This window comes from Streptomyces sp. MUSC 14, assembly GCF_001866675.1.
Lineage (GTDB): Bacteria > Actinomycetota > Actinomycetes > Streptomycetales > Streptomycetaceae > Streptomyces.
On sequence record NZ_MLYN01000060.1, the window covers coordinates 168,658 to 225,212 of the forward strand.

General features: G+C 71.5%; 52 protein-coding genes, 2 tRNA genes and 1 riboswitch (2 of these 55 only partly in view). Of the genes, 19 read left to right on the forward strand and 35 right to left on the reverse strand.

Annotated elements, in window-relative coordinates; all coding sequences use genetic code 11:
• The 5 genes from BIV25_RS34940 to BIV25_RS34960 all read left to right on the forward strand — a co-directional run.
• Positions 1-98, forward strand: the 3' end of a protein-coding gene (locus BIV25_RS34940) for a GntR family transcriptional regulator (protein WP_071376521.1). The gene continues 667 nt to the left of window position 1, outside the view; only the last 98 of its 765 coding nucleotides appear in the window; its start codon lies off the left edge, out of view; the stop codon is at positions 96-98.
• Positions 99-239: 141 nt separating this feature from the next.
• Positions 240-503, forward strand: coding sequence for a DUF3311 domain-containing protein (locus BIV25_RS34945; protein ID WP_079177067.1), 264 nt, complete (start codon positions 240-242; stop codon positions 501-503).
• Positions 500-2,116: a monocarboxylate uptake permease MctP gene (gene mctP / locus BIV25_RS34950; protein WP_071376523.1), complete on the forward strand. Its 1,617-nt coding sequence runs from the start codon at positions 500-502 to the stop codon at positions 2,114-2,116. The genes BIV25_RS34945 and mctP overlap by 4 nt, the downstream gene beginning before the upstream one ends.
• Before the next feature lie 157 nt (positions 2,117-2,273).
• Positions 2,274-2,412, forward strand: a riboswitch (cobalamin riboswitch).
• Between the two features lie 125 nt (positions 2,413-2,537).
• Positions 2,538-4,907, forward strand: coding sequence for a ribonucleoside-diphosphate reductase subunit alpha (locus tag BIV25_RS34955; protein ID WP_071376524.1), 2,370 nt, complete (start codon positions 2,538-2,540; stop codon positions 4,905-4,907).
• Positions 4,907-5,926: a ribonucleotide-diphosphate reductase subunit beta gene (locus BIV25_RS34960; protein ID WP_071376525.1), complete on the forward strand. Its 1,020-nt coding sequence runs from the start codon at positions 4,907-4,909 to the stop codon at positions 5,924-5,926. Before BIV25_RS34955 ends, BIV25_RS34960 begins: the two co-directional genes overlap by 1 nt.
• Here BIV25_RS34960 and BIV25_RS48105 read toward each other — a convergent pair.
• On the reverse strand, positions 5,839-6,081 hold the full coding sequence (locus BIV25_RS48105; protein ID WP_079177063.1) for a hypothetical protein: 243 nt from the start codon (positions 6,079-6,081) through the stop codon (positions 5,839-5,841). The two genes, BIV25_RS34960 and BIV25_RS48105, sit on opposite strands and share 88 nt — an antisense overlap.
• Before the next feature lie 116 nt (positions 6,082-6,197).
• Between BIV25_RS48105 and BIV25_RS34965 the strand changes: the two genes are divergently transcribed.
• Positions 6,198-7,160 carry a GlxA family transcriptional regulator gene (locus tag BIV25_RS34965; RefSeq protein ID WP_071376526.1) on the forward strand — a complete coding sequence of 321 codons (963 nt, stop codon included), beginning with the start codon at positions 6,198-6,200 and terminating at the stop codon, positions 7,158-7,160.
• Positions 7,161-7,192: 32 nt separating this feature from the next.
• On the opposite strand, the gene BIV25_RS34970 is transcribed toward BIV25_RS34965, so the two are convergent.
• From BIV25_RS34970 to BIV25_RS35015, 10 genes are all read right to left on the reverse strand, one after another.
• On the reverse strand, positions 7,193-8,563 hold the full coding sequence (locus BIV25_RS34970; RefSeq protein WP_071376527.1) for a cytochrome P450: 1,371 nt from the start codon (positions 8,561-8,563) through the stop codon (positions 7,193-7,195).
• A complete protein-coding gene (gene cyc1, locus BIV25_RS34975; protein ID WP_371273100.1) occupies positions 8,560-9,612 on the reverse strand; it encodes an epi-isozizaene synthase in 1,053 nt (350 codons plus the stop codon). The genes BIV25_RS34970 and cyc1 overlap by 4 nt, the downstream gene beginning before the upstream one ends.
• 337 nt (positions 9,613-9,949) lie before the next feature.
• Positions 9,950-10,600 carry a peptide deformylase gene (def, locus tag BIV25_RS34980; RefSeq protein ID WP_071376529.1) on the reverse strand — a complete coding sequence of 217 codons (651 nt, stop codon included), beginning with the start codon at positions 10,598-10,600 and terminating at the stop codon, positions 9,950-9,952.
• A gap of 73 nt (positions 10,601-10,673) precedes the next feature.
• A complete protein-coding gene (locus BIV25_RS34985; RefSeq protein WP_071376580.1) occupies positions 10,674-11,654 on the reverse strand; it encodes a hypothetical protein in 981 nt (326 codons plus the stop codon).
• A 100-nt stretch (positions 11,655-11,754) separates the two neighbouring features.
• Positions 11,755-13,047 (reverse strand): HD-GYP domain-containing protein, encoded by a 1,293-nt coding sequence (locus BIV25_RS34990; protein ID WP_071376530.1) that lies wholly within the window; start codon positions 13,045-13,047, stop codon positions 11,755-11,757.
• On the reverse strand, positions 13,044-14,339 hold the full coding sequence (locus BIV25_RS34995; protein ID WP_071376531.1) for an HD-GYP domain-containing protein: 1,296 nt from the start codon (positions 14,337-14,339) through the stop codon (positions 13,044-13,046). Before BIV25_RS34995 ends, BIV25_RS34990 begins: the two co-directional genes overlap by 4 nt.
• 107 nt (positions 14,340-14,446) lie before the next feature.
• Positions 14,447-14,749: a mycothiol system anti-sigma-R factor gene (gene rsrA / locus BIV25_RS35000; RefSeq protein ID WP_071376532.1), complete on the reverse strand. Its 303-nt coding sequence runs from the start codon at positions 14,747-14,749 to the stop codon at positions 14,447-14,449.
• A complete protein-coding gene (sigR, locus tag BIV25_RS35005) occupies positions 14,746-15,441 on the reverse strand; it encodes an RNA polymerase sigma factor SigR (protein WP_071376533.1) in 696 nt (231 codons plus the stop codon). Before sigR ends, rsrA begins: the two co-directional genes overlap by 4 nt.
• Positions 15,442-15,698: 257 nt before the next feature.
• Positions 15,699-16,325: an alpha/beta family hydrolase gene (locus tag BIV25_RS35010; RefSeq protein ID WP_107486479.1), complete on the reverse strand. Its 627-nt coding sequence runs from the start codon at positions 16,323-16,325 to the stop codon at positions 15,699-15,701.
• A gap of 1 nt (position 16,326) precedes the next feature.
• Positions 16,327-17,142 (reverse strand): SOS response-associated peptidase, encoded by an 816-nt coding sequence (locus BIV25_RS35015; protein WP_071376535.1) that lies wholly within the window; start codon positions 17,140-17,142, stop codon positions 16,327-16,329.
• A gap of 105 nt (positions 17,143-17,247) precedes the next feature.
• Here BIV25_RS35015 and BIV25_RS35020 point away from each other — a divergent pair, with 105 nt between their 5' ends.
• From BIV25_RS35020 to BIV25_RS35035, 4 genes are all read left to right on the forward strand, one after another.
• Positions 17,248-17,970 carry a M50 family metallopeptidase gene (locus tag BIV25_RS35020; RefSeq protein ID WP_071376536.1) on the forward strand — a complete coding sequence of 241 codons (723 nt, stop codon included), beginning with the start codon at positions 17,248-17,250 and terminating at the stop codon, positions 17,968-17,970.
• Between the two features lie 28 nt (positions 17,971-17,998).
• Positions 17,999-19,315 (forward strand): 3-phosphoshikimate 1-carboxyvinyltransferase, encoded by a 1,317-nt coding sequence (gene aroA, locus BIV25_RS35025; RefSeq protein ID WP_071376537.1) that lies wholly within the window; start codon positions 17,999-18,001, stop codon positions 19,313-19,315.
• Between the two features lie 11 nt (positions 19,316-19,326).
• On the forward strand, positions 19,327-20,337 hold the full coding sequence (rsgA, locus tag BIV25_RS35030; RefSeq protein WP_071376538.1) for a ribosome small subunit-dependent GTPase A: 1,011 nt from the start codon (positions 19,327-19,329) through the stop codon (positions 20,335-20,337).
• An 84-nt stretch (positions 20,338-20,421) separates the two neighbouring features.
• Positions 20,422-20,745, forward strand: coding sequence for a multidrug efflux SMR transporter (locus tag BIV25_RS35035; protein WP_071376539.1), 324 nt, complete (start codon positions 20,422-20,424; stop codon positions 20,743-20,745).
• On the opposite strand, the gene BIV25_RS35040 is transcribed toward BIV25_RS35035, so the two are convergent.
• Positions 20,711-21,331, reverse strand: a complete 621-nt coding sequence (locus BIV25_RS35040; protein ID WP_071376540.1) for a TetR/AcrR family transcriptional regulator — start codon at positions 21,329-21,331, stop codon at positions 20,711-20,713. The genes BIV25_RS35035 and BIV25_RS35040 overlap by 35 nt on opposite strands.
• A gap of 235 nt (positions 21,332-21,566) precedes the next feature.
• Here BIV25_RS35040 and hisN point away from each other — a divergent pair, with 235 nt between their 5' ends.
• Together hisN and BIV25_RS35050 are read left to right on the forward strand one after the other, a co-directional pair.
• Positions 21,567-22,367, forward strand: a complete 801-nt coding sequence (gene hisN, locus BIV25_RS35045) for a histidinol-phosphatase (protein ID WP_071376541.1) — start codon at positions 21,567-21,569, stop codon at positions 22,365-22,367.
• A gap of 140 nt (positions 22,368-22,507) precedes the next feature.
• A complete protein-coding gene (locus BIV25_RS35050) occupies positions 22,508-22,903 on the forward strand; it encodes a cyclic nucleotide-binding/CBS domain-containing protein (protein WP_071376542.1) in 396 nt (131 codons plus the stop codon).
• A 95-nt stretch (positions 22,904-22,998) separates the two neighbouring features.
• Here the strand turns inward: BIV25_RS35050 and BIV25_RS35055 are convergent, their stop codons facing one another.
• Complete coding sequence (locus tag BIV25_RS35055; RefSeq protein WP_071376581.1) at positions 22,999-24,450, reverse strand: catalase; 1,452 nt, start codon at positions 24,448-24,450, stop codon at positions 22,999-23,001.
• A gap of 145 nt (positions 24,451-24,595) precedes the next feature.
• Between BIV25_RS35055 and BIV25_RS35060 the strand changes: the two genes are divergently transcribed.
• On the forward strand, positions 24,596-25,012 hold the full coding sequence (locus BIV25_RS35060) for a Fur family transcriptional regulator (protein ID WP_031224898.1): 417 nt from the start codon (positions 24,596-24,598) through the stop codon (positions 25,010-25,012).
• Positions 25,013-25,132: 120 nt separating this feature from the next.
• Here BIV25_RS35060 and BIV25_RS35065 read toward each other — a convergent pair.
• The 4 genes from BIV25_RS35065 to BIV25_RS35080 form a co-directional block, all read right to left on the reverse strand.
• Positions 25,133-25,206, reverse strand: a tRNA-Met gene (locus BIV25_RS35065).
• A 76-nt stretch (positions 25,207-25,282) separates the two neighbouring features.
• The gene (locus BIV25_RS35070) at positions 25,283-27,103 is read right to left on the reverse strand and encodes a tetratricopeptide repeat protein (RefSeq protein WP_177235518.1); all 1,821 of its coding nucleotides are present in this window, start codon (positions 27,101-27,103) and stop codon (positions 25,283-25,285) included.
• 203 nt (positions 27,104-27,306) lie between these two features.
• Positions 27,307-27,380 (reverse strand) — tRNA-Met (locus tag BIV25_RS35075).
• Between the two features lie 41 nt (positions 27,381-27,421).
• Positions 27,422-30,310: a UPF0182 family protein gene (locus BIV25_RS35080; protein ID WP_107486482.1), complete on the reverse strand. Its 2,889-nt coding sequence runs from the start codon at positions 30,308-30,310 to the stop codon at positions 27,422-27,424.
• 167 nt (positions 30,311-30,477) lie between these two features.
• Here BIV25_RS35080 and BIV25_RS35085 point away from each other — a divergent pair, with 167 nt between their 5' ends.
• Positions 30,478-31,023, forward strand: coding sequence for a PPA1309 family protein (locus BIV25_RS35085; RefSeq protein ID WP_071376582.1), 546 nt, complete (start codon positions 30,478-30,480; stop codon positions 31,021-31,023).
• Between the two features lie 77 nt (positions 31,024-31,100).
• On the opposite strand, the gene BIV25_RS35090 is transcribed toward BIV25_RS35085, so the two are convergent.
• The 4 genes from BIV25_RS35090 to BIV25_RS35100 form a co-directional block, all read right to left on the reverse strand.
• Positions 31,101-32,198, reverse strand: a complete 1,098-nt coding sequence (locus BIV25_RS35090) for a PDZ domain-containing protein (protein ID WP_177235519.1) — start codon at positions 32,196-32,198, stop codon at positions 31,101-31,103.
• A 51-nt stretch (positions 32,199-32,249) separates the two neighbouring features.
• Entirely contained in the window at positions 32,250-32,423 is a 174-nt protein-coding gene (locus tag BIV25_RS51555; RefSeq protein WP_177235520.1) for a hypothetical protein, read from the reverse strand.
• A gap of 160 nt (positions 32,424-32,583) precedes the next feature.
• Complete coding sequence (locus BIV25_RS35095; RefSeq protein WP_071376545.1) at positions 32,584-33,045, reverse strand: molybdenum cofactor biosynthesis protein MoaE; 462 nt, start codon at positions 33,043-33,045, stop codon at positions 32,584-32,586.
• Between the two features lie 92 nt (positions 33,046-33,137).
• Positions 33,138-34,259, reverse strand: a complete 1,122-nt coding sequence (locus BIV25_RS35100; protein WP_071376546.1) for an SDR family oxidoreductase — start codon at positions 34,257-34,259, stop codon at positions 33,138-33,140.
• 192 nt (positions 34,260-34,451) lie between these two features.
• Here BIV25_RS35100 and BIV25_RS35105 point away from each other — a divergent pair, with 192 nt between their 5' ends.
• Both BIV25_RS35105 and BIV25_RS35110 read left to right on the forward strand, forming a co-directional pair.
• Positions 34,452-35,861 carry a zinc-dependent metalloprotease gene (locus tag BIV25_RS35105; protein WP_071376547.1) on the forward strand — a complete coding sequence of 470 codons (1,410 nt, stop codon included), beginning with the start codon at positions 34,452-34,454 and terminating at the stop codon, positions 35,859-35,861.
• Positions 35,858-36,373 (forward strand): NUDIX hydrolase, encoded by a 516-nt coding sequence (locus BIV25_RS35110; protein ID WP_071376548.1) that lies wholly within the window; start codon positions 35,858-35,860, stop codon positions 36,371-36,373. The genes BIV25_RS35105 and BIV25_RS35110 overlap by 4 nt, the downstream gene beginning before the upstream one ends.
• A gap of 64 nt (positions 36,374-36,437) precedes the next feature.
• On the opposite strand, the gene BIV25_RS35115 is transcribed toward BIV25_RS35110, so the two are convergent.
• The 4 genes from BIV25_RS35115 to BIV25_RS35130 form a co-directional block, all read right to left on the reverse strand.
• A complete protein-coding gene (locus tag BIV25_RS35115; RefSeq protein ID WP_071376549.1) occupies positions 36,438-37,193 on the reverse strand; it encodes an AIM24 family protein in 756 nt (251 codons plus the stop codon).
• 17 nt (positions 37,194-37,210) lie between these two features.
• On the reverse strand, positions 37,211-37,891 hold the full coding sequence (locus BIV25_RS35120) for an AIM24 family protein (protein WP_071376550.1): 681 nt from the start codon (positions 37,889-37,891) through the stop codon (positions 37,211-37,213).
• 11 nt (positions 37,892-37,902) lie between these two features.
• Positions 37,903-39,669, reverse strand: coding sequence for a TerD family protein (locus BIV25_RS35125; RefSeq protein ID WP_071376551.1), 1,767 nt, complete (start codon positions 39,667-39,669; stop codon positions 37,903-37,905).
• Positions 39,670-39,798: 129 nt separating this feature from the next.
• The gene (locus BIV25_RS35130; protein WP_071376552.1) at positions 39,799-40,395 is read right to left on the reverse strand and encodes a M48 family metallopeptidase; all 597 of its coding nucleotides are present in this window, start codon (positions 40,393-40,395) and stop codon (positions 39,799-39,801) included.
• 368 nt (positions 40,396-40,763) lie between these two features.
• Here BIV25_RS35130 and BIV25_RS35135 point away from each other — a divergent pair, with 368 nt between their 5' ends.
• Positions 40,764-41,990 (forward strand): TOMM precursor leader peptide-binding protein, encoded by a 1,227-nt coding sequence (locus BIV25_RS35135; protein ID WP_071376553.1) that lies wholly within the window; start codon positions 40,764-40,766, stop codon positions 41,988-41,990.
• Complete coding sequence (locus tag BIV25_RS35140; protein WP_071376554.1) at positions 41,983-43,380, forward strand: AarF/ABC1/UbiB kinase family protein; 1,398 nt, start codon at positions 41,983-41,985, stop codon at positions 43,378-43,380. The genes BIV25_RS35135 and BIV25_RS35140 overlap by 8 nt, the downstream gene beginning before the upstream one ends.
• Positions 43,381-43,446: 66 nt before the next feature.
• Here the strand turns inward: BIV25_RS35140 and BIV25_RS50515 are convergent, their stop codons facing one another.
• The 5 genes from BIV25_RS50515 to BIV25_RS35155 form a co-directional block, all read right to left on the reverse strand.
• On the reverse strand, positions 43,447-43,659 hold the full coding sequence (locus BIV25_RS50515; RefSeq protein ID WP_143076745.1) for a hypothetical protein: 213 nt from the start codon (positions 43,657-43,659) through the stop codon (positions 43,447-43,449).
• A 138-nt stretch (positions 43,660-43,797) separates the two neighbouring features.
• The gene (locus BIV25_RS35145) at positions 43,798-44,121 is read right to left on the reverse strand and encodes a hypothetical protein (protein ID WP_071376555.1); all 324 of its coding nucleotides are present in this window, start codon (positions 44,119-44,121) and stop codon (positions 43,798-43,800) included.
• Entirely contained in the window at positions 44,118-44,486 is a 369-nt protein-coding gene (locus tag BIV25_RS35150) for a WhiB family transcriptional regulator (protein ID WP_053664703.1), read from the reverse strand. The genes BIV25_RS35145 and BIV25_RS35150 overlap by 4 nt, the downstream gene beginning before the upstream one ends.
• A 172-nt stretch (positions 44,487-44,658) precedes the next feature.
• On the reverse strand, positions 44,659-44,979 hold the full coding sequence (locus tag BIV25_RS48110) for a hypothetical protein (RefSeq protein WP_079177065.1): 321 nt from the start codon (positions 44,977-44,979) through the stop codon (positions 44,659-44,661).
• Positions 44,980-45,142: 163 nt separating this feature from the next.
• Complete coding sequence (locus tag BIV25_RS35155; protein ID WP_177235521.1) at positions 45,143-47,338, reverse strand: ATP-dependent DNA helicase UvrD2; 2,196 nt, start codon at positions 47,336-47,338, stop codon at positions 45,143-45,145.
• A 203-nt stretch (positions 47,339-47,541) separates the two neighbouring features.
• Here BIV25_RS35155 and BIV25_RS35160 point away from each other — a divergent pair, with 203 nt between their 5' ends.
• A complete protein-coding gene (locus tag BIV25_RS35160; protein WP_071376557.1) occupies positions 47,542-47,784 on the forward strand; it encodes a mycoredoxin in 243 nt (80 codons plus the stop codon).
• 48 nt (positions 47,785-47,832) lie between these two features.
• On the opposite strand, the gene BIV25_RS35165 is transcribed toward BIV25_RS35160, so the two are convergent.
• The 5 genes from BIV25_RS35165 to BIV25_RS35185 form a co-directional block, all read right to left on the reverse strand.
• Positions 47,833-48,447, reverse strand: a complete 615-nt coding sequence (locus BIV25_RS35165; RefSeq protein WP_071376558.1) for a class I SAM-dependent methyltransferase — start codon at positions 48,445-48,447, stop codon at positions 47,833-47,835.
• 12 nt (positions 48,448-48,459) lie between these two features.
• On the reverse strand, positions 48,460-49,404 hold the full coding sequence (gene nudC, locus BIV25_RS35170; protein WP_071376559.1) for an NAD(+) diphosphatase: 945 nt from the start codon (positions 49,402-49,404) through the stop codon (positions 48,460-48,462).
• 154 nt (positions 49,405-49,558) lie between these two features.
• Positions 49,559-50,962 (reverse strand): dipeptidase, encoded by a 1,404-nt coding sequence (locus BIV25_RS35175; protein ID WP_071376560.1) that lies wholly within the window; start codon positions 50,960-50,962, stop codon positions 49,559-49,561.
• Between the two features lie 53 nt (positions 50,963-51,015).
• Complete coding sequence (locus tag BIV25_RS35180) at positions 51,016-54,561, reverse strand: UvrD-helicase domain-containing protein (protein WP_071376561.1); 3,546 nt, start codon at positions 54,559-54,561, stop codon at positions 51,016-51,018.
• 115 nt (positions 54,562-54,676) lie between these two features.
• Positions 54,677-56,555, reverse strand: partial view of an ATP-dependent DNA helicase gene (locus tag BIV25_RS35185; RefSeq protein WP_079177066.1) — the 3' portion only. It continues 1,481 nt past the right edge of the window; the window shows 1,879 of its 3,360 coding nt (coding positions 1,482-3,360); the start codon falls outside the window, past its right edge — the gene reads right to left on this strand; its stop codon occupies positions 54,677-54,679.

Here is a 56,555-nt window from a genome sequence, read left to right on the forward strand (position 1 = left end):
CCCTGGACCGCGAGGGCAAGCCGGTGGAGTGGGTGCGCTCGGTGTACCGCGGGGACCGCTACAAGTTCGTGGCGCGGCTGAAGCGGCCCGTCGAGTAACTGCCGCCGGGGTCACGGACGGTGGAGGTTCGCCGAATCGATATACCGATATGCGGACGAGGTCTTCCACTGCCGTGACACCGTCACCTAGATTGCCTGCGCATTACACAGGTGATCAGCGAGGGGACGGAGATCGGTGGCATGTCCGAAGCACCAGAAGTGAGGCCGCCGGTGGTGACGCCGGTGCGCGTGATCATCGGCGTGTGCCTCGTCGCGCCCTTCGTGGCGATGCTGTGGGTCGGCTCGTACGCCAAGACCGACCCCACGTTCATCGGTATCCCCTTCTTCTACTGGTACCAGATGCTCTGGGTGCTGATCTCCACGGCGCTCACGATGACGGCGTACCAGCTGTGGCAGCGTGACCAGCGCGCCCGTGCCGGCAAGCAGGGGGGTGCGGCGAAGTGAACAACGGCGTCAACGGCGTCGCGCTCGGCGTCTTCATCTTCTTCTTCGTGGCCGTCACGGTCATGGGCTTCCTCGCCGCACGCTGGCGCCGGGCCGAGAACGAGCACTCGCTGGACGAATGGGGCCTGGGCGGACGGTCGTTCGGCACCTGGATCACCTGGTTCCTGCTCGGCGGTGACCTGTACACGGCGTACACCTTCGTCGCCGTACCGGCGGCGATCTACGCGGCGGGCGCGTCCGGCTTCTTCGCGGTGCCGTACACGATCCTCGTCTACCCGCTGATCTTCACGTTCCTGCCCCGCCTGTGGTCGGTGTCCCACAAGCACGGCTACGTGACGACCTCGGACTTCGTGCGCGGCCGGTTCGGCTCCAAGAGTCTGTCGCTGGCGGTGGCGCTGACCGGCATCCTCGCCACGATGCCGTACATCGCGCTCCAACTCGTCGGCATCCAGGCCGTGCTGGACGTGATGGGCGTCGGCGGGGAGAGCAGCGGCAACTGGTTCGTCCGGGACCTGCCGCTGCTGATCGCCTTCGGTGTGCTCGCGGCCTACACCTACTCGTCCGGGCTGCGCGCCCCCGCCCTGATCGCGTTCGTCAAGGACGGCCTGATCTACCTCGTCATCGCGGTGGCGATCATCTACATCCCGATCAAGCTGGGCGGCTTCGACGACATCTTCGCCAAGGCCGGTCACGCCTTCAGCCAGGTCAGCCCGGCGACGGGCAAGCCGCGCGGCGCGCTCGCGCCCCCGGAGGCGGGCCAGTGGACGTACGCCACGCTGGCCCTCGGTTCGGCCCTGGCCCTGTTCATGTACCCGCACTCGATCACCGCGACCCTGTCGTCCAAGAGCCGCGAGGTGATCCGCCGCAACACCACGATCCTGCCGCTGTACTCCCTGATGCTCGGCCTGCTGGCCCTGCTGGGCTTCATGGCGATCGCGGCCGGAGTCAAGGTCAGCAACGGGCAGTTGGCGATTCCGCAGCTGTTCGAGGACATGTTCCCGAGCTGGTTCGCGGGCGTGGCCTTCGCCGCCATCGGCATCGGCGCCCTCGTGCCCGCGGCCATCATGTCGATCGCGGCGGCGAACCTCTTCACCCGCAACATCTACCGGGACTTCATCAAACCGGACGCCACGCCGAAGCAGGAGGCCCAGGTCTCCAAGCTGGTCTCCCTGCTGGTGAAGGTCGGCGCCCTGGTCTTCGTCCTCACCATGGACAAGACGGTCGCCATCAACTTCCAGCTGCTGGGCGGCATCTGGATCCTGCAGACCTTCCCGGCCCTGGTCGGCGGGCTGTTCACCCGCTGGTTCCACCGCTGGGCGCTGCTCGCCGGCTGGGCGGTCGGCATGATCTACGGCACGGTCGCCGCGTACGGCGTCGCCTCCCCGACCCAGAAGCACTTCGGCGGCTCGGCGAAGGAGATCCCCGGTATCGGCGAGATCGGCTACATCGGCATGACGGCGTTCGTGCTGAACGTGGCCGTCACCGTGGTCCTCACCCTCGTCCTGAAGGCCGTAAAGGCCCCCGAGGGCCTGGACGAGACCCGCCCGGAGGACTACACGGCGGACGCGGGCGACCCGGGCGTCGAGGCAGAACTGGCGGGCGTCGCCCACTGAAGTACACCCTGAAGCCTCCCGTACACACCCCGCAGCGGGCCGCCAGCACCACGCACCACGGCGGCCCGTTCCGCATGTCCCCCGTCATACACAAGTTGACGCTCTGAAGCCAGCGCAACACACAACAGACACAACATCTGGGGGTGTCACGACAGCCCGGCACTAGATGTATGCTCATCCTCGCTGTCGTCGCAGGGGAATCCGGTGCGAATCCGGAACTGTCCCGCAACGGTGTACTTGTGCGCATCCGCGCCCAGGAGTCAGTCCGAGGACCTGTCGGCAGCGTGCGCCCGGCCGCCCGGCCCGGGTGCCTTCCGACGTCCGGGCCTCGTGGAATGGGCCGGTGGACGCGACGCGTGCGCGCTCGTGGCTGCCCCCTGCCCTCCGCAAGGCCCCCGTGCCGAGCGAGGGAGAGCCCCACGTGACCATCGCGCCCGCAGATCCGGCTTCAGCAGGCGGTCTGGACACCGACGGTCCCGGTACCGCGCTGCTGCGTACCCTGACCGAGCTGACCGCCGACCTCCCCGACGCCGACCCCGGCCGGGTCGCCGCCGCCGCGCTGCGCGGCCGGTCGGCGCGGGCCGACGAGTCGGAGTTGCGCGAACTGGCCACGGAGTCCGCCGCCGGGCTCATCTCCGAGGACCCCGCCTACTCGCGGCTGGCCGCCCGGCTGCTGACCCTCTCCATCCGCGCCGAGGCCGCCTCGCAGGGGGTGACGTCCTTCACCGAGTCCGTGGCCGTCGGTCACCGCGAGGGCCTCATCGCCGACCGCACCGCCGAGTTCGCGCGGCTGCACGCGGCCCGCCTCGACGCCCTGGTCGACGTGCAGGGCGACGACCGCTTCGGCTACTTCGGCCTGCGCACCCTGCACAGCCGCTACCTGCTGCGCCACCCGATCACCCGCCGGGTCATCGAGACCCCCCAGCACTTCATGCTCCGGGTCGCGAGCGGACTCGCCGAGGACGACAGCGTCCGCGCGCTGGACGAAGTCGCCGCGCTCTACGGACTCATGAGCCGCCTCGACTACCTGCCCTCCTCCCCCACGCTGTTCAACTCCGGCACGCGACACCCCCAGATGTCGTCCTGCTACCTCCTCGACTCCCCGCTGGACGAGCTGGACTCGATCTACGACCGCTACCACCAGGTGGCCCGGCTCTCCAAGCACGCCGGCGGCATCGGGCTGTCGTACTCCCGCATCCGCAGCCGCGGTTCGCTGATCCGCGGCACCAACGGGCACTCCAACGGCATCGTGCCGTTCCTGAAGACGCTGGACGCCTCGGTGGCCGCCGTGAACCAGGGCGGCCGGCGCAAGGGCGCGGCCGCGGTCTACCTGGAGACCTGGCACTCCGACATCGAGGAGTTCCTGGAGCTGCGGGACAACACCGGTGAGGACGCTCGCCGTACGCACAACCTGAACCTCGCGCACTGGATCCCGGACGAGTTCATGCGCCGGGTCAACGCGGACGCGTCCTGGTCGCTGTTCTCTCCCGCCGACGTGCCGGAGCTGGTGGACCTGTGGGGCGAGGAGTTCGACGCCGCGTACCGCAAGGCCGAGCAGGCGGGCCTCGCGAAGAAGACCATCCCGGCCCGTGAGCTGTACGGCCGCATGATGCGTACCCTCGCGCAGACCGGCAACGGCTGGATGACCTTCAAGGACGCCGCCAACCGCACCGCCAACCAGACCGCCCTGCCGGGGCACGTGGTCCACTCCTCCAATCTCTGCACGGAGATCCTGGAGGTCACGGACGACGGCGAGACGGCGGTCTGCAACCTGGGTTCGGTGAACCTGGGTGCCTTTGTCGACACGGCGAGCGGTGACATCGACTGGGAGCGGCTGGACGAGACCGTCCGCACGGCCGTGACCTTCCTCGACCGGGTCGTGGACATCAACTTCTACCCGACCGAGCAGGCGGGCCGCTCCAACGCCAAGTGGCGTCCGGTCGGTCTCGGCGCGATGGGCCTCCAGGACGTCTTCTTCAAGCTGCGCCTGCCCTTCGACTCCGCCGAGGCCAAGGCCCTCTCGACGCGGATCGCCGAGCGGATCATGCTCGCCGCCTACGAGGCCTCCGCCGACCTCGCCGAGCGCAACGGCCCGCTGCCGGCCTGGGAGAAGACCCGCACGGCCCAGGGTGTGCTGCACCCGGACCACTACGACGCCGAGCTGACCTGGCCGGAGCGCTGGGACGCGCTGCGCGGGCGGATCGCCGGCGTCGGGCTGCGCAACTCGCTGCTCCTCGCGATCGCCCCGACGGCCACCATCGCCTCCATCGCGGGCGTGTACGAGTGCATCGAGCCGCAGGTGTCGAACCTGTTCAAGCGCGAGACGCTGTCGGGTGAGTTCCTCCAGGTCAACTCGTACCTGGTGCAGGACCTGAAAAACCTGGGCGTGTGGGACGCGCGCACCCGTGAGGCGCTGCGCGACTCGAACGGCTCGGTGCAGGACTTCGCGTGGATCCCCGAGGAGGTGCGCGCGCTGTACCGCACCGCGTGGGAGATCCCGCAGCGCGGTCTGATCGACATGGCGGCGGCCCGCACCCCGTTCCTGGACCAGGCACAGTCCCTGAACCTGTTCCTGGAGACGCCGACCATCGGCAAACTCTCCTCGATGTACGCGTACGCCTGGAAGTCGGGCCTGAAGACGACGTACTACCTGCGCTCCCGCCCGGCGACCCGGATCGCCCGCGCGGCCCAGGCGCAGCCCCGGAAGACCATCCCCGCCCAGCAGGTCGCCGACCCCGACGCCGTCGCCTGCTCCCTGGAAAACCCCGAGTCCTGCGAGGCCTGCCAGTAATGACCACTCCCGCTCACGAGAAGAACCTGCTCGACCCGGGCTTCGAACTGACGCTGCGTCCGATGCGCTACCCGGACTTCTACGAGCGCTACCGGGACGCGATCAAGAACACCTGGACCGTGGAGGAGGTCGACCTCCACTCGGACGTCGCCGACCTCGCGAAGCTGACGCCCGAGGAGCAGCACCTCATCGGCCGGCTGGTGGCCTTCTTCGCGACGGGCGACTCGATCGTCGCGAACAACCTGGTGCTGACGCTGTACAAGCACATCAACTCCCCCGAGGCGCGGCTCTACCTGAGCCGTCAGCTCTTCGAGGAGGCCGTGCACGTCCAGTTCTATCTGACGCTGCTGGACACCTACCTGCCCGACCCGGACGACCGGGCGGCGGCCTTCGCGGCCGTCGAGAACATCCCCTCCATCCGCGAGAAGGCGCAGTTCTGCTTCACGTGGATCGACGAGGTGGAGAAGCTGGACCGGCTGGAGTCGAAGGCCGACCGCCGGCGCTTCCTGCTGAACCTGATCTGCTTCGCCGCGTGCATCGAGGGCCTGTTCTTCTACGGCGCCTTCGCGTACGTCTACTGGTTCCGCAGCCGGGGTCTGCTGCACGGCCTCGCCACGGGCACCAACTGGGTGTTCCGCGACGAGACCATGCACATGTCCTTCGCCTTCGACGTGGTCGACACCGTCCGCAAGGAGGAGCCGGACCTCTTCGACGACCAGCTCCAGCAGCAGGTCACCGACATGCTGGCGGAGGCGGTCGAGGCCGAGCTGCAGTTCGCCCGCGACCTGTGCGGTGACGGCCTGCCGGGCATGAACACCGAGTCGATGCGCCAGTACCTGGAGTGCGTCGCCGACCAGCGCCTCACGCGCCTCGGCTTCGCCCCGGTGTACGGCTCGGAGAACCCCTTCTCCTTCATGGAGCTCCAGGGCGTTCAGGAGCTGACGAACTTCTTCGAGCGCCGCCCGTCGGCGTACCAGGTCGCGGTGGAGGGCACCGTCGACCTGGACGAGGATTTCTGAGTCTCCTGTCGCGTACGCCCCTCCTGGGCCTGCCCGAGCTGTCGGTCGATGCGCCACTCGCGCACCGCGCCGACCGCGGAGGGCAGGACCATGAGGAGCAGGATGCCGAAGGTGGCGGCCATTCCGATCAGGCCCTGCATCTGGTTTCCGGTCATGCACACCACTGTCGTCCGGGACGCTCCTGGCCGGCAGTGGCAGGACTGCCGTAGACCTTCGAATTACTGCCACCGTTCTCTGTATCGGCGAGGGGTCCGCGAGGCACACTGGCAGCATGCTGAAGAACGTGGCCGCCGTGCTGCTGGACGGGGTGCACCCCTTCGAGCTGGGCGTCGTGTGCGAGGTGTTCGGCATCGACCGCAGCGAGGAGGGACTGCCCGTCTACGACTTCGCCGTCGTCTCCGCCGAGGGGCCGACGCTCGGCACCCACTGCGGCTTCACCGTGTCCACGCCGTACGGGCTGGAGCGGCTCGAAGAGGCCGACCTCATCGCCGTACCGGCCGGGAACGCCTATGCCGAGCGGGCGTATCCCGAGGAGCTGCTGGCTGCCCTGCGCCGGGCCGTCGGGCGGGGTGCCCGGGTGCTGAGCGTGTGTTCCGGAGTGTTCCTGCTGGCCGCGGCGGGGCTGCTGGAGGACCGGCGGTGCGCGGTGCACTGGCATCACGCCGAGCAGCTCGCCCGGCGCTATCCGCGGATCGCCGTCGAGCAGGACGTGCTGTACGTGGACGATGATCCGGTGATCACGTCCGCCGGTACGGCCGCCGGCATCGACGCCTGTCTGCACATCGTGCGCAAGGAACAGGGGACCGAGGTCGCCAACAAGATCGCCCGGCGGATGGTCGTGCCCCCGCACCGGGACGGCGGGCAGGCCCAGTACATCGAGCGGCCGCTGCCGAGGGGCTCGTGCGACACCGTCGGCGAGGTGCTGGTGTGGATGGAGGAACACCTCGACGCGGAGGTGACCGTCGAGCAGCTCGCCGCCCGCGCGCACATGTCGCCGCGCACCTTCGCCCGCCGCTTCCAGCAGGAGACCGGGACCACGCCGTACCGGTGGATCCTGCGTCAACGGGTGCTGCGCGCACAGGAGTTGCTGGAGGGTACCGACGAGACCGTGGACGCGATCGCCTGGCGCACCGGGTTCGGTACGGCGGCTGCGCTGCGTCACCAGTTCGTGCGGGCGCTCGGCACCACGCCGAACGCCTACCGGCGCACGTTCCGCGGCCCTCACGCCGCGTGAGCGCGCGCCGGTATCAGGGCGTATCCGTCACCTCACCACTCCACAGGTTTCAGCAGCAGGTCGTGCGGGCGCAGCGTGATGCCCACGCGGGTGGCGTCGTTCGACCCCGTGACCTGCTCGAAGCGGTACTTCGCGGAGATCGCCGCCGTGATCAGGGTCAGCTGGGTCATGGAGAAGTGGTCGCTCGGGCACTTGCGGTTGCCCGTGCTGAACGGGCTCATCGCGTGCTTCGGAACCTCCTTGGCCCGCTCCGGCAGCCACCGGTCGGGGTCGAAGTCGAGGTGGCGGTCGTAGGAACGGGTGTCCCGCTGGATCGCGTAGGGGCTGTAGACGATGTCCGCCCCGGCCGGAATGCGATAGCCGCCGAGTGAGGTTTCGGTCACCGCCCGCCGCGTCAATATCCAAACGGCCGGCCTGAGCCGCATCGCCTCGACGACGACATTGTTGGTGTGGGTGAGTGAGCGGACGTGCTCGAATGCGACGGGTCGGCCGCCGGTCACGGTTTCGACCTCGGTCCGTACCTTCTCGGCGTGTTCCGGGTGTTCCGCGAGGACTTGGAGCAGCCACATGATCGTGGACGCCACTGTTTCGCTGCCCGGGGTGAGTATCGCGACGACCTGGTCGTGGATCTCCTGTTCCCCGATGGGGTCGCCATTGTCGTCCTTCGCTTCCAGCAATGCCGTCAGCAAATCGTCCGGACTTTGACCACTTGCCCTCCGCTCGGCGACGATCTCGTCCACGAGAAGATGCAAATCGGCCAAGGCTCGGTTGAATTGGCGGTTGGCCGGAAACGGCAGCCGGTAGAGCGGTCCGAGCGGGACGACCATCCTGCGGTACATGCCCCGGAAGACGGTGGCGAGGTCGACGCTGAGCCGCTCGGCGCGCTCGTCCATGTACTCGCCGCGCAGCAGGCAGCGGGCGGCGATGCGCACGGCGACGCGGAAGGACTCGGAGGTGCACTCGACGGTCCGGCCGGGCTGCCAGCGCTCGGTCAGCGCGTGCGCCTCCTCCTCCATGATCGGCCCGTAGTTCGGGATGGCGTCCAGCCGGAATGCGGGCTGGATGGTGCGCCGCTGGCGCCGGTGCGTGGGCCCGTTGGCGGTGGCCACGCCCTCCTTGCCGAGCAGCCCTTCGAGGGACTCCCACAGCGGACCGTCGATCTTGAAGTCGGGGCTGAGCGCGAGGGCGCCGGTGAGGGCCGGCGTGGTGACGGCGTACACCGTCTTGGGACCGAGCTTGAGGCGTACGACGTCGCCGTGGTCGCGCAGGCCCGCCATGAAGGCGAGCGGGTCGCGGACCAGCTTCAGGCCGTGCCCGAGACCCGGCACGGCGCCGCCCGCCAGGGGCGCCTCGCGCGGTTCGGCCGTCTCGGAGGTCACGGGCCTCACAGACTCGACGGTCATTTCTCACCTGCCGTTTCGTTCGTCACGTACGGGGGCGTGGACCGGTCGTCCCAGCTGTCGACCATGTACCGGCCGGACTCGTGGTGGAACCAGTAGACGGAGCTGAACCAGTTCCGCATATTGCCGACACAGCCGCGCACCGCGGTGCTCAGTTCTTTGCCGCCGGCACCCAATCCGGGGGCAGTGCCGTCGGCAATTGCGTCGGCGAAGCGCAGTGCCTCCTGTTCAGCCTCCAGGAATTCCTGGAGGCATTTCTCGACGCGCCGCCTGACCTCGTCCACGGCTTCTTCGAGAGTCAGTCCCTCATGGGTGATGAGACTGATTCCGAGATTGTGGACCTCATCCCCCGCTATTTCTTTCGGCAGCGAGCACAGGTCGTTGTACCAGGCGGCGAATTCCTGGGTCAGCAGCGCGGCCCGGCGATAGGCCGGGTTTTTCCGCACGGCGTCCGGGAGTTCACGTCCGGCGCTGGGTTCGAGCAGGTCCGTCCATATCCAGTGGGCGAAGGTGTGCCGGCGCAGGGCGAGGTATTCCTCGACGCCGGGTATGTATCCCTCGGTGCGGTTGCGGAATTCACGGTCGTAGGCCTCGATCACCGAGTGGAAGTGCCGGGCGAACCGCTGGTTCCAGGTGCGCGGCAGGAAGCCGTACAGCCGCTGCACGCTGTCCGCGAACCCCGAGACCAGCGGGTCCGGGTGGTGCAGATGATGCCTGGGTGCGTCGAGGGCCGCGTGCAGGCGGTTCCTCAGCCGCCGCCAGTCGCCCGCCCGGCCGTGCACGATGCAGCGGTCGTGGCGGTCGTCCCAGATGAAGAACCACGCGCTGTAGTCGGCGATGGCTTGCAGGACCTGGTCGGAGGCGTTCACGTAGAAGCCCGCCATCAGGTCGGTGTAGCACAGTCCATCGGCATATTCCTGCACCTTGCCCGCGGGCATGAGCCGCTTTTCGAGCAGCCACAGGCGGGTCTTCTCCTGAAGCCGCGGCCAATACGGATGCAGTTGCCGGGGAAAGGCGGACTCGATCACCGGGAGTGCCAGTGAGGGTGGCACTACGACCGCCGTAGGTGTCGCTGTGGTGCTGTGTGGGAAAGCTTGCACGAACAAACCCCTCTCAGCCGCCAGGAGCGCACGCTCCTCCCGTCATGCCGGGCGTGCGCCGTTGCGTATCCCCGCAGTTCCCATTCAGCACCACAACTGACCGTCATGGGAACGGATTTGCTCCACTCACTACCCCAAGGTGCCGAGAATCCCCCCATGTATGACTGATTAGGGATCACGAGAGAGCCGGAAGCGATCGGTTGTGCGACGCACGGATGAGCGACGGAGCCCATGCGAAGGGCGCCCGGCCGGGAGTGGTCCCGACCGGGCGCCCGAGGCCCCGCGCCCGCTAGTCGTTGGCGACGACCGGGTAGCGTGGCTCGTTCTCGGCCATCTGCCGCATGACGTCCTTGCGCTCCCGCTTGGACAGCCGGTCGATGTAGAGGTAGCCGTAGAGGTGGTCGGTCTCGTGCTGCAAACACCGTGCGAAGTAGCCGGTGCCACGGACCTTGATCGCGTTGCCCGCGACGTCCTGGCCCGTCACCTCGGCGTAGTCCGGACGCGCGAGCGGCGCGTACGCACCCGGCACGGACAGGCAGCCCTCGTTGTTGTCGTCCAGCAGGCGCTTCTCGGCGGGCAGCTCGGCCAGCTTCGGGTTGCAGACCACGCCGACGTGCCGGTTGCCCTCGTCGTCCTGGCAGTCGTAGACGAAGACCTTCAGGTCGACACCGATCTGGTTGGCGGCCAGGCCCACGCCCTCGGCGGTGCGCTGGCTGGCGAACATGTCGGCGGCCAGCTGCGCCAGCTCCGCGCCGAACTCGGTGACGTCCCGGCACTCCTTGTGCAGCACCGGGTTGCCGACGACCGTGATCGGCCGCGAGGTGCCGCGCTCACGCCAGGCCTGCTCGCGCTCCTCGCAGTCCTCCGTGTCGACGATGTACCCCTCGTCGTCGACGGGGAGCACGCCCGCGTGCTGCTGATCGGTGTCCTGCTGCGCCATGACCGACGTATGCCTTCCTGCAAAACCTTCAAAAGAGTCGAGTACAGCCTAAAGGCGACAGCTCACCGGCCGCTCAGCAAACCTCTTCGAGGTCCCGCCAGTCCCGCGAGTCCGGGCTGTCCGCGACCCATCCGTCCAGCAGTCCGCGGACCAGCGAAGCCGGCGCGGCCACCCCGCACTCCCGCTCCGGCACCCACAGCTGCCCGTCCGTGCGGTGCCCCAGCGGGCCGGGGTGACCGGGCTCGCTGTGGTCGTGCGGATCCAGATGCTCGCCCTCGCCCTCGTCCGACGGCATCCGCGACTCCGAGCACATCCGGCACAGCAGCCGCACCGAGGAGGACCAGTCCTCCGCCGCGAACCCCGCGTCGGCGGCCAGCTGCTCCAGCGCGTCCCGGTCCGCCTCCGTGGCCGCCTCCAGCAGGACCACCCAGGTCGGCACGGGCGAGGGCGCCCACAGCTCGATCTCGTCGAAGACCGGGTAGGAGTGGCCGGCGGACGTCGTGCGCTCGCCGTGCGGGACGCCGTCGTGCAGCACGACCTCGCCCCAGCGTCGCCCGGACGAGGGAAGCGGGATGGAGAGGACCTCAAGGCGGGCCGGATCCAGCCGGCGGCCCCACACCACCTCGGCCTCGCCCTCCGGGGAGAGCCGTACGGCCGCGCTGCCCAGCTCCATGCCGACCGGCTCGCCGGCCACGGCGGCGCCGCCGGGCACCTTCAGCCCGTACGCCTGCCAGGCGCGGCGGGCCAGCGGCCAGTCCTGGAGGGCGGTCGCGGCGATGCCGACGTTCCACCAGTCGGGCGTGCCGGTCTCCCGGTCGAGCAGGGCGACGGCGCGCAGCCCGGCCGCGCGGGCCTGCTCCCAGTCGTGCCGGAACTTGTGCAGCAGGGCGAGGTTGAACCAGGACTCCGACAGCCAGGGCTCCAGGTCGGCGGCCCGTGTCAGCAGTTCGCCCGCATCCTCGTAGCGGCCGTCGCCGATGAGCGTGAACGCGCGGTCGGTGGCCTGCCGCCAGGAGGCGGAGGGCCGGTGCCGTCCCTTGCCGAAGATCCTCACGATTCCCGCCTGCCAGTTCCAGTTCCGCACAGTGGGCTGGCTTGTGCCCCCGGACACCCTCTCCCTCGCATCCAACCACGTGCGATGGGGAAGGCGCTCATTACCCATGGGTTACCCAGCCGCGCACGGAGTCAGACAGTGCCGTACGTCTCCCGTCGTCCCGCGCCGGAGCGGTCTCCCGCCAGCCGCGCGGCCGGGCCAGCACCCGGGCGAGGGACTCGACGACCTCGGGGGCGTAGTCCCCGGCGGCGGCGAGCCGCAGTTCCTCCAGCGCCCGCAGGGGACCCTCGGGGCCGGCGTCCCGGGACTTCTCCTCGTAGGCGTTCACGGCCCGGACGATCCGCGCCGCGAGGGGCTGGTCCCGGCAGGGGTCGGCCTGCCGCTCGACCACGACGGCGACCGCCGCGTCCACCCCGGTCTGCCGGACGACGGCCCCGCCGAGCAGCGCGATGCGCCGCTGCTCGGCGGGCGGCAGTCCGGCGGTGGCGCCGGCCGGGACCGGGTCGACGAGGCTGAGCTGCCCGATGTCGTGCATCAGGGCCGCGTACTCCAGAACGGTCAGTTCGCCCTCGGCCATCCCGAGGTCGCGGCCGACGGCGAGGCCGAGCGCGGCGACCCGGCGGGCGTGGCCCGCGGGGGTGCAGGCGGCGATCTCGGTGGCGCGGGCGAGGGAGGCGATGGTCTGCCGGTAGGTGGCCCGCACGGCGGCGTAGCGGCGGACGGAGAGCTGGGTGAGCAGCAGGGGCAGGCAGAACACGGGCAGTGCCCACAGTCCGACCACGGCGACCGCGAGTGCCATCACGGCGCCGGTGGCGCCCACGGCGGAGCCGATGCCGAGCAGCCCGCGCAGCTGCTCGCGCAGCAGCGGGCCGAACGGCCAGCGGGTGCGGGCGTGGGCGAGGGCGGCGGCGAGCACGGCGTCGCACAGGCCGGTCAGGCAGAGCAGGGCGATCAGCAGCAGGGCGTAGACGGGACCGGCCCAGGAGGCGAACAGGCCCTGGTCGTACAGGGGTTGGAAGCAGACGGCGGCGAAGCCGACGGTGAGGACGCGGCGGGCGAGATGGTCGAGGGTGGGGGTGCGGCCGCACCAGATGTGGGGGACGGCGCCGAGCACGGTCGCGACCAGGACGACGGTGACGACCTGGGCGGCGCGATGTGCGGTGGGCCGGCCGGCGTCGGCGCCGAGCAGGGCGTACGCCAGGGAGCCGGCGGCGGCGAGCGGCGCGACCTGGCGGGCCTGGGCGTCGCTCCACCGGTTCAGTTCACCGACGGCTATGAGCACCCCGAAGGCGAGCGCGATCCCCCGGTCCGTGAGGCCGGTGCCCAGGGTGACGGCGAGGGACCCCGCCGCGGTGAGGGCGGCCGCGCCGTGGATCAGCCGCAGGCCGGTCACCGGAGCGTCCCCCCGCCGGCCACCGCCCGCACCGGCGCGTGCGGCTCGTCGGCGGTGACCGCGGGATGCCAGCCGTGCCGGCGCAGGGCGCGGACCAGCGCGCCGACCATCCGGGGGTCGAACTGGGCGCCCGCGCAGCGCTCCAGCTCGACGAGGGCCGTCTCGACGGGCCGGGCCCGGCTGTAGGAGCGGGTGGAGGTCATCGCGTCGAAGGCGTCGGCGACGGCGACGACCCGGGCGGCCTCGGGGATCCGGTCGCCGGCCAGGCCGTAGGGGTAGCCGCTGCCGTCGAGGCGTTCGTGGTGGTGCAGGATCGCGGCACGGGCCTCGCCGAGAAAGGAGATCCCGCGGACCATCTCGTGTCCGTACTCGGGGTGCAGTTCGATGACGCGGCGTTCCTCCGGGGTCAGCGGGCCCTCCTTGCGCAGCAGGCGGGTGGGGACGCCGAGCTTGCCGACGTCGTGCAGGATGCCGGCGAAGCGCAGCACCTCGATGCGCTCGTCGTCCATGCCGAGTTCGCGGGCGATCAGTACGGAGGCCTGGCCGACGCGTTCGCTGTGGCCGCGGGTGTAGCCGTCCTTGATGTCGACGGCCTGCACGAGGGCGCGGATGGTGGCCTGGTGGGCGGCGCGTTCGCGGTGGTACTGGGCGAAGACCCACCAGGAGACGTACATCGGGAGCAGCACGAGCAGGGCGGCGACCGGGCCGTACGGGCTGCGCCACAGCACGGCCATCATCAGTCCGGCGAGCCCCTGCACCGCGACCGGTGCGAGGGAGCGCGACAGCAGCCCGCGCCAGGCGCGGCGCAGCGGCACACGCTCGGCGACCGCCAGGATGGCGCCGTCGAGGGCGGTGAGGATCAGGCAGAAGGCGAGGACGGCCGCACCGGCGGGCAGCAGCGCGTAGGGGAAGTCGGAGGTGACGACGGCGTCCCGGCCGCCGAGCGTCCAGTGCACCGTGGCGGCGCCCCATACGGCGAGCGCGGGCTGCGCGGCCCGCCACACCCGGCGCAGCAGGGCGGGCCGCTGCTCGACGGGGCAGAGCAGCGCGGCGGGCAGCGGCACGAGCGCGGCGGCCGGGGGCGGCAGCAGGAACGCGGCGGCGAGCAGGACGGGGTGGAAGGTGCCGCCGAAGCGGCGCCGTACGACGTACTCGCAGCCGGCGTAGAGCGCACAGAGCAGGGCGAGCGCCCACCAGGGCGTGCGTACCGTCGGCAGGGGCAGCAGGCAGGGCAGTACCAGCACGGCGACGGCGGCCACAAAGCCGCGTGCTCTCGCTGGAACCGCCTCCATCGCGCCCCTCCCCGACCACGCCTGCCCCAGGCTTGAGCCTAGGGCGGGAACCGGGGGCAGGGGGCTTATGACCTGAGGATTAGCACGTTCGGGTGATGGCCCGGCGGTCAGCTCTCCGGGCCGGCGGCGGTGACGTCGTGCTCCGGCACGGTGTGGCCGGAGCGGATCAGGTCGATCCGCCCCATGACCTTGGCCCGCAGGTCGGCGGGCACGTCGTCATGCCCGCAGCACCGCTTGACCAGCTTCTTCACGGCCTGCTCCAGGCCGTACTTCTCCAGGCACGGAGAGCATTCCTCGAAGTGGTGCTGGAACTTGTCGCGGTCGACGTCCGGCATCTCGCTGTCGAGGAACTCGTACAGATGGTCGAGGACCTCACTGCAGTCCGTCTCGTGCGGCTCTCCGCAGCTCATGAGCCCGAGCCTTTCGCTTCGTTCGACTCTCCGGCGCCCGCCGGGACGAGCCCGCGTTCACGGGCGTAGTCCTCCAGCATGCCGCGCAGCTGACGGCGGCCCCGGTGCAGCCGGGACATCACCGTACCGATGGGTGTCCCCATGATGTCCGCGATCTCCTTGTACGCAAAGCCCTCGACGTCCGCGAGATAGACGGCGATGCGGAACTCCTCGGGGATCGCCTGCAGCGCTTCCTTCACGTCCGAGTCGGGCAGGTGGTCGAGCGCCTGCGACTCGGCGGAGCGCAGACCCGTCGACATGTGCGACTCGGCGCGGGCCAGCTGCCAGTCCTCGATCTCCTCCGCCGCCGAGCGCTGCGGCTCGCGCTGCTTCTTGCGGTAGGAGTTGATGAACGTGTTGGTGAGGATCCGGTACAGCCACGCCTTGAGGTTGGTGCCCTCGCGGAACTGGTGGAAGGACGCGTACGCCTTGGCGTACGTCTCCTGCACCAGGTCCTCGGCGTCGGCCGGGTTGCGTGTCATGCGCAGCGCGGCCGAGTACATCTGGTCGAGGAATTCGAGCGCGTCCCGTTCGAAGCGCGCACTGCGCTGCGTGCTGGACTCGGAGGTCGTCTCCGCGCTCACGCCCCGGCCCTCGGGCTGCTCCGCCTGGCCGTTGTCGGTCCCTGCGTCGGTACCGGTGACCGGACCCACCTCCTCAAGATCCCGGGCGGGACCGAGTCCGGTCCCACTCGTTTCGGAGGATAGAACACGACCCGTGCCTGCCGCCGCTCGAATAGGGGTCGTCTTGGCCGCGTGCAGGACCGTCCAGTCCAGGTCAGTGCTGCTGCTGCGGGCCGGGCAGATGGTCGAACCCATGCGGCGGACTTCCTCTCCGTACGACGTCGGTGCCGAGGCCTCAGCACTTCTGTCCGCCACAACAGTGGCCCGTCACGAGTCATTCCCTGCCGTCACCCGAGTGACGCGGCCCACTCCACGACACCGCCGGTGACGATCTCCAGGGCCCGCTCCTGCGTGATGTCGGCGCGTTTGGGGACCGCGAACCCGTGATCGCCGTACGCCACCTCGACCAGCTCGTACGGCCCCTCCGGGAACTCCGCCGGCCGGCCGAAGGGGTCGTTGCCGCCCTGGACGACGAGCGTGGGCACCCCGGTGCCGAGCAGCTCCTGCGCACGGGACTTCTCGGGCCTGCCCGGCGGGTGCAGCGGAAAGCTCAGCGCGAGCACGGCGTGCGCGCCCAGCTCGCCCGCCGTACGGCAGGCGACCCGCGCCCCGGCGCTGCGCCCGCCGGAGATCACCGGGAGCTCCATCCCGGCGAGTGCGGGCCAGATGCCGCGCCACCCGGCGTCCAGCGTCCTCGGCGCGGGCGCGACCTTCTTGCCCGCGACCCGCCAGGGCTGCTCGACGAGGGCCACGGTCACCCCGTGCGCGGGCAGCACCCGGGCGAGCGCCTGGAGGTCGCGGGCCTCGATGCCCCCGCCGGCACCGTGGCTCGCGGCGAGGACGAGCCGGGGTCTGTTCGCCTTGTGCCAGGTGATGCGTGCGGTCCCGGCGTCGGTCTCGACAATCTCGATCACGCTAGAAGAGTGTGCCCTCTTCCGGCGCCTCAAGCTCCTTCAGCAGCTCCGGGCCGTTGTTGCGGACGTTGCTGACGGCCGTGGAGACCGGGTAGGCGCGCATCAGGCCGGGCGGGGGCGGGGCGAGCAGCTCGCGCAGGGCGTCGGGGTCGGTGCGGGCCGGGTCGAGCCAGGCGTCCCAGCGGTCCGGGGTGAGCATCAGCGGCATCCGGGGGTGGATCTCGGCGAGCGTGCCCGGGCCGTCCGCCGGTGCCACGGCCAGCGGGGTCCGCTCGGCCTCCGTGGTGATCACCGAGCAGGTCACCCACCAGGCCTGGGCGTGGTCGTCGGGCAGCGTGCGGTCGCGCCAGAACTCGTACAGCCCGGCCATCGCGAACACCGAGCCGTCGGCGGGCAGCACGAAGTACGGCTGCTTGCGCGGCCGCTTCTTCCGCCCCTCGACCTCCAGGTCGCGCTCGTCCTTCCCGGTGACCCACTCGTAGTAGCCGTCGGCGGGCAGGATGCAGCGCCGGGCGGCGAAGGCACGGCGGAAGGAGGGCTTCTCGTGCACGGTCTCCGCGCGCGCGTTGATCATCCGGGCGCCGCCCTCGGGCGTCTTGGCCCAGGACGGCACCAGTCCCCACCTCAGCCTGCGCAGCTGGCGAACCGGGCGCGGGGAGTCCGCGTCTTTCAGGGGACGGTCGAGGACGGCGTGGACCTCCTTGGTCGGAGCCACGTTGTAGTCCGGCTCCAGGGTCTCCTCTGCTTCCCACTTCTCGACCTCAAAGACTCCTGCGAGATCCTCGGGCCTACGACTCGACGCATACCGTCCGCACATACGTGCCACACTGCCAGGCCCACCCGTCACCCGACCACCACCCCTCAAGGACGGCGCTTCGCGCCGACTCCTCTCGATCACGACGACAGGGAGCCACTCGGACCTATGGACAGCCTCGCCGTCACCTCGCTGGCCGGTCTCTGGGACCGGCTCTCCGGGACCCAGTCCGACCCCGACGTGTGGGTGGTGATCGCCACGCTCGCCGCCGCGCTCGCCGTCGTCGTCCCGCACCCGGTGTGGCGCATATCGCGCAACGCGGTCACCATCGCGCACGAGGGCGGCCACGGCCTGGTCGCCCTGCTCACCGGCCGGCAGCTCACCGGCATCCGGCTGCACTCCGACACCAGCGGCCTCACGGTCAGCCGGGGCAAGCCGTACGGGCTGGGCATGATCCTCACGGCCGCGGCGGGGTACACGGCGCCCTCGCTGCTGGGCCTCGGCGGCGCCGCGCTGCTGGCGGCCGGCCGCATCACGCTGCTCCTGTGGCTGGCCACGGCCCTGCTGCTCGTGATGCTGGTGATGATCCGCAACGCGTACGGCGTGCTGACCGTGGTCCTGGCCGGCGGTGCCTTCGTGCTGGTGTCCTGGCTGACGGACGCCCAGGTGCAGGCCGCCTTCGCGTACGCGGTGGTGTGGTTCCTGCTGCTCGGCGGGGTCCGCCCGCCCTTCGAACTCCAGGCGAAACGGATGCGCGGCGGCGCCGGGGACTCGGACGCGGACCAGCTGTCCCGGCTGACGCACGTCCCGGCGGGGCTGTGGCTGTTCCTGTTCCACGCGGTGTCGCTGTGCTCGCTGCTCGGCGGCGGACGCTGGCTGCTGGAAGGTTGACCGCCGACCCTCCTTATAAAGTGGGCCCATGGCCCCGAACACCGCCCTTCCCGCACTCTGGCCCGCCCCGCACGCGAGCGGAGCCGTCGACGCGACGGTCCACGTGCCCGGGTCCAAGTCGGTCACCAACCGCGCCCTCGTCCTCGCCGCCCTCGCCTCCGAGCCCGGCTGGCTGCGCCGCCCGCTGCGCTCCCGCGACACCCTGCTGATGGCCGGCGCCCTGCGGGCCATGGGCGTGGAGATCGAGGAGGGGGTCGGCCCCGACGGCACCGGCGAGGCCTGGCGGGTGGTGCCGAGCGGCCTGCGCGGCCCGGCGACCGTCGACGTCGGCAACGCCGGCACGGTGATGCGTTTCCTGCCGCCGGTCGCCGCGCTGGCCGACGGCCCGATCCGGTTCGACGGCGACCCCCGCTCGTACGAGCGCCCCCTGAACGGCGTGATCGACGCGCTGCGTGTGCTCGGCGCCCGGATCGACGACGACGGCCGGGGCGCGCTGCCGCTGACCGTGCACGGCGGCGGGGCGCTGGACGGCGGTCCGGTGTCGATCGACGCGTCGTCCTCGTCCCAGTTCGTGTCGGCCCTGCTGCTCTCCGGCCCGCGCTTCAACCAGGGAGTCGAGGTCCGCCACACGGGGAGCACGCTCCCCTCCATGCCGCACATCCGGATGACCGTCGACATGCTGCGCGCGGTCGGCGCCCAGGTGGACACCCCGGAGTCCGGCGGCGAGCCGAACGTGTGGCGGGTGACGCCGGGCGCGCTGCTCGGCCGGGACCTGACGGTCGAGCCGGACCTGTCCAACGCCCAGCCGTTCCTCGCCGCGGCGCTGGTCACCGGCGGCACGGTGATGATCCCCGACTGGCCGGAGCGGACCACGCAGCCCGGCGACCGGCTGCGGGAGATCTTCACCGAGATGGGCGGTTCCTGTGAACTCACCGACTACGGGCTGGTGTTCACCGGTTCGGGTGCCATCCACGGCATCGACGTGGACCTCGGTGACGTCGGCGAGCTGACCCCCGGCATCGCCGCGGTGGCCGCCCTCGCCGACTCCCCCTCCACCCTGCGGGGCGTGGCCCATCTGCGGCTGCACGAGACGGACCGGCTGGCCGCGCTCACCAAGGAGATCAACGAACTCGGCGGTGACGTCACGGAGACGGCCGACGGTCTGCACATCCGCCCGCGCCCGCTGCACGGCGGCACCTTCCACACCTACGAGGACCACCGCATGGCGACCGCCGGCGCGATCCTCGGCCTCGCGGTCGAGGGCGTGCGGATCGAGAACGTGGCGACGACGGCCAAGACCCTGCCGGACTTCCCCGAGCTGTGGACCGGGATGCTCGGGCAGTAGGGACAGACGCCATGCGCCGCTACGGCAAGCACACCGACGAGGACGACATCCGCACCCGTCCCAACCGCAAGGGCAACCGGCCGCGGACCAACATCCGGCCCAAGCACGAGGACGCGGCCGGGGGCATGGTCCTCACCGTCGACCGGGGGCGGCTGACCTGTCTGGTCGAGGGCCGTCCGGTCATGGCGATGAAGGCCCGCGAACTGGGCCGCAAGGCCGCCGTGGTGGGCGACCGGGTCGCGCTGGTCGGTGACCTGTCCGGCAAGAAGGACACGCTGGCCCGGATCGTCCGCATCGAGGAGCGTGCCTCGGTGCTGCGCCGCACGGCCGACGACGACGACCCCTACGAGCGGGTGGTCGTCGCCAACGCCCACCAGCTGGCGATCGTCACGGCGCTCGCCGACCCGGAGCCCCGCCCCCGGCTGATCGACCGCTGTCTGGTGGCCGCGTTCGACGGCGGTCTGGAGCCGCTGCTGGTGATGACGAAGTCGGACCTGGCCCCGCCGGACAAGCTGCTGGAGCTGTACGGCGACCTCGACATCCCGTTCGTCGTCACGAGCCGCGAGGAGCTGGAGAACGGGGACGCGGCGGACCGGGTGCGCGCCCATCTGAACGGCCGGATCACCGCGTTCGTCGGCCACTCCGGCGTCGGCAAGACGACCCTCGTCAACGCGCTCGTCCCCGAGGACCGGCGGCGTACGACCGGACACGTCAACGCCGTGACGGGCCGCGGCCGGCACACCACGACCTCGGCGCTGGCGCTGCCGCTCGACGAGGACGAGGGGTGGGTCATCGACACTCCGGGCGTGCGCTCCTTCGGCCTCGCGCACATCAACCCTTCCCGCGTCATCCACGCCTTCCCGGACCTCGAAGGAGGCACGGAGGGCTGTCCGCGCGCCTGCAGCCACGACGAGCCGGACTGTGCGCTGGACGCCTGGGTCGAGGAGGGTCACGCGGATCCGGCACGGCTGTACTCGCTGCGCCGGCTGCTGGCCACGCGGGAGCGCCGGGAAGGCGACTGACCACCACGTTGTTTGGCCGGATGAGAGGCCGGTAAGTGCATACTCGCACCGAACCGGTGAGCCGGATCAACGGGAGGACAGCACATGGCGTGGCTGCTGGTGGTCGTGGCCGGGATGCTGGAGACCGGTTTCGCCGTGTGCCTGAAGCTCTCGCACGGATTCACCCGCCTGTGGCCCACGATCGCCTTCGCCAGCTTCGCGCTGGGCAGCTTCGGCCTGTTGACCCTCTCCCTGAAGAAGCTCGACGTCGGCCCCGCCTACGCCGTGTGGACGGGGATCGGCGCGGCGGGCACGGCGATCTACGGCATGGTCTTCCTCGGTGACCTCGTGTCCACGCTGAAGATCGTGTCGATCAGCCTCGTCATCATCGGGGTCATCGGGCTCCAGCTGTCGGGCTCGGCGCACTGACCACCGCGCGGACCAGTTCGGCGACGCCGCCCTCCCCCGGCGGGGCCGCGACGCAGGACAGGGCGAGACGGACGACCAGTTCGCAGGGGTGGGCCAGTTCGGCGGTGTCGACGGGGCCGGCGGCGGGTCCGGCCAGGGCGGTGGCCGCGCGGTCGCGCACGATCCGGACGAGGTCGTACGGCGTCGGCAGCGCGGCGTCCGCCCGGCGCTGTGCGGGCACCGTGGAGGAGGAGGGCACGGCGGCGAGCGGCGGGGTGGGCAGCCGCTCGCTCCAGCAGCCGGTGAGCATGGCGCGTACCAGCGCGTTCTCCCGCGCCGCGACGCTGGTCCACTCGGCGACGGCGGTGAGCCGCTCGTGGGGTGCGGCGGAGCCGGCGAGCGCCCGCTCGACACCGGCGAGGTAGCGGTCGGCCGCCCGCCGCACCAGGGCCCGGGCGAGGCCGTCCTTGCTGCCGAACTCGTTGTAGAGGGTCTGCCGGGACACCCCGGCCGTCGCGGCCACGTCGACCATCCGCACCGCGGACCACGGCCGGCGCGCGAGCGCCGTGAAAGCGGCGTCCAGCAAGGACTCCCGGGCAGCAGGCATCGTCGCCTCCCTGGGCCAGACCAGTTCTGCGCCCAGAGTTGACGCGGCCGCAGGCACTGTCAAGGGGGTGCGGGCGCGGACCATGCGCCGGGATCCGCGGAGGGGGCTCCTGGCGCCGCCCGGGTGGGGGCGAGCACGCCGTCCGGATGGAAACAACCGTGTCGACCGGGTGGGAACGGCGGGACCCGCCGCGCCCCGCTGGCCCCACCCCGATCCGTGCGGATACGGTTCCCCCATGCCGGACTACCTCGATGACCTGCGCCTCGCCCACGTTCTCGCGGACGCCGCCGACGCCGTCACCATGGACCGCTTCAAGGCTCTCGACCTGAAGGTGGAGACGAAGCCGGACATGACGCCGGTGAGCGAGGCGGACAAGGCGGCGGAGGAGCTCATCCGCGGCCAGCTCCAACGCGCCCGCCCCCGGGACGCGGTCCTCGGCGAGGAGTACGGGATCGAGGGCAGCGGGCCCCGCCGCTGGGTGATCGACCCGATCGACGGCACCAAGAACTACGTGCGCGGCGTCCCCGTCTGGGCCACCCTCATCTCCCTGATGGAGGCGGGCGAGGGCGGTTTCCACCCCGTCGTCGGCGTCGTCTCCGCCCCCGCTCTCAGCCGCCGCTGGTGGGCCGCGAGGGGCCACGGCGCCTTCACCGGCCGCAACCTCACCGCAGCCTCCCGCATCCACGTCTCCGGCGTCGGCAAGCTCGCGGACGCCTCCTTCGCGTACTCCTCCCTGTCCGGCTGGGAGGAGCAGCGCCGGCTCGGCGGCTTCCTGGAGCTCACCCGCCAGGTGTGGCGCACGCGCGCGTACGGCGATTTCTGGCCCTACATGATGGTCGCCGAGGGTGCCGTCGACATGTGCGCCGAGCCCGAGCTGTCCCTGTGGGACATGGCCGCCAACGCGATCATCGTCACTGAGGCGGGCGGCAGCTTCACGGGCCTCGACGGCCAGCCGGGCCCGCACAGCGGCAACGCGGCCGCGTCCAACGGCCTGCTCCACGACGAGCTGCTGGGGTACCTCAACCCGCGCGGCTGACGGCGAGGGAGAGCGCGCACGCCCTCAACTGACGTCGCGCGCCCCCTTGTTGACCCTCCCTTTACCTGGCACTCTGACTCCACCCTCATTTGTGAACTTGCGAATCCCTTCTCGTGGGATTCCTAGGAGGTGGAGCATCCATGCTCGTCCGAGATGCCATGAGCACGGTGATCCTCACCGTCGGCCCCGCCCACACCCTTCGCCAGGCGGCCACCCTGATGTCCGCCCGCCGCACCGGCGCCGCCGTGGTCCTCGACCCGGACTCCGGCGGCATCGGCGTCCTGACCGAACGTGACATCCTCAACTCCGTCGGCCTCGGCCAGAACCCGGACACCGAACGCACCCACGCCCACACCACCACAGACGTCGTCTTCGCCGCCCCCACCTGGTCGCTCCAGGAAGCCGCCGAGGCCATGACCCGCGGCGGCTTCCGGCACCTGATCGTCCTCGACGGGGGCGAGGTGGCCGGCATCGTCTCCGTCCGCGACATCATCCGCTGCTGGCTCCCGGCCCGCGCGCCCGCACCGGCACTCTGAGCACACGCAACGGGGCATGCGAAACGGGCCGGACCCCGAGCACCGTGGGGTCCGGCCCGTCCGGCGGCGAAGGCCGCGCCGCCGGCTCTGTGCCCTCAGCCGCGCAGCGCGCGCACCGCCGCCTCAAGCCGCTTGCCGAAGTCGGCGTCGGCCTGTGCGAAGTTACCGACCGCCCGCTCGGCGATGTCCTCGCGCGAGACCGGCGCGATCGCGGCCGCGAGGTTGGCCACCAGACGCTCCTTCTCCTCGTCCGGCATCAGCCGGTAGAGGTTGCCCGCCTGCACGAAGTCGTCGTCCTCGGCGTGCACCGGGGTCGGGTGGCTGCCGGTGGGGCCGTCGACGGAGGTGGGCTCCCACAGCGCACGGCCGGTCTGCCGCGGCCCGCCGAAGCTGTTCGGCTCGTAGTTCTTCGCCCCGCCGTGCCGGCCGTCGTAGAGGAAGCCGTCCCGGGAGTTGGTGCGCGCCTCGGTGGCGTGCGGGCGGTTCACCGGCAGGTGGTCGGCGTTGATGCCGACGCGGTAGCGGTGCGCGTCGCCGTACGCGAAGAGCCGGCCCTGGAGCATCTTGTCGGGCGAGGGGCCGATGCCCGGCACGAAGTGCGCGGGGCTGAAGATCGACTGCTCGACCTCGGCGAAGACGTTCCGCGGGTTGCGGTTCAGCTCCAGCCGGCCGATCTCGATGACCGGGTAGTCCGCGTGCGGCCACACCTTGGTCAGGTCGAACGGGTTGAAGCGGTACGTCGCCGCGTCCGCCGCCGGCATGATCTGCACGCCCACGGTCCAGCTCGGGAACTCCCCGCGCTCGATCGCCTCGCGCAGATCGCGCTGGTGGGAGTCGGGGTCCGTGCCCGCGAGCACCGCGGCCTCACCGGCGGTGAGGTTCCTGATCCCCTGGTCGGTCTTGAAGTGGTACTTGACCCAGAAGACCTCGCCCGTCTCGTTGCTCCACTGGTAGGTGTGCGAGCCGAATCCGTCCATGTGCCGGTACGACGCCGGGATGCCGCGGTCGCCGAACAGCCAGGTCACCTGGTGGGTCGCCTCGGGGCTGAGCCCCCAGAAGTCCCAGACGTTGTCGGCCTCCTGGCTGCCCGTGTACGGGTCGCGCTTCTGGGTGTGAATGAAGTCCGGGAACTTGATCGCGTCCCGGATGAAGAAGACCGGGGTGTTGTTGCCGACGAGGTCGTAGTTGCCCTCCTCGGTGTAGAACTTCAGCGCGAAGCCGCGCGGGTCACGGACGGCGTCCGCCGCGCCGAGGTTTCCGGCCACGGTCGAGAAGCGCAGGAAGGTCTCGGTCTCCTTGCCGACCTCGGAGAGGAAGGCGGCCCGCGTGTACGGCGTGACGTCCGCCGTGACCGTGAAGGTGCCGTACGCGCCCGCACCGCGCGCGTGCACGACGCGCTCGGGGATGCGCTCCCGGTTGAAGTGGGCGAGCTTCTCCAGCAGCAGCTGGTCCTGGACCAGGACCGGGCCGCCGATGCCGGCCGTCTCGCTGTTCTGGTTGTCGGCGACCGGGGCACCGGCCTCCGTGGTGAGCGGTCCCTGCGTCACGTGCGCCTCCTGCGTCATTCCTGACCAGTCCTGTCCTGTGGCCAAAATCGTTTTCGATCCTACATTAGACTAGATCTAAGTCAAATATTGTTCCAATCTCACACCTATTCCCGTCCTGGTCCCTCCTCCTGTTAGGCTGGTAGCCATGAGCGACCTTCTGGAACGGCTGCGTGGACGCGGATGGCGGATGACCGCGCAGCGACGCGTGGTGGCCGAGGTCCTGGACGGTGAGCACGTCCACCTGACGGCCGACGAGGTCCATGCGCGCGCCGTCGCGAAGCTCCCGGAGATCTCCCGGGCGACCGTCTACAACACCCTGGGCGAGCTGGTCTCGCTGGGCGAGGTGCTGGAAGTCGCGACGGACAAGCGCGCGAAGCGCTACGACCCGAACGCGCACCGCCCGCACCACCACCTGGTCTGCGCCCGCTGCGGCGCGATCCGCGACGTCCATCCGACGGGCAACCCGCTCGCCGACCTCCCCGACACGGAGCGCTTCGGCTTCACGGTGTCGGACGTCGAGGTGACGTACCGGGGGCTGTGCCCGGACTGCGCGGGCGCGTGAACGACGCGGGCGCGTGAACGAGGGGGCGCGAGCCCCCTCTTTTTTTGCTTCTGGCCTTCTTGACCCCTGAACGCACCGAGGGCCGGAATCCATCTCTGGATTCCGGCCCTCGGCCTTCAGTAGCGGGGACAGGATTTGAACCTGCGACCTCTGGGTTATGAGCCCAGCGAGCTACCGAGCTGCTCCACCCCGCGTCGGTGAACACGACATTACGTGAGGGAGGTCCGCAAAGGCAAATCCGTTTCCCCGGACGTGGCCGGGGTCACGTGTTCACGCCGAGAGCTCCTCGCGCAGCGCGTCCCGCAGCCGCCCCGCCCGCTCCGCGACCTCGGCCGGTCCCAGCGCCACGGCGCGGTCCGCCCAGCGCTGCCCCTCCGCCAGCTCTCCCCGACGCGCGTAGACGAGCGCCAGCCGGAGTGCCGCCCGGCCGTGCCCGGCGTCGGCGGCACGGGTCCACCACACCGCCGCCTCCGGCTCGCTGCCCTCCCGGGCCAGCAGCAGCCCCAGGTTGAAGGCGCCGTTGCGCGAGCCGGCCTCCGCCGCCTCGCGGTACCACCGCGCCGCCTCGACGACGTCGCCCCGCGCCGCGGCCAGCATGCCGACCCGCACCTGGGCACGCCGGTGCCCCTGCGTGGCCGCGCGCTCGTACCACTCCTCGCACTCGGTCTTCTCGTGCACGATCTCGCCCAGCTCGTGCGCCGGCTCCGGCGGCCGGCGCGCGTCCAGCAGCGTGGCCAGCCGGTACGCCGCCTCCGCGCTGCCGCCGCCCGCCGCGCACCGCAGATGCCGTTCGGCCTCCTGCTCGTCGCCCTCGCGCAGCCGGGCGATCCCGACCTGGAGCGCGGCCTCGGTGTGGCCGGCGGCAGCCGCCCGCTCGTACCAGCGCAGCGCCATCTCCGCGTCCGGTCCGGCGCCGCGCCCGGCGTAGAGGATGCCGAGGTTGAACGCGGCGTCCACGCTGCCGGCCTCGGCGGCCTTGGAGAACCACGGCTCGGCGCCGGTGGTGTCGCTGCCCTGGAGCAGCAGGATGGCGAGCGCGTTCGCGGCCTCCCGGTGCCCGGCGTAGGCGGCCCGGCGGTACCACTGCTCGGCCTGCGCGGTGCGCCCCTGCTCGGCGCAGAGCAGCCCGAGGTTGTACGCGCCGTTGTCGTCGCCCGCGTCGAGCGCCGCCCGGTACCAGCGCTCGGCGGTCTGGGTCTCGCCCCGCTCGGCGTGCAGCGCGCCGAGCGCGTTGGCCGCGTTGCCGTCGCCGTCCTGGGCGGCGCGCAGCCACCACACGGCCGCGCTCTCGGTGTCCCCGGCGTCGCGCAGCAGGAAGCCCAGCGCGCAGGCGGCCCGGGCCTCGCCGTCCTTGGCCGAGGTCAGGTACCAGCGCCCGGCCTCCTTCAGCTCGCCCCGCTTCTCCAGGATCGCCCCGAGGTGCAGCGCGGCCCGGCGATGACCGCGCGCGGCGGCCTGGCGGTACCACTGCTCGGCCTCCGTGACAGCGTTGTCGGGCCCGGCCCCCTCCTCCGGGCCCGAGGTGCGGTCGAGGGCGCGGGCCAGCCGGTACGCCGCCTCGCGGTGCCCGCGCTCGGCGGCGGCGCGCATCCAGTGTTCGGCGCCGACGTCCCCGCGGTGCTCCAGCAGGTCGGCGAGCGCGTAGGCGCCGAGGGCGTGGCCCTGCTCGGCGGACTGGCGCAGCCAGTACTCGGCGGCGGGCTCGTCCCCGCGCTCGCGGTGGTAGCGGCCGAGCGCGTGCGCGGCGGCGGCGGAGCCGGCCACGGCGGCGATACGCCACCAGCCGGCGGCGTCCTCGGGGTAGCCGCGCTGATGCAGCAGAACGCCGAGGTTGTTGGCGGCGGCGCGGTCGCCGGCCGCGGTGGCGGCCCGCAACTGGGGTTCGGCTCCGTCGAGGTCGCCGCGGCGCAGCAGCATGGCACCGAGGACGCTCGCGGCCTCGGCGTCGCCGCTCTGCGCGGCAAGGCCGAGGCGTACCTCCTCGGCGGCGTCCCCCATGTCGCTCACGTCGTCGCCGGTCGGCTCCTCACCGGGAGGCTGCACAAATCGCCCTGACTCGAACAGAGTTGCCTTGTCCCCCATAACGTCCATCGTCGCACCACCATCAACCCGGGTACACCCGGTATACCGCAGCCCGTGAGGTCACTTCAGCGTTTTGTCGACATGCCCACAGGACGACAAGTCAAACACACACCCCTCAACTCCCCACGGCGGCGCGGCCGTACCTCCTGCCCGTAATTGAGTTCGCACACCACGAAGGCCCGGATCCCTGGGGATCCGGGCCTTCGATGCAGTAGCGGGGACAGGATTTGAACCTGCGACCTCTGGGTTATGAGCCCAGCGAGCTACCGAGCTGCTCCACCCCGCGCCGTTGCCTGTCAATCGTACCACGACGCGGGATGGTGTTGATCAAGTCCCCTTCTTGCTCCCTGCGCCGGCCTCCGCCTCCTCGGCCCGCGTCAGCGCGGCCTTCAGGTCCTTCTGGGCCTTGGCGTACGCGGCCCAGTCCGGGCCGCCCGGCTTCTGGAGGGCCTGCTGGCCCGCGTCGAACGCCTTCTGGGCGTCGGCCAGGGCCTGTTGGACGGTCGGGTTCTTGGACGAGGGCGGATTGGCGGTGCCGGTGTCCGGTGGTGTGGTGGTCGAACCCGCCACGCCGAACACCTTGTTGAGCGCCTCGTCGAGAGTGTTCTCGAACGCCGTGTGGTTGTTGTAGCTGACCAGCACCTTGCCCAGCAGCGGGTACTTCAGCTTGCTGCCACCCAGGATGTAGACCGGTTCCGCGTACAGCAGTCCGCCGTCGAGCGGCACGGTGAGCAGGTTGCCGTACTCGACCTTGGAATGCCCGCGGGTGAGCAGGCTGATCGTCTCCGCGATGTCCTGCCGGGAGTTGAACAGGCTCTGCACCTGTTTGGGACCGTCGGCCGTCGTGCTGGTCGGCAGTTTCAGGATTCTGATCTTGCCGTAGTCGCTGGTGCCCGGGTCGGAGTCGACGGCCATGAACGCGCTGAGGTTGTCACGTCCGTTCGGCGTGAACGTCGTCGTCAGCGAGAACGACTGCTTGCTCTGGTCCGGCATCTTCATGCTCAGGTAGTACGGCGGCACCGCGCTGCCCGAGTCGTTGGTCGGGTCGTCGGGCACCTGCCAGACCTCGCTGCCGGTGAGGAACGTCTGCGCGTCCGTCACGTGGTAGCGGCTGAGCAGCTCGCGCTGGACCTTGAACAGGTCCTGCGGATACCGCAGATGGGACATCAGGTCCGGGGAGATCGCCGTCTTCGGCTGCACCGTGCCCGGGAAGGCCTTCATCCAGGTCTTCAGCACCGGGTCCTGGGTGTCCCACTGGTAGAGCTTGACCTCGCCGGTGTACGCGTCGACGGTCGCCTTCACCGAGTTGCGGATGTAGTTGACCTGGTTCTGCTGGGCCACCACCGCGCGGTTGTTGTTGGTCGCGGTCAGCGAGTCGGCCGTCGTGTCGCCGAGGGTCGTGCGCGAGGAGTACGGGTAGCCGTTCGACGTCGTGTAGGCGTCGACGATCCACTGGATACGGCCCTTCACGACCGCCGGGTAGGCGTCGCCGTCGATGGTCAGCCACGGGGCGACCGCCTCGACGCGGTCCTTGGGCGTACGGTTGTAGAGAATGCGCGAGCCCTTGCCGATGGCGCCCGAGTAGAGGATCTGCGGGTCGTTGAACGCCACCGCGTACGCGGCCCGGTTGAGCGGGTTGTCGAGGTTGACCCCGCTCTTGCCGGTGTAGCTGAAGGTCTTCTCGTCACCGTTGTCCGCCGAGTAGTCGACCTCCTTCTGCGGTCCGCCGACGATCGAGTACGTGGTGGTCTTCTCGCCGTAGTAGACGCGCTGTTCGTACGTCCCCAGGTCCCCCCTGGCCGGCAGGTCGGACTCGGTGAAGACCGGCTGGCCCTGGTCGTCGGCCTCGGTACCCTTGGCGGCGACCACGCCGTAGCCGTGCGTGTAGCGGAAGTGGTCGTTGATCCAGTTGTTCTTCGGGATGCCGTCCAGGTTCAGCTCGCGCAGGCCGAGGATCGTGTCCTGCTCCTTGCCGTCCTTGTCCTTGTACCGGTCGACGTCCAGGTTGGTCGGGAAGGCGTAGTAGTTCTTCATCTGCTGCGCCTGCTGGAACGTCGGCGAGACGATGTTCGGGTCCATGATCCGGATGCTCGCCGCGGCATCGGCGTCACTGCGCAGCTTGGCCTGGTCCGCGGCGTCGGACTTGCCGTCGTACTCGGTGACCTTGGCGTCGTCGATGCCGTACGCCTCGCGGGTCGCCTTGAGGTTCTTCTGGACGTACGGGGCTTCCTTGGCCTGTTCGTTGGGCTGGACCTGGAACTTCTGCACGATCGCGGGGTACAGCCCGCCGATCAGGATCGCCGACAGCACCATCAGGCCGAAGCCGATGACCGGGAGCTGCCAGGTGCGCCGCCACAGGGTCGCGAAGAACAGCAGCGCGCAGATGACCGCGATGCAGAACAGGATGGTCTTGGCCGGCAGATAGGCGTTGGCGTCGACGTAGCGCAGGCCGGTCCAGTTGCCCGTCGCCTTGAAGTCGCTGGACTTGACGGCCAGGCCGTACCGGTCGAGCCAGTAGGCGACCGCCTTGAGGGCGACGAAGAGGCCGAGCAGCACCGACAGATGGCCGGTCGCGGCGGCGGTGGCACGGGCACCCGGGCTGGTCAGGCGCAGCCCGCCGTACAGATAGTGGGTGAGCGCGGCGGCGATCAGGCTCAGGACGGCGGCGGCGAAGCCGAAGCCCAGCAGGAAGCGGTACCAGGGCAGGTCGAAGGCGTAGAAGGAGACGTCGAGGTGGAACTGCGGGTCCTTCTGGTGGAAGGGCACGCCGTTGACCCACATCAGCCAGAGCCGCCACTGGCCGGCCGCGGAGGCGCCCGCGATCAGCCCGACGAGCGCGGTGACGGCGAGCAGCAGCCACTTCTTGTACGGCGCGATGCCCATGCGGTAGCGGTCGAGGCTCTGCTGCTCCATGGACATGGCGCTCAGCGGGGGCCGCAGCCGGTGCGCGACCCAGATGTTGACCCCGACGGCCACAGCCATCAGCAGACCGAAGACGAAGAACAGCCCGATCTTGGTCCACAGCGTGGTCGTGAACACCGACGAGTAGTGCACCGACCGGTACCAGAGCCAGTCCGTCCAGAAGCCTGCGAACATGGTGAACGCCATGCCGAGGACGGCCAGGACGCCCAGTGTCATGAGCAGGGTCCGAATCCCCCGGGACGGGCGGCCCGCTCTGATCCGTGGCCCCGACGGGCCTCCGCCGCGGTCCGGCATCTGGAAAGCCAAGGTGCGCACCTCGAAGTCGCTGTCGATCCGTCAGGCAGGCCCTCGTGATCGCGGACCCGCCGTGGCCCCCCGTGATCGCGGACCCACACCTATGCAACTTACTCAGCGTTTGGTCGGTTCCCGATTCCGGCCATGAACGAGGCAGGATTGTGACCATGTCCAACACTCCCATGGCAGCGAGCCCGCTCACCCGGGCCGTACTCGAGATCGACGAGTACGTCTCCGGCCTCGGCTGGGACCAGCCCGCTCGCCTCTTCGCCCTTGTCGACACCGCACGGCTGCGGGCTCAGGAACCCTCGCTCGCGGCCCAGCTGGGCCTCGACGCGGACGAGTCCGAGACCGCCGGTCTCACCCCCATCGAGCAGGACGAGCTCCCGTCCGGCAAGCCGCTCGACGACTTCCTCGGCACCATCGCCTGGCCCGACGCGGTCGTCGGCTGCGCGCTGACGGTGGAGCGCCTGATGCTGCCGCCGTCCGCCGAGGCGCAGGTCCCGCAGAACCTGAGCGAGGCCAAGCTGGCCAAGTGGGTCGCGCAGCACCCTGAGCGCCAGGAGGTCCGCATGACGGTCGCGGTGCTGCGCGACGGCGCCCGCGACTCGGCGATCCGGCTGCGCGAGAAGGACTCCCCGACGGAGGTCCTCACCGGCCCGGAGCTGGTGCCCGGCCTGGCGGAGGCCCTGAAGGCCACGTTCGAGGACTGAGCTCTTCCCGGTTCTTCCCCGCACGGCGCTGGGGGCGCCCCGCCGCGCGGGGCGCCCCCAGCCGTGTCACGTCCCGGTCAGCCCTTGGCGGTGCACGTGGGCAGCGCGGCGGTGTTCCCGCTGCGGATGTCCTTCAGCGCGCCGAGCGCGTCACCGATGGTCTTCACCTTGACCAGGGTGAGCCCGCTCGGGGTGTCCTTGGCGGCGGCCGCGCAGTTGTCGGCGGGCGTCAGGAAGTACTGGGCGCCCTTGTCGCGGGCGCCGATGGTCTTCATCTCGATGCCGCCGATCGGGCCGACCGTGCCGTTGTCGTCGATCGTGCCGGTGCCGGCGACGAACTTGCCGCCCGTGAGGTCGCCCGGGGTGAGCTTGTCGTAGATCCCGAGGGCGAACATCAGACCGGCGCTGGGGCCGCCGACGTCGGCGAGCTTGATGTCGATGGTGAACGGGAAGGTGTGGTCGGTCCCGGCGGAGATGCCGACGACGGCGCGCTTCGGCCCGCTGTCGTCGGACGCCTTCGTGGTGAGGGTGACGTCCTGGGTCGCGGTCGCCGTCCGGTGCGCCTTCTCCGCGGCGGCCTGCTCCTTGGCCGGGATGACGGTGAAGACGACGTTCTGCCCGGCCTTGTGCTTGGTGACGAGCGTGGCGACGTCGGACGGCTGCTTGACCGCCGTGCCGTCGACGGCCTTGATCACGTCTCCGGCGTGCAGCCTGCCCTCGGCCGGGGAGTCCTTGACGACGGTGGCGACGATCACCCAGGACTTCACCGGGATGCCCAGCTCCTTCAGGGCGGCGACCTTGGCGCTCTCCTGGGACTGGCTGAACTCCTCGGCGTTCTGCTGCGAGGACTGCTCCTCCGTCGTGCCGGCCGGGTAGAGCGTGTCGTGCGGGACGACCTTGGTGTCGGGGTCGAGCCAGCCGTAGACCGCCTCCACCAGGTTCATCCGGAAGTCCGCGCTGGTGACCCGGACCGTGGTCATGTTCAGGTGGCCGCCGGCCTGGTACGTCTTGTGCCCGGTGATCTGCAGCACCGGCTCGCCGTCGTGGTTCCCCAGCGTGTTCACGGTCGGGCCGGGAGACATCTCCGCGTACGGCACGGGGATGAGCACTCCCGCGCACAGGAGCGCGATCAGCATCAGGGTGGAGGCGAGCATCGTCGCGGTGCGGCGTGGCATGGCACGACAGTACGTGACGCCTCTGTCAGCGGCCCGTCAGGGCCACCCTCCTCAGGCCCCGCCCGCGCCGGGGTGGGACTTCTCCATGGCCGCGCGGAACCGTGCGTATCCGTCCAGCTCGGGCCCGTCACCGCGGACCTTGCGGGTCCGGTTGGCCCAGCTGCCCCAGAGCCCGCCGCCGATCGCGGCCAGAAGCGGAATCAGCAGCCAGACAAGCGCCCCCATGCCGACCTCCCAACGCGATGTGCGTCCGCAACTGACTGATCAGCAGATTAACCATCCGCACCGACAACGCTCACGCCAGGGGGGCGGTTACGCAACCGGAGGGACAGAAGTGCTCCAGGTGACGGACAGCGACGGGAGCCTCAGCGGGTCCAGCCGGTCCTCAGCAGGCCCCCACCCACTCCTCGGTGCCGTCCGAGAACTTCTGGTGCTTCCAGATCGGCACCTCGTGCTTGAGGTCGTCGATCAGCTTGCGGCAGGCCTCGAAGGCCTCCGCGCGGTGCGGACAGGAGACTCCGACGACCACGGCGAGATCCCCGACGCGCAGGTCCCCGACCCTGTGCACGGCGGCCAGCGCCCGCACCGGGTACTCCGCGACGACCTTCTCGGCGATCCGCCGCATCTCGGCCTCGGCGCTGGGATGGCACGAGTACCCGAGCGCGTCCACGTCGGCGCCCCCGTCGTGGTTGCGCACGGTCCCCACGAACAGCACGAGGCCCCCGGCCGCGTCGTCCCCGACGGCCCGGAACACCTCGTCCACGGAGAGCGCGGTCTCCCGGACGCCGATCAGCTTGATGGGATCCTGCGCCGCCTGCTCACCGGGGTGCTCGTTCGCGTGTGCCATGCACCCCATGGTGCCGCACGCCCGTGACGACGAGGTATACGAGATTCACCAGGCACACACGCGTGTGCCTTTGGATTGTTCTACAGGCCTCGCTAGACGCGCCGCCGGGCCTTGCGGGCCCGCCGTACGACGGCGGCGGCGCCCAGCAGCGCGACCGTCGCCCCGGCGGCACCCGCGGCCGTGGCGTCCTTGCGGCCGAGCCGGCGCCCGGCCACGGTGTGCCGCCCGGCGGCCTCTTCCAGCAGCTCCGCGAGGACGTCCTCGTTGGTCCACTCCGGCCGCCACCCGGCGTCGTGCAGCCGGCTCCCGCTGACCACCCAGGGGTACATCGTGTACGCGAGGTCTCCGGCCGGGGACGGCGTGAGCCCGATCCGGTGCAGCCGGGCCGCGGCACCGAGCGCGACCGCCGACGGCAGTTCCATCCGCCGGATCCCGCTCAGCTCCTCGACCTCCTCCTGCTCCAGCCAGCCGTCGCAGCCGACGGCCAGTTCCCCGTCGACCTTCTCCAGGACGGCGTACTCCAGCGCGCTGCACAGGTCCTCGACGTGGCAGAACTGCCACGCGGGCCGCGATCCGGCGACGACGAGCAGCCGCGGCGACTCGAAGTACCGGGTCAGCGCCGTGTCCGTCCCCCCGACCAGCACGGCGGGCCGTACGACGGTGACGTTGAGCCCCGGGTGCGCGCGGGGCGCGCGCCGGGCCAGCCGCTCGATCTCCAGCAGGTCGCCGACCCCGGTGGCCTCGGCGGTCGCGCGCAGCTCGGCGTCCTCCGACAGGGGCAGCTCGTTGTCCGGCAGGGCGCCGTAGACCATGGCCGAGGTGCACAGCACCACCCGGTGCACGCCGGCGGCGGCCGCGGCCGTGAGGACGGTCTGTGTCCCCCGGACGTTGTAAGCCGTGCGCGCCGCCGGATCCGTCTCCAGATCGAGGTCGAGCGCGAGGTGGACGACGACGTCGGCGCCGCGCAGCTTGTCGGCGATGGCGGGATCGCGGACGTCGAGGATGTGCCACTCGGCGTCGGCGCACTCCCCGCGCCGCTCGTCGATGGCCACGACCTGTCTGATCTCCCCGGAGGCGGCCAGTCGCTCGGTGAGCAGGGCGCCGACCCCGCCGGCGGCACCGGTGACCGCGACGACGGGCCCGCGCACGGCGGCGGCCGCGGACCGGGTTGACGGGTTTCGCGCTGCGCGAACCTGCGGATCTGGGGAACTCACCGGGCGTCTCCAGCGGTTGTCTTCAATACGAGCGCGAGTGACGCGTGCGTACCAGGTGTATCCATCCTGCCGCAGGCCTTCCGTGGGCGAAGCACCGAGGCCCGATCGGGTCCGGGTGTCTACGCTTGGTGGTGTTGTCGGGCAGCCGCGCCACCGGAGACAGACCGGTGGCCTTACCAGCCGAGGAATCCCGTGAGTGACACCCCATTCGGTTTCGGCCTTCCGCCGGAGGAGCCGGAGGACGGCGACGAGGGCAAGAAGAAGGACCAGCAGAGCGGTGGTGGGCAGGGACCGGCCAACCCGTTCGGCTTCGGCGGCCTGCCCGGAGCCGGAGGCTTGGGCGGCCCCGGCGCCGACAATCCGCTCGCAGCGATGTTCGGTTCCCTGAACCCCACCGACCTGGGCGCCGCGTTCCAGCAGCTGGGCCAGATGCTCTCCTACGAGGGCGGCCCGGTGAACTGGGACATGGCCAAACAGATCGCCCGCCAGACGGTCGCCCAGGGCACCCCGGACGGCACCAAGGACGCCAGCGTCGGCGAGGCCGAGCGCAAGGCCGTCGAGGAGGCCGTGCGCCTGGCAGACCTGTGGCTGGACGACGCGACGTCCCTGCCGTCGGGCTCCGCCGCGGCGGTGGCCTGGTCCCGCGCGGAGTGGGTCGAGGCGACACTGCCCGCGTGGCAGGAGCTGGTCGACCCGGTCGCCGAGCGGGTCGGCGCGGCGATGGGCGACGTCCTGCCGGAGGAGATGCAGGCCATGGCGGGCCCGCTGATCGGCATGATGCGCTCGATGGGCGGCGCCATGTTCGGCACGCAGATCGGGCAGGCCGTCGGTGTGCTCGCGGGCGAGGTCGTCGGCTCGACCGACATCGGCCTGCCGCTCGGCCCGGCCGGCAAGGCCGCGCTGCTCCCGGCCAACGTGGAGGCCTTCGGCAAGGACCTCGGCGTGCCGCAGGAGGAGGTGCGGCTGTACCTGGCCCTGCGCGAGGCGGCCCACCAGCGCCTGTTCTCGCACGTGCCGTGGCTGCGCTCGCACCTGTTCGGCGCGGTCGACGGCTACGCGCGCGGGATCAAGGTCGACACGGCCAAGCTGGAGGACGTGGTCGGCCAGTTCGACCCGCAGAACCCCGAGCAGCTGCAGGACGCGCTCCAGCAGGGCATGTTCCAGCCGGAGGACACGCCCGAGCAGAAGGCCGCCCTGGCCCGTCTGGAGACGGCTCTGGCGCTCGTGGAGGGCTGGGTGGACGCGGTGGTCCACGCGGCCGCGAAGCCGCGTCTGTCGTCCGCCGACGCCCTGCGCGAGACCCTGCGCCGGCGCCGCGCGACCGGCGGCCCCGCGGAGCAGACGTTCGCCACGCTGATCGGCCTGGAGCTGCGCCCGCGCCGGCTGCGCGACGCGTCCCGCCTGTGGGCCTCGCTCACGGACGCGCGCGGGGTCGACGGCCGCGACGGCCTGTGGGCCCATCCGGACATGCTGCCGACGGCGAGCGACCTGGACGACCCGGACGGCTTCGTGCACCGCGAGCAGCTGGACTTCTCCGAGCTGGACAAGATGCTCGGCGAGGCCGCGGACGGCTCCGCCGGAGAAGGCGACGACAAAGAGTGACCCTGCACAGTGATGCCGTCCGGGTACTGGAGCGCTACGGGGACCAGCAGGGCCTGCGCGGCGTCTACCTGGACCATCTGCGGGAGCATCCCGACGGGATGTGGAAGGACTGCGCGGACGGGCACGTCACGGCGAGCGCCCTGGTGATCGATCCGGAGGGTGAGCGGGTCCTGCTCACCCTCCACCGCAAGCTCCGCATGTGGCTCCAGATGGGCGGCCACTGCGAGCGGACCGACCCCACTCTCGCCACGGCAGCCCTGCGGGAGGCCACGGAGGAGTCGGGTATCCCGGGTCTGCGCATGCTGCGGGACGAGCCGGTGCGCCTCGACCGCCACCACACGCCCTGCGCCTGGCACCTGGACGTCCAGTACGCCGCCGTGGCGCCGCGCGGGGCCGTCGAGGCGATCAGCGACGAGTCCCTGGACCTGCGCTGGTTCGCCTACCACGAGGTCGCCGACGTGGCGGACGAGTCGGTGGTACGGCTGCTGGAAGCGACCCGCGCGCGGCTGTGAACCCGAGGCATGCGTAAGGGGCGTCCGCCGGGTCGGGCGCCCCTTACGTCGGTTTTCTGGACGCTCAGTTCCAGACGTTGCCCTGGTTCTGCCCCCGCGCGCCCTGCTGGCCCATGCCGAACTGGGCGGCGATGCCGGCGCCGATCACCGCGTTCTGCGGCGGCAGCAGCTCGCTGGGCTGGACGAGCGCGAAGCCGGAGCCCATGAAGCTCAGCTCCCAGCCCTCGCCCGTGTTGCCACGCCGGCGCCAGACACCGGACGAGTGCGTCTGGGCCTGCATCTGCACCCGCAGCCCGGCGGACCAGGCGACGATCGCGTCCGCGTCGCAGTTGACGTACCGGTCGGGCGTGACCTGCATCAGCAGCGGCGAACCCGAGGTCATCAGGGCGACCCTGCCGTGCCCGGTGATGTTCAGCTGGTACTTCCCGGAGCCGGAGATGCCGTAGAGGCTGTCGACGGCGACGACCTCGTAGTGCAGCGAGGAGTCCATGGCGAGGACGTAGGAGCTGTCGACGGTCAGCCCGTCCTGCTCGACGTCCATGATGTGCACGTGCTGGGCGAGGTTGGCGAGGTAGACCGTGCCCTGTCCGTGACAGCGCATCAGGTCCAGGCCCTCGCCGGTGTACGCACGCGCGCGTGCCTGGTTGTTGCTCTGGTACTCGGCGTCGAACTCCATCAGCCCCTGATAGGCGACCATCGTGCCCTTGCGGGCGAGGATGTCGTCGTGGCCCTCCAGGGTGACGCGGAGCAGCTGCGCGTTCTGGAGGCTCCAGCGTTCCTGGGTCTGGACGTCGTTGTGCGCGAAAAGCGGGCTCTGCATGACGTTCTGGCTCCCCCTCAGCCCCGGATCCGGAGGCGGTCGGTGCTGTCCTCGCTGGGCTGGACGACGACGATCCCCTGACCGGAGAAGGCCATCTGGTAGGCCTCGCCGCTGCCCCGGCCGATCAGCGACTGCGCCTTGAAGCTGCGCTTGCCCTTCACCTTCAGGTTCGGCGACCAGGCCACGAGCGCGTCGGGGTCGACGTACGTCTCGTTCTCGCCGCCGCCGCAGTCGACGACGATGGGCGTGCCCCGGGAGGTCAGCGCGACCCAGCCCTGCCCGGAGATCCTCGTGTTCCACAGCCCCTGGCCGGCGAACTTGGCCAGCCCCTTGACCCGTTCGACACCCCAGCTCAGGTGGGCGTCGAAGGCGAGGAGGTTGGTGGCGTTGACGGAGATGCCGTCGCCGCCCAGGTTGATCACGACGACATTGGCGCCGTAGTCGGCGAGGTAGAGCAGTCCGTCGCCGGAGCACTTCATCAGCGGGGCGCCCTCGCCGGTGATCCAGTCGCGGGCGATCTGGCGCACGGCCGGCGGGTTCGGCTCGTACTGGACGAAGCCTTCGTAGGCGACCATCGAGCCCACGCGCGCGAGGAGGTCGTTTCCGGTCTGCATGGCGACCTTCAGCATGTGATGGCCGTGGTTCTCCATGCGGGCCGTGACGGGTGCGGGGGCGAAGCCCGCGAGCGGCTGGTTCATGACGGGCTCCCTCAGACCTCGTACGGCTGGACGACGATGAAGTTGCCGGGCGCGCCCCGGAACTGGAGGTTGACGCTCTCTCCGGTGTCGCCCGGGTAGGCGTTGCGGCGCATGCGGACCTGGCTGGAGACGATCACCTGCGAGGCGGCCGACCAGGCGACGACGGCGTTGCAGTCGGCGAAGGTGGTCGGCGTGACCGGCAGGACCACGGGCGTGCCGTGCGTCTTGACGACGATGGTGCCGGTGCCCTGGAACTGCATGGTGAACAGCGCGCCGCCGGGGATGCCGTGGCCCTCGATGCGGCGGACCTCGTGCTGCAGGCTCTCGTCGAAGGCGAGGACGTTCTCGGCGGACACGCAGATCGCGTCGCCCTGGAGCTCGATGGGGTGCAGCTGGGTGGCGTTCTCGGCGAGGAACACCTGGCCCTGGCCGGTGCAGCGCATCAGCTGCATCTCCTGGCCGGTGGCGTGGCCGACGATCCGCCCGGCGAATCCGGCGCCCTTGTAGCTGAAGTCGACCTTGCCCTGGTAGAGCACCATGCTGCCCTGCCGGGCCAGCACGGGCTGTCCACCGATGCCGAGGTCGACGCGGACCAGCTTCTTGTTCTGGAGCGTCCAGCGCCGCCCGGTGGGCGTCTCCTTGAACATCTGGAGCGCGGCCGAGACACCGGCACCGCCCTGCGGGGCGCCCTGCGGCGCTGCGTACCCGGCGGGCTGCTGGCCGGGAACCTGGCCGTAGGGCTGCTGGCCGTAGCCGGGGGGCACGGGGGCGGCCGGCTGGGCGCCGTAGGGGGGCGGCTGCTGACCGTATCCCGGGGGCATCGGCGCGCCGGGCTGACCGCCGTACGACGGCTGCTGCGGCGGCTGGCCATAAGGCGCGGGGGCCGGGGCGGGCGGCGGGACCGGGCCGGCGGCGGGCGCGCTCAGCGGGGCGATGACCGTCGGAGCACCGTGCACGTTGGGCACGGGCGCGGGGCCCGGGGGCAGGGTGTGACCGGGCGGGGTGTGACCGGGCTGCGGGGCGAAGCCCTGCGGGGGCGTGCTTCCGGCGGGCGGGGCGTACCCCTGCGGCGGCGTGCTTCCGGCCGGCGGGGCGAAGCCCTGGGCGGCGGGCTGCGGCGCGGGGGCCGGAGCGGGTGCGGGGGCCTGAGCGGGCGCCTGGGCAGGGGCGGGGGCGGCGAAGGCGGGCGGGGCGAAGCCGGGGGCGGCGCCGGTCTGCGGCTGCTGCTGAGGGGCGGCGGGCGCCTCCTCCTCCAGCACCTCACCGCCGAAGTTCTTCAGCAGCGCCTCCAGCCCGCCGTCGAAACCCTGCCCCACGGCGGCGAACCGCCACACGTCCTTGAGGTAGACGTCACCGAGCATCACGGCCCGCTCGGTGGAGAACTCCGCGCCGTTGAACGAGTACCGCGCGACCTCCTCGCCGCCCGCCACGATGCGCAGGTAGCCGGGGGCGACCTGGGACATCTGCCCGGCACCGTCGATGGTCGCCGTGAAGGACAGCTTGCGGATGTGCGACGGGATCCGGTCCAGGGTGATGCGGAACGACTCCGTGTCGCCCGCCTGGGCCCCCAGCAGCTGGAGGGATTCCTCCGGGGACTTCGGCTGGTTGAAGAAGATGAAGTACCGGTCGTCCGAGAGGCGTTCGTCGCCGTCCAGGCCGAAGCAGCTGATGTCGAAGTTCAGTCCAGGCGCGGAGATCTGCACGCCTACGTACAGATCCGTGCCCGCCGTGAGATCACTGATCCTGGCCTTGTGGCCGCGTTGGAATTCCCTGGCCATGCGTTACGACCGTCCCCCATCCCGAATGTGAGTGCGTCGCGCCAGGCTAGCGGCAAAGTCCGACAACACACGCAGCCGGTACAGAGCCGGTACACAACCGCACCCGGGGGTGCACGAACGGCGTCCGGCTCACTCCCCGCGCGCGCCGGGGACGTGCGGCAGCCGTTCGGCGGCCACGACTCCTTCGAGATAGCCGCGGGCCCGCTCGGTGCGCGGATAGGCCTCCAAGAGCCGCCAGAAGTCCGGCCCGTGACCGGGCACCAGCAGATGCGCCAGCTCGTGGCAGAGGACGTAGTCGATGACGTACTCGGGCATCCCCTGGAGCCGGTGCGAGAGCCGGATGCTGCCCTCGGCGGGGGTGCACGAACCCCAGCGCGTGTTCTGGTTGGTGACCCAGCGCACGGAGGCGGGACGCGCGCGACCGTCGAAGTACTGCGCCGACAGCCGCTCGGCACGCTCGGCCAGCTCGGCGTCGCCGAGGACGCGTTTGCTCTCCTGGGCGGCGAGTTTGTCGAGCATGACGGTGACCCAGCGCTGCTCCTCCGCCTTCGACATCCGGGCGGGGATCAGCACGACGGTGCGATCGCCCTCGCGGTACGCGGAGACCGTCCGGCGGCGCCGGCTACTTCTGCGGACCTCGATCGCGCTCGCCCCCGAGCCGCTGGGCGGCTGGCTCGTCATGCTGCGCTGTGGCTTTCCGGCGCGGTGCAGTGGGTCGGCGGGCACGCCCCGACGTTACCCGGTGCGCCTGGGCAAAGTCCCGGCTCCGGGACGGTTCGATGCCGATCCCCCACCATGCGCGGGATTCCTATGATTCCTACGACTGATCCGCACATCCGGTTTGCACGACTCCACTCGACGGCAATACACCGCCTCAATCATCTGATTCTTCCCGCTATATCCGGCCCCCTTTCCCGCTTCACCCCGTCGACTTATACGACAAATACCCCCGCCCTGTGGATAACTCCCGACGCCGGACCGACGGGCGAGGCATGCTGGCAGGCGTCGGCAGGGCGTGACCGGCCCCACCGGCGTCATGGGCCTTCCCGGGTGTCCCCGGAAGGCCGGGATGCTTCCACGGACGGGGGTCACTCATGCATCCGGTGATGAAGCCCGCGCTGCGGCGCGGCTGGCGCGATCGCGACACCGTGCAGTTCGGGATGACCGCGGCGCACGCACAGACACTGGGCCCCATGGACCCGGCGACACGCGGCTTCCTCGATCTGCTCAACGGCACCCTCGGGCTGCCCCTGCTGCGCGAGGAGGGCCGCCGGATACACCTGTCTGCCGGCCGGGTCGACTCCCTCCTGGAACGGCTCACGCGCGCCGGCCTCCTCGACGACGCGCGCGGCGGCGGACCGGCCGCGGACGCCCTGCGCGAGCGGGACGACGTCCTGCAACGGCTGCGCCCCGACCTCACCTCACTCTCCCTGACCACGGCCGAACCGGGCGCCGCGCTCGCCCGGCTCGCCGCCCGCCGCGCCCTCGGCGTACGGGTGGAGGGCGCGGGCCGGGTCGGCGCCCTGCTGGCGTCGGTCCTCTCCGGCGCCGGCGTCGGAGAGGTCGACGTGCGCGACACCGGCCGCGTGGAGCCCTGGGACGTGGCCCCGGGCGGCCTGCCCGCCGACTCGATCGGCGACCGTCGGGAAGCGGCCGCGCACGCCGCCGTCCGCCGCGCTGCACCGGACCGCCCGCGCCGCCACGCCCACTCCCCCGGATCGACCACCCCGGTCCCCGGACTCTCCCTCGTGATCCTGACACCCCGGGACGAGGTGGGCGTGCACGCACCGGACCCGGACGCCGCCGAGCCGCTCATGGCCTGCGGAACCCCGCATCTGTACGCCGGTGTCGTGGAGGGCACGGGGGTCGTCGGCCCGCTCGTACTGCCCGGAGAGACCGGCTGCGCCCGCTGCCTGCACTTCGAGCGCTCCGACCGGGATCCGGCCTGGCCCCGGCTGATCGCCCAGTGGCGCACCGCGCGGGCCCGTCGGGTCGGGGCCTGCGATCTGACACTGGCCACGGCGGTCGCCGGACTGGCCGCGGCACACGCGCTGGCCTTCCTCGACGGACGCTCGCCCGCGTCCGCCGGAGCCCGCTGGGAGGTGTCCCTGCCCGGCCTGCACTGGTCCGCGCGGCCCCTGCGCCCGCATCCGGCATGCGGCTGCGCCGCCGCGCAGAAGGGTACGGAGAAAACCAGGGGGGAGCACTCCTCAACCGAGGGGAAGCCTCGCGCGACAATGGCGGAGCAACGGCCGTCGACGGAGCGACGACGCGAAGCGAGCGCGGCGCGGCCGACTGGGACTTGGAGGGCGCATGTCTGATCTTCCCCGGAAGGCGGTCACCCGTACCGCCAAGCTCGCCGCGCTCCCGCTCGGCTTCGCCGGCCGGGCGACCTGGGGGCTGGGCAAGCGGATCGTGGGCGAGTCCGCGGAGATCGTCGGCAGAGAGCTGCAACAGCGCACGGCGGAGCAGCTGTTCAAGGTGCTCGGCGAGCTGAAAGGCGGTGCGATGAAGTTCGGGCAGGCCCTGTCCGTCTTCGAGTCCGCGCTGCCCGAGGAGGTCGCCGGACCCTACCGCGCGGCCCTGACCAAACTCCAGGAGGCGGCCCCGCCGATGCCGACCCGCACGGTGCACGCCGTGCTGGAGGAGCGGCTGGGCCCGGACTGGCGGGAACTGTTCGAAGAGTTCGAGGACAAGCCGGCCGCTGCTGCCTCCATCGGGCAGGTGCACCGGGCGGTGTGGCACGACGGCCGCGAGGTGGCCGTCAAGGTCCAGTACCCCGGCGCCGGCGAGGCCCTGGTCTCCGACCTGGGCCAACTGAGCCGCTTCGCCCGCCTGTTGGGCCCTCTCATCCCCGGCATGGACATCAAGCCGCTCATCGCCGAGCTGAAGGACCGCGTCTCCGAGGAGCTGGACTACGCGCTGGAGGCCCAGGCCCAGGCCGTGCACGCGGAGGAGTTCGCCGACGACCCGGACGTCGTGGTCCCGGCGGTGGTGCACCAGTGCGAGCAGGTCCTGGTCACGGAGTGGATCGACGGGATCCCCCTGTCGGAGATCGTCACGGACGGCACCGAGCAGCAGCGCGACCGCGCCGGCCAGCTTCTGGCCCGCTTCCTCTTCTCCGGCCCGGCCCGCACCGGCCTGCTGCACGCGGACCCGCATCCGGGCAACTTCCGTCTGCTGCCCGGCGGCCCCGACGGCGAGGACGACTGGCGCCTCGGCGTCCTGGACTTCGGCACGGTCGACCGGCTGCCCGGCGGCCTGCCCACACCGATCGGCGTTTCACTCCGTCTGACCCTGGACGGTGACGCCGAGACGGTCTACGAACTCCTCTGCGAGGAGGGCTTCGTGAAGGAGTCCATAGAGCTGGACCCCGACGCCGTGCTCGACTACCTACTGCCGATCATCGAACCCGCCCGCGTCGATTCCTTCACGTTCACCCGCGCCTGGATGCGCAGCCAGGCCGCCCGCATCGCCGACCCCCGCTCCCCCGCCTACCAACTGGGCAAGCGCCTCAACCTGCCGCCGTCCTACCTGCTGATCCACCGGGTGACGCTGAGCACGATCGGCGTCCTGTGCCAGCTGGGCGCGACGGTACGGCTGCGCGAGGAACTGGAGGAATGGCTGCCGGGGTTCGTCGAGCAGGAGCTGCTGGACGAAGACCTGCCGGACGAGGACCTGCCCGGGGAGGAACCAGCGGCGGAGGGCTGATCCGGCATGCCCTGACGAGGGGACGAGGGGGAGGGGAGGGTGGGGGGAGGGGCCCAAAGGAAAGGCTCACCACCAGGAGGAATCCAGCCGCCCCTCGATCGCCCTGAGGTTCTCCCTCGAGCAGGCGTCGCAGAAGTACCGGCGGGTGCCGTTCTCCACAGAGCAGGTCCAGGTGGCCGGCGGGGGGCCGTCGGCCGGGGTGCCGCAGCGGGCGCACACGGGCACGCGGTGCTCCGGGGTGGAGCCGCCCTGATCACCGTCTCCGGGAGGACTCTTCACCTGGTGACGATAACTCCCGCACCGGCCGATCGCCGTGCACAACGCACTGCGGGGGCCGGTCCGTTCGGCCGGACCGGCCCCCGCGCGGAAGTCTTCGCCTCCCCGGTCCGGGAGGCCACCGCTTCTCGGGTGTGATCGTTACTGCATGACGGCCATGGCGAGCGCACGGCGGGCGCGGAGCGAGGCACGCTCGGCCCGGCGCTGCATCCGCTGGGCGACCACCAGGCGCAGGGCCCGGCGCTCTCTCCCGGCGTCGTCGAGGCGCTCGTGCATATGCGCACGAGCCAGGGCTTCTTGCATGAGTTGCATCTCACGGTTCCTGTTCTGGCGCGCTTCGGTCGCGCCGGTGGTGGTGAAGTCTGTGGTCGCGGAGCCTGCGGGCTCGCTGGTGGACGGCTTCATCGGGGCCTGCTTCTTGGGGTCGTGCGTGAGGGGGCGATCGATCGTTCCTGCGGTGTTCATGCCGTGACCGGGTTCTTCCGCGGGCGACCACGCGGCCGCTTCCGGGCGACGACGACACCCTGGACGAACAGTTCGCCGCCCCAGACGCCCCAGGGCTCGCGCCGCTCCTTGGCGCCGGCGAGGCAGGCCTCGATCAGCGGGCAGGTGCGGCACAGGGACTTGGCGTACTCGACGTCCGCCGGCGACTCGGCGAAGAAGACCTCCGGGTCGTAGGAGCGGCAGGGAACGGGTACGCCGAGGTTCTCGATGGCGTCGTCGAGCGCGGTGAGCGCGGTGAGGGGGATCAAGGTGGAGTCCTCCGTGAGGCCGGGCGGGGGGATCGTTTGCGAAGGCGGTACGGACGGGGCGTGCGCTTCGAGTTGCACGGTTGGTCTTCCTCGTCTGGTCGTTCCGGCCGGTTGACCGGGTGTCGGCTGGTACCGGGTTCTTTTCTGCCCGAGGCCCCTTCGGCTCCGTTCTCCCGCTTGAGGGAAAACAGAAGGGCCGCGGATCCCGGGTGGGGTTCCGCGGCCCTGAAGGCGCCGGCCTGATCGTCGATCAGGCTGGATCACTCCAGGGTTTAGGCCCACGGAAGGCCCACATCAGGTGGTGCTGCGTCGTCTGCTTCCGGAATCCGGCACCGGCTGCCGCAAAGGCATAGGCATGTGCCTTTGCCGCTACCGCTTCCAGTGCCTTGGTCGGTCGCTCATTGCGCTCTCGGGTGGAAAGACCCGTGAGAACAAGGGAGGACGCCGGACGGGCGGCACGGATGCCGGACAGACCGGTGCCCTGGTTCGAGGCGCCGAGCATGCACGTGGAGACGGTCGAGCGATCGGTCAGTTTGGCCGCGCTGATGATGCTGCTGTTGATGCTGATCACTGGACTCGCCTCCTCTCGGCGTCTTGGGGACTGGGGTGAGCCAGTCCGTTCGGATATGCAAGTACATCACGGAGGCGGGCCTTCGAGAAGGCCGCGGCTTCCGTGCCTAGAACCTATGGGGATTGCCGGGGCATGCGCAAACTATTTTTTCGACGAGTTCGTATCAGTCGTCACTGACGCCTTCGTTGACGTCCTGACCTGCACAGATGGCCAGAACTTCGTCCCCGTAGCTGCGTAGCTTGCGGTTGAGGACGCCCGGGATGCGGGAGAGTTCGGCGGAGTTCTCCGGCCGTGCCTCGGCGATGGCCACGAGGGTGCGGTCGGTGAAGACGCAGAAGTCCGGCTGTCCGCTGCGCTCGGCCTGCACCGTCCGCCACGCGCGAAGGCGTTCGTAGAGGCCCTCGTCCATGTCCGAGGGGCACTCCTCGCAGCGCATCAGCTTCATCTCGCCCGCGTCCGTGAGCGTCCGCCCGCAGACCCGGCAGCGCGCGGGGCTGCGCTGGGCGCGCCGGGGTACGGCGGGGACGTCGCGGCCGGTGCCGCGTTCGACACCTGCGCCGGTGGTGGTGCCGGTACGGCCGGCCGTGGGGGTGGTGCCGGGGCGCAGGCCGTCGAGGAAGCGGCTGGCTCTGCGGTTGGGGCGTCCGCCCGGCGAGCGGGACAGGGCCCAGGAGACGTGGAGCCGTTCCCGCGCACGGGTGACGCCGACGTAGAGGAGCCGGCGTTCCTCCTCGATCTGTTCGTCGGTTCTGGCGTAGGTGATGGGCAGCATGCCTTCGGCGACGCCGACCAGGAAGACGACGTCCCACTCCAGGCCCTTGGCGGCGTGCAGGGACGCGAGGGTGACGCCCTGGACGGTGGGGGCGTGCTGGGCGTTCGCCCGTTCGTCCAGTTCGGCCACGAAGTCGGCGAGGGTGGCTTTCGGGTTGCCGGCCGCGAGGTCGTGCGCGAGGTTGACGAGGGCGGCCAGGGACTCCCAGCGCTCTCTGACGGCGCCGGAGCCGGCGGGGGGCTCGTTGGCCCAGCCTTCACCGGAGAGCACGGCACGCACCTGGGAGGGCAGGTCGACGGCGTCGTCCAGCAGGGAGTCGTTGCCGCCGAAGCGGGCCGCGCCGCGCAGGGCGATGCCGGCCTTGCGGACCTCGGGGCGGTCGAAGAAGCGCTCCGCGCCGCGCAGTTGGTAGGGCACGCCGGCGTCGGCGAGAGCCTGTTCGTAGGTCTCGGACTGGGCGTTCGTACGGAACAGGACGGCGATCTCGGCGGCCGGGACACCGGCGTCGATCAGCTCGCGGATGCGGTGGGCGGCGCCTTCGGCCTCGGCGGGCTCGTCGGTGTACTCGGCGTGTACGGGTTCGGGGCCGGGGGCGCGCTGGGAGACCAGTTCCAGCCGGTGGTCGGCGGCGCGGCCGTGGGCCTGGGCGAGCAGGCCGTTGGCGAGGCGGACGACCTGGGGCGAGGAGCGGTAGTCACGGACCAGCTTCACGACGGTGGCCCCCGGGTGCCGGGTCCGGAAGTCCAGGAGGTGGTCCGGGGTTGCTCCTGTGAACGAGTAGATGGTCTGGCTGGCGTCGCCGACCACGCACAGGTTGTCGCGGTCGCCGAGCCACAGCTCCAGCAGCCGCTGCTGGAGCGGGCTGACGTCCTGGTATTCGTCGACGACGAAGTGCTGGTATTGCGCGCGGACCTGTTCGGCGATGTCGTGCCGGTCCTGGAGGATGGCGACGGTCAGCAGCAGGACGTCCTCGAAGTCGATCACCGCACGGTCGCGTTTGAGGTTCTCGTAGGCCGCGTAGAGGTGGGCGATCTCGGCGGGCGCGCGGGGGGCCTCGCGGCCGGCCTTCGCGGCCGCGTACGGGTAGTCGGCAGGGACGGTCTGGGTGACCTTGGACCATTCGATCTCGGCGGTCACGTCGCGCAGCTCGCCGCGGTCGAGCCGGGTGCCACAGGCGGCGGCCGCGTCGGCGACGAGCTGGATCTTGCGGTCGACCAGTCGGGGCATGCCGCCACCGATCGCTTTCGGCCAGAAGTACTGGAGTTGGCGCAGTGCTGCGGAGTGGAAGGTGCGGGCCTGGACGCCGTGGGCGCCGAGCTGGCGCAGCCGGCCGCGCATCTCTCCGGCGGCGCGGTTGGTGAAGGTGACGGCGAGCACGGTGGAGGGCTGCAGGATCCCGGCGCGCACTCCGTAGGCGATGCGGTGGGTGATCGCCCGGGTCTTGCCCGTGCCCGCTCCGGCCAGGACGCACACCGGACCGCGCAGGGCGGTGGCCACCGCGCGCTGCTCGGGGTCGAGCCCTTCAAGCACCGCGTCGGCAGAGTCCGGTACCTGCGGGAAGAGGGTGGAGTGCGTTGCTGCTGTCACACCGCAATGCTGCCAGGTCGCCCGGGGCTGCCGTGGCGGTTGTCCACAGGCGGGCACTCTTTGTCGTACTAATGCGGCGGGCGTCACAGCGTCCTGTGGACAACCGGGTGAGAAGGCGCATACCCCGGGCGGGAATGGCGGGTCTTTCGCGTACGTTCTTCAGCCGACGACGTTTTCCGAGCTGCCTGAGGAGCGCGAGAGACATGCAGGGCACTGTGACGATGTACAGCACGACTTGGTGCGGCTACTGCCAGCGGCTGAAGAAGCAGCTGGAGCGGGAGGGCATCGCCTACACCGAGATCAACATCGAGCAGGACCCCGAGTCCGCGGCATTCGTGGAGAAGGCGAACGGCGGAAACCAGACGGTTCCGACCGTGCTCTTCGGCGACGGCAGCACGCTGACGAATCCGTCGCTGGCGCAGGTGAAGCAGAAGATCGGCGCGTGACGTTCCGCGGGTTTTCCGCGGTGACCACGGCAGGGCGGCCTCTGAGTGTCAGGGGCCGCCCTGCTGCGTCTTGTCCCAGACCGCGATGTAGCGCCACAGCAGTCGGCGTCGGTAGCGGCAGCCGGGCAGCAGGCGGTGGGCGGCCTCGCGGACCTCGCCCCAGTGCATGGGCGGGTCTTCCATGGGCATGTCCGCCGGGCTGCGCTTGCCGCCGTGCACGCGCGCGTAGGCGAGGCTGGCGGGCAGCCCGCAGGCGCTGATCGCCCGGTCGAGCGGGGTCTCGTTGCGGGCCAGCCCGACGACGACGAGTCGGCCGCCGGGCGCGACCAGCCGGGTCAGGGCACCGATGGCGTCGCCGAAACGGGTGTGGTGGACGACCGCGACCGCGCTGACGAACGCGTAGGCGCTCTGGGGCAGCGCGGCGCTGTCCAGGTAGTCGGCCTGCACGAAGGTGACGTTCCGGGGCTGCCAGGCGCGGGCCTGCCGGATCATCTCCGGTGAGCGGTCCACGCCCGTCACCGTCCGGGCGCGGGCGGCGAGCTTGCGCGCCAGGAGGCCGTCTCCGCAGCCCACGTCCAGGGCCGTGCGGCAGCCGTCGGGGACGGTCGCCAGCACAGCCCGGTGGTAGTGGACGTTGTGGTTCCAGTACGGATCGCCGGCCACTGGGACGCGGCCTCAGACGAAGCTGCGTGTCGGCAGCGGCTTGCCGTACCACATCTCGATCAGGCGGGCCGCGATGGAGATGCCGTAGGGCGGCATGACCTCGCCGGACTCGAAGGCGTCGTGCAGCTCCTCGCGGGAGAACCAGCGGGCCTCGTGGATCTCGTCCCCGTCGACGTCGATCTCGACGGACGTGGCGCGGGCCATGAAGCCGAGCATCAGGCTGGAGGGGAAGGGCCAGGGCTGGCTGGCGACGTACTCCACGGCGCCGACGGTGACGCCGACCTCCTCGGACACCTCGCGGCGCACCGCCTGCTCGATGGACTCGCCGGGCTCGACGAAGCCGGCGAGGGTGGAGAAGCGGCCCTCGGGCCAATGGACCTGGCGGCCGAGCAGGATGCGGTCGTCCGCGTCGGTCACGGCCATGATCACGGCAGGGTCGGTGCGCGGGTAGTGCTCGGCGCCGCAGGCCTGGCAGCGGCGGATGTGGCCGGCGGCGGCGATCACCGTGCGCTCGCCGCAGCGGGAGCAGAAGCGGTGGGTGCGCTGCCAGTTCTCCAGGCCGACGGCGTGCACCATGAGTCCGGCGTCGCGCGGCGACAGGAGCAGGCCCGCCTCGCGCAGGCCCGCGGGGCGCGCCGACTGGTCGATGCGGCCGGGCAGGGCGTCCTTCTGGAGCGCGAAGTAGCTGACACCGTCCTCGTCGATGCCGAGGAAGTAGCGGTGGGCCTCGGTGAGCGGGGCCTCGAAGGACGGTGTCATGACGAGTTCGGTCCGGCCGTCCGGGGTCTCGTCGATGAGTGCCTGGCCGCCGGAGACCACGAAGCAGCGGGTCGTGGGGTGGCTCCACGCCGCCGCGAGCCAGGCTTCGTCGAGCCGGTGGTGGGCGGCGCGGTCGATGCCGCTCGGGGCGGTCAGCGAGATGGGTCGGTCGGCTGTGTCGTCGGTCCAGGTGGTCACGGGTGCTTCCAACTCCCCCAGTACAGCGGTTCGTTCGGCGGTCGGTTCGGCAGGACGTACGGCATGGGGCGCCGGGCCGGGTGTGGGCGGGGCGGTCGGGGCGTCCCTCCAGTGTGCCCCGCGCGCGGTGCCTTCCCGTGCGGTGCCGGTGCGGTCAGGGCGTGGGCCGCCAGTTCTCGGCCAGGTCACCCCACAGGTAGGCGCTGGTCTCGACGCCCTTGAGGAGGAGGTCCAGCTCGACCTTCTCGTCGGGGGCGTGCCAGCCGTCGGAGGGGACGGAGATACCCAGGAAGAGCACGGGGGCACCGAGGACTTCCTGGAGGTCGGCGGCGGGCCCGGAGCCGCCCTCGCGCGTGAAGCGGATCGGTGTCCCGAAGGCGCGGCCCATGGCGCGGACCACGGACTGCAGGGCGGGGTGGTCGAGCGGGGTCAGGCACGGGCGCGTGGCCGAGCCGAAGTCGATCTCGCAGCGGATTCCGGCGGGCACCTGCTCGGCCGCCCAGGCGCGTACGGCCTTCTCGATGTGCTCGGGCTCCTGGCCCGCGACGATCCGGAACGAGAGCTTCACCATGGCGGAGGAGGGGATGATCGTCTTGCTGCCCGCCCCCTGGTAGCCACCGCCGATGCCGTTGACCTCGGCGGTCGGGCGTGCCCAGATCCGCTCCAGGGTGGTGTGCCCGGTCTCGCCGTGGGCGGCGCGGGACTTGGCGGTGCGCAGCCAGCGCTCCTCGTCGAAGGGCAGCTCGGCGAACAGCTCGCGCTCGCGGTCTGTCAGCTCGACGACGCCGTCGTAGAAGCCGGGGATCGCCACGCGCGCGTGCTCGTCGTGCAGCGCGGCGACCAGGCGTGCGACCGCGGTCGCCGGGTTGGGCACGGCGCCGCCGAAGGAGCCGGAGTGGATGTCCTGGTCGGGGCCGTACAGGCGGATCTCGCACTCGGCGAGGCCGCGCATGCCCGTGCACACGGTCGGGGTGTCCTCGGACCACATGCCGGTGTCGGAGACGATCACGGCGTCGGCGGCGAGCCGCCCGGCGCGCTCCTCCACCAGGGCCCGGAAGTGCGGGGAGCCGGACTCCTCCTCGCCCTCGATCAGCAGCTTCAGGTTGACCGCGGGGGCGGTGCGGCCGGTGGCGGCGAGGTGCGCGCGGACGCCGAGTGTGTGGAAGAACACCTGGCCCTTGTCGTCGGCGGCCCCGCGCGCGTAGAGCCGGTTTCCGCGGACGACCGGCTCGAAGGGGTCGCTGTCCCAGCCGTCCTCACGGGCGGCGGGCTGCACGTCGTGGTGGCCGTAGACGAGGACGGTGGGCGCCTCGGGGTCGCCCGAGGGCCACTCGGCGAAGACGGCCGGGGCGCCGGGGGTCGGCCAGACCTCGACGGCCGGGAAGCCGGTCTCCCCGAGTCTTGCGGCGAGCCAGTCGGCGCTGCGCCGTACATCGGGCGCGTGGTGGGGCTGCGCCGACACGGAGGGGATGCGCAGCCATGCGGCGAGGTCGTCGAGGAAGGCGGCGCGGTGTTGCTCGATGTACGTGCGGACGGCGCTGTCCGGGGTCTGGCTCATGCTCACGAGCCTATCGGCCCGCACCGACATCCTCGGCGGGCGGTTCGTCACACTCAGTCTGTCTGATGTGCCACTCCGGCGTCTTCCGTGAGGAGCCGTTCCAGGGCGGCCCGGTCCGGCAGCCCCGTGGGCCGTACGACCTCGCCGCTGCGCACGTACAGGAAGGCGGCCGTGACCGACTCGGGCGGCACGCCCTGCTGCTCGGCCCAGGCCAGCCGGTACACGGCGAGCTGGAGCGGGTCCCCCGCGCGGGTGCGGCTGGTCTTCCAGTCGACGATCTCGTACATCGCCTCGGCGCCGTCGCCGTTCTTGTAGACGGCGTCGATCCGGCCGCGCACGACGCGGCCGGCGAGGGTGAACTGGAAGGGGGCCTCGACACGGTACGGGGTGCGCCGGGCGTAGGCGCTGCGTTCGAAGGCCTCCTTCAGTGCCTGGAGGTCCTCTTCGTCGGCGATCTCGGCGTCGCTGCCCGGCAGCTCGTCCGGTTCGAGCAAGGGCAGTGTCAGCTCCTCGAAGCGGGCCTCGACCCAGGCGTGGAACCGGGTGCCCCGGCGCGCGGCCGGTTGCGGGGGGCGCGGCATGGGGCGTGCGAGCTCCTGCGCGAGCCCGTCGGGGTCCTCGGCCAGGAGCATCAGTTGGGACGCGGTCAGCGTGACGGGCAAGGGGACGTCCGTGACGGTCCGGCGGGCGCGCAGCAGCTCGCCGGCGAGCGCGTCCAGGTCACGGTCCCAGGAGGCGACGGTGCGGGCCTCCTCCGGGGTGAGGCGCGGGCGCGGCTCGGCCGGGCGGGGGTGCTGCGGCGGGGCGGGGGCCTGGTGGGGGACGGCGGGCCGGGCACCCGGGCCGTCCGGGTCTTCCGTGTCCTTCGAGGGTGCGGAAACCGGTGGGGCGTCCGTGCCGTACGGCGGTTCCTCGTCGCTGAAGGGGTCTTCGTCGTAGTCGTCGTAGGGGTGGTCGTAGGGGTGGTCCGCCTCGTGCTCGTCGTACGGCTCGTCGCTGTAGGGGTCCTCGTCCGGGGGTGTGGGCCACTGCGGGTCGTCGAAGGCGGCGGGGCCGTGGGCGGTCGGCGGCCGGCCGGTGTCCCGGACGGTGAGGCCGTCCAGGTGGGCGAGGACGGTCTCGGCGGCCGCGCGGCGGCGGGTCAGCGCGGCGTCGTCCAGCGGGAGCGGCCACGCCTGGTCGGCACGCGCCGCGTGCAGGGCCGGGTTCTGCTCGTCCTCGGCGGGCTGGTCCGCCCACTGCTCGATCTCGCCGTGTCCGGCGGCGCAGTGGTCGTACAGGGCCTGGAGGAAGCCGGACGGGCCGCGCGGCTTCTTCTGGCTGGGGCCCCACCAGTGGCCGGAGCCGAGCAGGAGGGAGCGGGGGCGGGTGAAGGTGACGTAGCCGAGGCGGAGTTCCTCGGTGTGCTGGTGGTCCTTCATGGCCTCGTGGAAGGCCTTCATGCCGCGCGAGTCCCAGCTGTCCGCGTCCGGCAGGGTGTCGGCGTCGCCACGCAGGGCGTGCGGCACGACCTTGGCCTGCGCCGTCCACTTCTCGCGGCCCTGGGCGCTCGGGAACGTGCCCTCGACCAGTCCCGGGACGGCCACGACGTCCCACTCCAGACCCTTGGACTTGTGGGCGGTGAGCACCTTGACGGTGTTCTCGCCGCCGGGCAGGGCGTTGTCGAGGCCCTTCTCGTACTGCGCGGCGGTGCGAAGGAAGCCGAGGAAGGCGAGCAGCGTCGCCTCGCCGTCGCTCGCCGCGAAGGAGGCTGCGACGTCGAGGAAGTTGGACAGGGTCTCGCGGCGGCGGGCGGCCAGGGCGTGCGGTGACGCGGACAGTTCCACCTCCAGACCGGTGACGGCGAGGACGCGGTGCAGGACGTCCATCAGCGGGTCGGACAGGGAGCGGCGCAGGTCGCGCAGCTCGGCAGCGAGGCGGGCGAAGCGCACGCGCGCGTCCGCGGAGAACGGCGGTCCGTCGTCGGCACCGTCGTCGAAGACGTTCTCCGCCGGCGTTTCCAGGAAGGTGTCGAGGGCGTCGGCGAGCGATATCACCTCGGACGGGTCGATCCCCTCGACCGCCGCGGCGAGCCGACGGTCCGGGTCGTCGGTGTCACGCGCGCGGGCGTGGGCGACCAGCAGCCGGGCACGGCGGCCCAGCAGGGCGAGGTCGCGGGGGCCGATGCGCCAGCGCGGGCCGGTCAGCAGGCGCACCAGGGAGGCGTTGGCGCCGGGGTCCTGGAGCACCTCGCAGACGGCGACGAGGTCGGCGACCTCGGGCAGGTGCAGCAGTCCGGACAGGCCGACGACCTCGACGGGGATGTCGCGGGCCACGAGAGCGCCCTGGATCTCGGCGAAGTCGGTCGCCGTACGGCACAGGACGGCGATCTCGCCGGGAGCCGTGCCGGTGCGCACCAGGTGGGCGATCGAGTCGGCGAGCCAGTCGATCTCCTCGGCGTGGGTGCTCAGCAGGGCGCAGCGGACCGTGCCGTCGCGCTCCGCGCCGGGGGCGGGGCGCAGGGCCTCCACGCCCGCGTGCATGGCGCGCAGGGGCTCGGCGAGGCCGTTGGCAAGGTCGAGGAGGCGGCCGCCGCTGCGGCGGTTCTCGCTGAGCGCCTGGCGGGTGGCGGGGCGGCCGTCGGCCCGGGCGAAGTGCGCGGGGAAGTCGTCGAGGTTGGCGACAGAGGCGCCGCGCCAGCCGTAGATGGCCTGGCAGGGGTCGCCGACGGCGGTGACCGGGTGGCCGGTGCCGCCGCCGAACAGGCCCGCCAGCAGGACGCGCTGGGCCACGGAGGTGTCCTGGTACTCGTCCAGGAGCACCACGCGGAACTCCTCGCGCAGGAGGCGGCCCACCTCGGGCACGCGCGCGAGGCGGGCGGACAGGGCGATCTGGTCGCCGAAGTCGAGCAGGTCCCGTGCGCGTTTGGCGGCCCGATAGCGGTGTACGAGGCTGGCGAGGTCCCGGCGGGCGGCGGCGGTCTCGGGGACCTTGCGCAGGTCGGCGTTGGAGAGCTTGGCGCTCTGGAGGGTGTGCAGCAGGTCGGCGTCCCAGGCGCGCAGCTCTTCGGGGTCGACGAGGTGTTCGGCGAGTTCGGAGTCGAGGGCGAGCAGATCGCTGACGAGGTCGGCGAAGGAGCGGGTCAGGGCGGGGTAGGGACCGGGTGCCTCGCGCAGCACGCGCGCGGCGAGCTGGTAGCGGGTGGCGTCGGCGAGCAGCCGGGAGGCGGGCTCCAGTCCGATGCGCAGACCGTGGTCGGTCAGCAGCCGGCCGGCGAAGGCGTGGTAGGTCGAGATCACCGGCTCGCCCGGCGGGGCGTCCGGATCGATGACATCGGGGTCGGTGACGCCGGCCTTGATCAGCGCTTTGCGGACGCGTTCGGCCAGCTCGCCGGCGGCCTTGTTGGTGAAGGTCAGGCCGAGGACCTGTTCGGGGGCGACCTGTCCGGTGCCGACCAGCCAGACCACGCGCGCGGCCATCACGGTGGTCTTGCCCGACCCGGCTCCGGCCACGATCACCTGCGGGGCGGGCGGCGCGGTGATGCAGGCCGTCTGCTCCGGGGTGAACGGGATGCCGAGGAGCTCCTTGAGCTGCTCGGGATCGGTGATACGGGCGGGCATGTCGCAAAAGGCTAGCGGCGGGCACTGACAGTCGAGCGCGGATCAGCCGTACGGGGCGAAAGATACGCAGGTCAGCGCATGTGGTGCCGTACGTCACTCGCACCCTCGCCACGGCTCACTCGACCACGTGCCGCCCCTCGGGCCGGGCGCTGCACGAGGCGCGGAACGCGCAGTGCGTGCAGTGCTGGCCGGTGCTCGGTGCGAACCGCTCGTCGAGGACCTTTCCGGCGGCGGTGGCCAGCAGCTCGCCGACCCACTCCCCCGACAGCGGTTCCTGGCTCTGTGTCTTCGGCAGGCTGTCGCCGCCGTCGCGCTTGGCGGCGCCCTGCCGCAGGTGCACCAGTTCGGCGCCGCCCGGTTCGGGACGTACGCCGTCGAAGACCTCGTCGACGGCGCCTTCGCGCACGGCGAGCTGGTAGACGGCGAGCTGGGGGTGGCGGGCCACCTCGGCGGCGCTGGGCGCCTGTTTGCCGGTCTTGAAGTCCACCACGTACGCGCGTCCCTCGCCGTCCGCCTCCACGCGGTCCATCTGGCCCCGGATGCGGACCTCGTAGCCGCCCGCTGCGAGGGTGACGTCGAAGTCCTGCTCGCTCGCCACGGGGGTGCGGCCGGTGCGGTCCAGGACGTGCCAGTTCAGGAAGCGTTCGAGCGCCACGCGCGCGTTGTCCTTCTCCTGCCGCGACTTCCACGGCGCGTCGAAGGCGAGCGCGTTCCACACCGAGTCCAGGCGCTCCATGAGGACGTCGAGATCGGCCGGGGTACGGCCGGAGGCGACCTCGTCGGCGAGGACGTGGACGACGTTCCCGAAGCCCTGGGCGGTGGTGGCGGGGGCATCGGCCTTCACCTCGCGCCCCAGGAACCACTGGAGCGCGCAGGTGTTGGCGAGCTGGTCGAGGGCGCTGCCGGAGAGCACGACCGGCTGGTCGCGGTGGCGCAGCGGCACCTTGCTCTCCGTCGGGTCGTACATGCCCCACCAGCGGTAGGGGTGCGCGGAGGGCACCAGGGGGCGGCCGTCCTCGTCGGCGAGGGCGGCGAGCCGGGCCAGTCGGCGGGCGGCGGCCTCCCGCAGCGGGGCGGACGCGCGCGGGTCGACGGTCGTGGCGCGCAGTTCGGCGACGAGCGCGGCGACGGACAGCGGGCGGCGCGGCCGGCCGGTGACGTCCCGGGGCTCGACGCCGAGTTCGGTCAGGAACCGGGACGGCTGGTCACCGTCGTCGGCCGGTGCCTTCACGGCGGTCACGACCAGGCGCTCACGCGCACGCGTGGCGGCGACGTAGAACAGCCGGCGCTCCTCGGCGAGCAGGGCGCCCGGCGTCAGCGGTTCGGCGAGTCCGTCGCGGCCGATGCGGTCGGCCTCCAGGAGGGAGCCGCGGCGGCGCAGGTCGGGCCACAGACCCTCCTGGACGCCGGCGACGACGACCAGACGCCACTCCAGGCCCTTGGCGCGGTGAGCGGTCATCAGACGGACGGCGTCGGGGCGCACGACGCGGCGCGCGAGGGTGTCGGCGGCTATGTCCTCGGCCTCGATCTCCGCCAGGAAGTTCAGCGCGCCACGTCCGCCGGTACGCTCCTCCGCGCGCGCGGCGGTGGCGAACAGCGCGCACACGGCGTCCAGGTCGCGGTCGGCGTTGCGCCCGGCGGCTCCGCCGCGCCGGGCGGCCCGTTCCAGGCGGGCGGGCCAGGGCGTGCCCGCCCACAGGTCCCACAGCGCCTCCTCGGCCGTACCGCCGCCCGCGAGGCGTTCGCGGGCCTTGCGCAGCAGCGCGCCGAGACGCTGCGCCCCGCGCGCGTACGCCGGGTCGTGCACAGCGAGGCGCTCGGGCTCGGCGAGCGCCCGCGCGAGAAGCTCGTCGGACGGCGGCGGGAGCGCGTTGCCGGCCGCGCGCTCCTCCTCGCGCAGCGCGCGCCCGAGCTGGCGCAGATCGGCCGCGTCCATGCCGGCGAGGGGGGAAGTGAGCAGGGTCAGAGCGGTTTCGGTGTCGAGCCAGGAGGTG

Bases quoted from the DNA above. Each gene is read 5' to 3' on its own strand.
- def (WP_071376529.1), bottom strand. From the start codon at position 10,600: ATGGCGCAGCAGGACACCGATCAGCAGCACGCGGGCGTGCTCCCCGTC.
- BIV25_RS35175 (WP_071376560.1), bottom strand. From the start codon at position 50,962: ATGAGCCAGACCCCGGACAGCGCCGTCCGCACGTACATCGAGCAACAC.
- rsgA (WP_071376538.1), top strand. From the start codon at position 19,327: ATGCGCCGCTACGGCAAGCACACCGACGAGGACGACATCCGCACCCGT.
- BIV25_RS34965 (WP_071376526.1), top strand. From the start codon at position 6,198: ATGCTGAAGAACGTGGCCGCCGTGCTGCTGGACGGGGTGCACCCCTTC.
- BIV25_RS35125 (WP_071376551.1), bottom strand. From the start codon at position 39,669: ATGGCCAGGGAATTCCAACGCGGCCACAAGGCCAGGATCAGTGATCTC.
- BIV25_RS35085 (WP_071376582.1), top strand. From the start codon at position 30,478: ATGTCCAACACTCCCATGGCAGCGAGCCCGCTCACCCGGGCCGTACTC.
- BIV25_RS35095 (WP_071376545.1), bottom strand. From the start codon at position 33,045: ATGGCACACGCGAACGAGCACCCCGGTGAGCAGGCGGCGCAGGATCCC.
- BIV25_RS35090 (WP_177235519.1), bottom strand. From the start codon at position 32,198: ATGCCACGCCGCACCGCGACGATGCTCGCCTCCACCCTGATGCTGATC.
- BIV25_RS35160 (WP_071376557.1), top strand. From the start codon at position 47,542: ATGCAGGGCACTGTGACGATGTACAGCACGACTTGGTGCGGCTACTGC.
- BIV25_RS35080 (WP_107486482.1), bottom strand. From the start codon at position 30,310: ATGCCGGACCGCGGCGGAGGCCCGTCGGGGCCACGGATCAGAGCGGGC.
- BIV25_RS35145 (WP_071376555.1), bottom strand. From the start codon at position 44,121: ATGAACACCGCAGGAACGATCGATCGCCCCCTCACGCACGACCCCAAG.
- BIV25_RS34970 (WP_071376527.1), bottom strand. From the start codon at position 8,563: ATGACCGTCGAGTCTGTGAGGCCCGTGACCTCCGAGACGGCCGAACCG.
- BIV25_RS35060 (WP_031224898.1), top strand. From the start codon at position 24,596: ATGAGCGACCTTCTGGAACGGCTGCGTGGACGCGGATGGCGGATGACC.
- BIV25_RS35115 (WP_071376549.1), bottom strand. From the start codon at position 37,193: ATGCAGAGCCCGCTTTTCGCGCACAACGACGTCCAGACCCAGGAACGC.
- BIV25_RS34945 (WP_079177067.1), top strand. From the start codon at position 240: ATGTCCGAAGCACCAGAAGTGAGGCCGCCGGTGGTGACGCCGGTGCGC.
- BIV25_RS35035 (WP_071376539.1), top strand. From the start codon at position 20,422: ATGGCGTGGCTGCTGGTGGTCGTGGCCGGGATGCTGGAGACCGGTTTC.
- BIV25_RS35015 (WP_071376535.1), bottom strand. From the start codon at position 17,142: ATGTGCGGACGGTATGCGTCGAGTCGTAGGCCCGAGGATCTCGCAGGA.
- BIV25_RS35020 (WP_071376536.1), top strand. From the start codon at position 17,248: ATGGACAGCCTCGCCGTCACCTCGCTGGCCGGTCTCTGGGACCGGCTC.
- BIV25_RS34960 (WP_071376525.1), top strand. From the start codon at position 4,907: ATGACCACTCCCGCTCACGAGAAGAACCTGCTCGACCCGGGCTTCGAA.
- BIV25_RS35050 (WP_071376542.1), top strand. From the start codon at position 22,508: ATGCTCGTCCGAGATGCCATGAGCACGGTGATCCTCACCGTCGGCCCC.
- BIV25_RS48105 (WP_079177063.1), bottom strand. From the start codon at position 6,081: ATGACCGGAAACCAGATGCAGGGCCTGATCGGAATGGCCGCCACCTTC.
- rsrA (WP_071376532.1), bottom strand. From the start codon at position 14,749: ATGAGCTGCGGAGAGCCGCACGAGACGGACTGCAGTGAGGTCCTCGAC.
- hisN (WP_071376541.1), top strand. From the start codon at position 21,567: ATGCCGGACTACCTCGATGACCTGCGCCTCGCCCACGTTCTCGCGGAC.
- BIV25_RS35070 (WP_177235518.1), bottom strand. From the start codon at position 27,103: ATGGACGTTATGGGGGACAAGGCAACTCTGTTCGAGTCAGGGCGATTT.
- BIV25_RS35040 (WP_071376540.1), bottom strand. From the start codon at position 21,331: ATGCCTGCTGCCCGGGAGTCCTTGCTGGACGCCGCTTTCACGGCGCTC.
- BIV25_RS35120 (WP_071376550.1), bottom strand. From the start codon at position 37,891: ATGAACCAGCCGCTCGCGGGCTTCGCCCCCGCACCCGTCACGGCCCGC.
- BIV25_RS35180 (WP_071376561.1), bottom strand. From the start codon at position 54,561: ATGCCCGCCCGTATCACCGATCCCGAGCAGCTCAAGGAGCTCCTCGGC.
- BIV25_RS35135 (WP_071376553.1), top strand. From the start codon at position 40,764: ATGCATCCGGTGATGAAGCCCGCGCTGCGGCGCGGCTGGCGCGATCGC.
- aroA (WP_071376537.1), top strand. From the start codon at position 17,999: ATGGCCCCGAACACCGCCCTTCCCGCACTCTGGCCCGCCCCGCACGCG.
- BIV25_RS51555 (WP_177235520.1), bottom strand. From the start codon at position 32,423: ATGGGGGCGCTTGTCTGGCTGCTGATTCCGCTTCTGGCCGCGATCGGC.
- BIV25_RS35140 (WP_071376554.1), top strand. From the start codon at position 41,983: ATGTCTGATCTTCCCCGGAAGGCGGTCACCCGTACCGCCAAGCTCGCC.
- BIV25_RS34995 (WP_071376531.1), bottom strand. From the start codon at position 14,339: ATGGAGGCGGTTCCAGCGAGAGCACGCGGCTTTGTGGCCGCCGTCGCC.